Origin of the sequence: Gemmatimonas sp. UBA7669 (genome assembly GCF_002483225.1) — a bacterium.
Classification (GTDB): domain Bacteria; phylum Gemmatimonadota; class Gemmatimonadetes; order Gemmatimonadales; family Gemmatimonadaceae; genus Gemmatimonas.
In genome coordinates, this window is the sequence record NZ_DLHL01000002.1 from 1 (window position 1) to 40,779 (window position 40,779).

General features: G+C 65.9%; 33 protein-coding genes. 20 read left to right on the forward strand and 13 right to left on the reverse strand.

All coding sequences use genetic code 11. The annotated features are described in order from the left end of the window. Positions 1–129 precede the first annotated feature (129 nt). On the forward strand, positions 130–2,568 hold the full coding sequence (locus B2747_RS00595; RefSeq protein ID WP_291155381.1) for a WD40/YVTN/BNR-like repeat-containing protein: 2,439 nt from the start codon (positions 130–132) through the stop codon (positions 2,566–2,568). 137 nt (positions 2,569–2,705) lie between these two features. Here the strand turns inward: B2747_RS00595 and B2747_RS00600 are convergent, their stop codons facing one another. Then, positions 2,706–2,978: a hypothetical protein gene (locus B2747_RS00600; RefSeq protein ID WP_291155384.1), complete on the reverse strand. Its 273-nt coding sequence runs from the start codon at positions 2,976–2,978 to the stop codon at positions 2,706–2,708. Positions 2,979–3,085: 107 nt separating this feature from the next. Here B2747_RS00600 and B2747_RS00605 point away from each other — a divergent pair, with 107 nt between their 5' ends. Then, positions 3,086–3,769: a hypothetical protein gene (locus tag B2747_RS00605; RefSeq protein WP_291155387.1), complete on the forward strand. Its 684-nt coding sequence runs from the start codon at positions 3,086–3,088 to the stop codon at positions 3,767–3,769. Between the two features lie 26 nt (positions 3,770–3,795). Here B2747_RS00605 and B2747_RS00610 read toward each other — a convergent pair whose 3' ends face one another. The 3 genes from B2747_RS00610 to B2747_RS00620 are packed head-to-tail and all read right to left on the reverse strand — an operon-like array spanning position 3,796 to position 6,035. Then, positions 3,796–5,058 carry a M20/M25/M40 family metallo-hydrolase gene (locus B2747_RS00610; protein WP_291155390.1) on the reverse strand — a complete coding sequence of 421 codons (1,263 nt, stop codon included), beginning with the start codon at positions 5,056–5,058 and terminating at the stop codon, positions 3,796–3,798. Positions 5,059–5,104: 46 nt separating this feature from the next. After that, the gene (locus tag B2747_RS00615; RefSeq protein ID WP_291155393.1) at positions 5,105–5,596 is read right to left on the reverse strand and encodes a YdeI/OmpD-associated family protein; all 492 of its coding nucleotides are present in this window, start codon (positions 5,594–5,596) and stop codon (positions 5,105–5,107) included. A 52-nt stretch (positions 5,597–5,648) separates the two neighbouring features. Next, positions 5,649–6,035: a Rid family detoxifying hydrolase gene (locus tag B2747_RS00620; protein WP_291155396.1), complete on the reverse strand. Its 387-nt coding sequence runs from the start codon at positions 6,033–6,035 to the stop codon at positions 5,649–5,651. A 96-nt stretch (positions 6,036–6,131) separates the two neighbouring features. Here B2747_RS00620 and B2747_RS00625 point away from each other — a divergent pair, with 96 nt between their 5' ends. Next, positions 6,132–7,658, forward strand: a complete 1,527-nt coding sequence (locus tag B2747_RS00625; protein ID WP_291155399.1) for an HDOD domain-containing protein — start codon at positions 6,132–6,134, stop codon at positions 7,656–7,658. Positions 7,659–7,682: 24 nt separating this feature from the next. On the opposite strand, the gene B2747_RS00630 is transcribed toward B2747_RS00625, so the two are convergent. Beyond that, a complete protein-coding gene (locus B2747_RS00630) occupies positions 7,683–8,282 on the reverse strand; it encodes a rhomboid family intramembrane serine protease (RefSeq protein WP_291155402.1) in 600 nt (199 codons plus the stop codon). Between B2747_RS00630 and B2747_RS00635 the strand changes: the two genes are divergently transcribed. From B2747_RS00635 to B2747_RS00650, 4 genes are all read left to right on the forward strand, one after another. Then, on the forward strand, positions 8,281–9,639 hold the full coding sequence (locus tag B2747_RS00635) for an MFS transporter (RefSeq protein ID WP_291155404.1): 1,359 nt from the start codon (positions 8,281–8,283) through the stop codon (positions 9,637–9,639). The two genes, B2747_RS00630 and B2747_RS00635, sit on opposite strands and share 2 nt — an antisense overlap. Before the next feature lie 165 nt (positions 9,640–9,804). Beyond that, a complete protein-coding gene (locus tag B2747_RS00640; protein WP_291155407.1) occupies positions 9,805–10,233 on the forward strand; it encodes a YciI family protein in 429 nt (142 codons plus the stop codon). Between the two features lie 41 nt (positions 10,234–10,274). Then, entirely contained in the window at positions 10,275–11,591 is a 1,317-nt protein-coding gene (locus B2747_RS00645; protein ID WP_343125840.1) for an RNA polymerase sigma factor, read from the forward strand. Position 11,592: 1 nt separating this feature from the next. Then, positions 11,593–12,159 (forward strand): hypothetical protein, encoded by a 567-nt coding sequence (locus B2747_RS00650; protein ID WP_291155413.1) that lies wholly within the window; start codon positions 11,593–11,595, stop codon positions 12,157–12,159. 67 nt (positions 12,160–12,226) lie between these two features. Here B2747_RS00650 and B2747_RS00655 read toward each other — a convergent pair whose 3' ends face one another. Beyond that, positions 12,227–13,435, reverse strand: coding sequence for an NAD(P)/FAD-dependent oxidoreductase (locus tag B2747_RS00655; protein ID WP_291155415.1), 1,209 nt, complete (start codon positions 13,433–13,435; stop codon positions 12,227–12,229). Between the two features lie 141 nt (positions 13,436–13,576). On the opposite strand from B2747_RS00655, the gene B2747_RS00660 reads away from it, so the two are divergent. From B2747_RS00660 to B2747_RS00675, 4 genes are all read left to right on the forward strand, one after another. Beyond that, complete coding sequence (locus B2747_RS00660) at positions 13,577–14,548, forward strand: ornithine cyclodeaminase family protein (protein ID WP_291155417.1); 972 nt, start codon at positions 13,577–13,579, stop codon at positions 14,546–14,548. Positions 14,549–14,586: 38 nt separating this feature from the next. Further along, a complete protein-coding gene (locus B2747_RS00665) occupies positions 14,587–16,191 on the forward strand; it encodes an N-acyl-D-amino-acid deacylase family protein (protein WP_291155420.1) in 1,605 nt (534 codons plus the stop codon). A 229-nt stretch (positions 16,192–16,420) separates the two neighbouring features. Then, positions 16,421–19,555 (forward strand): SusC/RagA family TonB-linked outer membrane protein, encoded by a 3,135-nt coding sequence (locus B2747_RS00670; RefSeq protein WP_291155423.1) that lies wholly within the window; start codon positions 16,421–16,423, stop codon positions 19,553–19,555. Positions 19,556–19,571: 16 nt separating this feature from the next. Next, positions 19,572–21,170 (forward strand): SusD/RagB family nutrient-binding outer membrane lipoprotein, encoded by a 1,599-nt coding sequence (locus B2747_RS00675; RefSeq protein WP_291155426.1) that lies wholly within the window; start codon positions 19,572–19,574, stop codon positions 21,168–21,170. Between the two features lie 158 nt (positions 21,171–21,328). Here the strand turns inward: B2747_RS00675 and tkt are convergent, their stop codons facing one another. From tkt to B2747_RS00695, 4 genes are all read right to left on the reverse strand, one after another. After that, positions 21,329–23,374: a transketolase gene (tkt, locus tag B2747_RS00680; protein WP_291155429.1), complete on the reverse strand. Its 2,046-nt coding sequence runs from the start codon at positions 23,372–23,374 to the stop codon at positions 21,329–21,331. A gap of 84 nt (positions 23,375–23,458) precedes the next feature. Further along, complete coding sequence (locus B2747_RS00685; RefSeq protein WP_291155431.1) at positions 23,459–24,001, reverse strand: DinB family protein; 543 nt, start codon at positions 23,999–24,001, stop codon at positions 23,459–23,461. A gap of 38 nt (positions 24,002–24,039) precedes the next feature. Then, positions 24,040–24,789: a porin family protein gene (locus B2747_RS00690; protein WP_291155434.1), complete on the reverse strand. Its 750-nt coding sequence runs from the start codon at positions 24,787–24,789 to the stop codon at positions 24,040–24,042. Positions 24,790–24,843: 54 nt separating this feature from the next. After that, entirely contained in the window at positions 24,844–26,031 is a 1,188-nt protein-coding gene (locus B2747_RS00695) for an alanyl-tRNA editing protein (protein WP_291155437.1), read from the reverse strand. Between the two features lie 69 nt (positions 26,032–26,100). On the opposite strand from B2747_RS00695, the gene B2747_RS00700 reads away from it, so the two are divergent. Both B2747_RS00700 and hrpB read left to right on the forward strand, forming a co-directional pair. Further along, positions 26,101–28,566, forward strand: a complete 2,466-nt coding sequence (locus B2747_RS00700) for a S41 family peptidase (protein WP_291155440.1) — start codon at positions 26,101–26,103, stop codon at positions 28,564–28,566. A 5-nt stretch (positions 28,567–28,571) separates the two neighbouring features. Then, positions 28,572–31,100 carry an ATP-dependent helicase HrpB gene (gene hrpB / locus B2747_RS00705; protein ID WP_291155444.1) on the forward strand — a complete coding sequence of 843 codons (2,529 nt, stop codon included), beginning with the start codon at positions 28,572–28,574 and terminating at the stop codon, positions 31,098–31,100. 15 nt (positions 31,101–31,115) lie between these two features. Here the strand turns inward: hrpB and B2747_RS00710 are convergent, their stop codons facing one another. Continuing rightward, positions 31,116–32,285 carry a pyridoxal phosphate-dependent aminotransferase gene (locus tag B2747_RS00710; RefSeq protein ID WP_291155446.1) on the reverse strand — a complete coding sequence of 390 codons (1,170 nt, stop codon included), beginning with the start codon at positions 32,283–32,285 and terminating at the stop codon, positions 31,116–31,118. A 98-nt stretch (positions 32,286–32,383) separates the two neighbouring features. On the opposite strand from B2747_RS00710, the gene B2747_RS00715 reads away from it, so the two are divergent. The 7 genes from B2747_RS00715 (at position 32,384) to B2747_RS00745 (ending at position 39,801) form a co-directional block, all read left to right on the forward strand. Further along, on the forward strand, positions 32,384–33,394 hold the full coding sequence (locus B2747_RS00715; RefSeq protein ID WP_291155450.1) for a lysylphosphatidylglycerol synthase transmembrane domain-containing protein: 1,011 nt from the start codon (positions 32,384–32,386) through the stop codon (positions 33,392–33,394). A gap of 7 nt (positions 33,395–33,401) precedes the next feature. Then, a complete protein-coding gene (gene yedA, locus B2747_RS00720) occupies positions 33,402–34,346 on the forward strand; it encodes a drug/metabolite exporter YedA (RefSeq protein WP_291155453.1) in 945 nt (314 codons plus the stop codon). A gap of 94 nt (positions 34,347–34,440) precedes the next feature. Continuing rightward, positions 34,441–34,806, forward strand: a complete 366-nt coding sequence (locus B2747_RS00725) for a hypothetical protein (protein ID WP_291155456.1) — start codon at positions 34,441–34,443, stop codon at positions 34,804–34,806. Between the two features lie 203 nt (positions 34,807–35,009). Further along, positions 35,010–36,995, forward strand: coding sequence for a GMC family oxidoreductase (locus tag B2747_RS00730; RefSeq protein WP_291155459.1), 1,986 nt, complete (start codon positions 35,010–35,012; stop codon positions 36,993–36,995). A 25-nt stretch (positions 36,996–37,020) separates the two neighbouring features. Beyond that, the gene (locus B2747_RS00735; RefSeq protein WP_291155463.1) at positions 37,021–37,584 is read left to right on the forward strand and encodes a MarR family winged helix-turn-helix transcriptional regulator; all 564 of its coding nucleotides are present in this window, start codon (positions 37,021–37,023) and stop codon (positions 37,582–37,584) included. A 61-nt stretch (positions 37,585–37,645) separates the two neighbouring features. Then, positions 37,646–38,812: a pyridoxal-phosphate-dependent aminotransferase family protein gene (locus tag B2747_RS00740; RefSeq protein WP_291155466.1), complete on the forward strand. Its 1,167-nt coding sequence runs from the start codon at positions 37,646–37,648 to the stop codon at positions 38,810–38,812. Further along, positions 38,809–39,801, forward strand: a complete 993-nt coding sequence (locus tag B2747_RS00745; protein ID WP_291155469.1) for a 2-hydroxyacid dehydrogenase — start codon at positions 38,809–38,811, stop codon at positions 39,799–39,801. The genes B2747_RS00740 and B2747_RS00745 overlap by 4 nt, the downstream gene beginning before the upstream one ends. A gap of 96 nt (positions 39,802–39,897) precedes the next feature. On the opposite strand, the gene B2747_RS00750 is transcribed toward B2747_RS00745, so the two are convergent. Together B2747_RS00750 and B2747_RS00755 are read right to left on the reverse strand one after the other, a co-directional pair. Then, positions 39,898–40,176, reverse strand: a complete 279-nt coding sequence (locus B2747_RS00750; RefSeq protein WP_291155472.1) for a hypothetical protein — start codon at positions 40,174–40,176, stop codon at positions 39,898–39,900. Next, positions 40,169–40,492: a hypothetical protein gene (locus B2747_RS00755; RefSeq protein WP_291155475.1), complete on the reverse strand. Its 324-nt coding sequence runs from the start codon at positions 40,490–40,492 to the stop codon at positions 40,169–40,171. The genes B2747_RS00750 and B2747_RS00755 overlap by 8 nt, the downstream gene beginning before the upstream one ends. Between the last annotated feature and the right edge of the window lie 287 nt (positions 40,493–40,779).

Consider the following 40,779-nt stretch of genomic DNA (forward strand, 5'->3'; position numbering starts at 1 on the left):
CGCGATGATCTGGCTATCGGTAAACCGCGATGTCTTCATGGGAACCTCCTCGGATCAGTGTACGAGAAAAGTCCACTTTTGGCGACCGCTCTTTTCAGGGGGGATTACCCCAGCGCCTCGGCCACCGGCGTGTACCGCAGCCTGGACGGCGGTGCGACCTGGAGCAAGATGAGCAGCACCAATCCGCGCCCGATGTACTTCAGTCAGTTGCGCGTGGATCCGGTCAATCCCGACCGCGTGTATCTGGGCGGCGTGGGTCTGCATCTGTCCGTGGACGGTGGTCGCACGTTTGAGACGGACGCGGCGCTTGTCACGCACGACGACGTGCACGCCATCTGGATCAATCCGAAGAATCCGGACCATGTGCTCACCGGCAACGACGGGGGCTTGGCGGTGAGCTACGACCTGGCTCGCACCTGGCAGTTCATTCCCAACTTGCCGGTCGGGTTGTTCTATCATGTGAGCTACGACATGGAGCTGCCGTTCAACGTGTGCGGCGGCATGCAGGACAACTACGACTGGTGTGGACCCAGCGCGTCGCGCCACAGCCGCGGCATCTTCAACTACGACTGGTTCCAGATTCTTGGCGGTGACGGCTTCGTGGCCATTCCCGACCTCCGCGATTCGCGCATCATCTACACCGAATCGCAGGACGGCAACATGGTGCGCCGTAACAAGGTGACGGGTGAGTCGCGGCAGATTCGGCCCACGCCACTCAACGTGACCAACGCCACGCGGGGTGAGGCTTATCGCTTCCACTGGGATGCACCGCTCATGCTCTCGCCCAACGATCCGGGCGTGTTGCTTGCGGCGGCCAATCGGGTGTTCCGCTCGCGCGATCGTGGTGACAGTTGGGAAGCCATCAGCCCCGACCTCACGCAGAACGCGTCGCGTGACACCATCGAAACGATGGGACTCAAGGGCCGCGACATCCGCATTGCGCGCAACGATGGTATTTCGCAGTGGCCGGCCATTGTCACGCTGGCCGAGTCGCCGAAGCAGGCGGGCGTGTTCTACACGGGTACCGACGACGGCACGGTGAGTGTGTCGCGTGATGATGGCAAGACTTGGACCAACATCACGAAGAACCTGCCGGGCTTCCCGTCGGGCTTTGCCTATGTGAGCGAAGTGGTGCCGAGTCGCTTCGATGCGGGCACGGTGTATGTGACGGTGAACAACTACCGGCAGAACGACTACGCGCCGTACGTGTGGGTGAGCCGAGACTTCGGGGCCACGTTCACCAGTCTTGCCGGCGGATTGGGTGGGGAGACGGTGCGCACGCTGACCGAAGACACGCGCAACGCCGACGTGTTGTACGTGGGCACCGAGACGGGCATTTTCATCACGCTCGATCGTGGCAAGAGCTGGAAGCGCCTCAAGGCCAACTTCCCCACCGTGCGTGTGGACGAGCTCACCATTCATCCGCGCGACAACGCGCTGATTGTGGCCACGCATGGCCGCGCGCTGTGGATCCTCGATCATCTCGAGCCCATTCAGGAGTACGCGGCGGCGCAGAAGAAGTCGGCGAGCCTGTTCTCGCCGGGCATGACGCTGCAGTGGAAGGGCAAGGACGATCGCAACGACGAGTTCTGGGGCCATCAGTTCTTCACGGGCGAAAACCCGCCAACTGACGCCGTCATCCAGATGCACTTTGCCCAGGCCGTCAAGAATCCGATGTTGCGCATCAGTGATGCGTCGGGCGCGGTGGTACGTGAGCTGCGCATTCCCGATGCGAAGAATGCGGCAGGCATCCAGACCGTGTGCTGGGACCAGCGTGTGGAGCCGGTGCGTCCGGTTGCCGTTGCAGGACCGGGAGGTGGTGGTGGGTTCGGTGGTGGACCGGGCAATCAGGCGCGTCGCCCCATTCCCGGCTATCCGGTGCCGCTGCCGCCTGTGGGCTACGAAGCCGCCAATCCCTGCGCCGGCGCTGGCCCGGGCGGTGGTGGTGGATTCGGCGGCAACCAGAACAATGGGCCGCTGGTGCTGCCCGGCACGTACTCGGTGGCGCTCATGGTCGATGGCAAGGAAGTCGAACGCAAGGCACTCGAGATCGTGATGGATCCGCAGGTGCAGCTCACCGGTGCGGCGCGTGTGGCTTACAACACCGCGGCCATGACGTTGCACACGGCGCATGCCAACGGCGCGGCCGCGGCGGCCCCGCTGGCGGCGCTGCAGCAGCAGATGCGTACGGTCAGCGCGCAGGTGGACAGCAGCAGCCGACTCTCGGCCGAAGTGAAGGCGGAGTTCAAGGCGTTCCAGCGCGAGTTCGACGCGCTGCGGGCCAAGTTCGGTGTGGGCGCGCCGGCCGGCGGTCCTGGCGGTGGTGGTGGTTTTGCCGCCGCCGCGGCCGCGGCCAATCAGGCCAATGTGCTTGGCCGCGTTGCGCAGACCAAGAACAACCTGCTGGCGGTGTGGGAAGCGCCGAGCGACGCACTCACGCAGCAGGCCGCGGCCGCACAGCGTGATCTCGCTGCCGCGGTGGCAGAGGCGCAGGCCTTCATGCCGAAGGCGCGCGAGATGAGCGGCAAGCTCGCGGCGGGTGGCGTGACGATGACGGTGGGGAACTGACGCCGGTCGTCAGCCCACACTGATTTCGGCATGAAACATCAGGGCGGCATGCGCAGACTTGCGTGTGCCGCCCTGATGTCATACTTGGTCCATGGAAATGCCGCAGTCGGTGCCACGACATTCCCCGTACTGACGATTCAGCTCGGAAAGCGCCGCGCCAACTGCTCCAGTCGATCGTCCCCCGCCTGTTCAGTCTCCTTGAGCACCAGCTCGACGTGCGGACGCAGCGCGGGCTCGCCCCAGTAGTACCCGGTGGCACGCTCGGCGAGTTGTGTTTCGCCCACGCGGGCGGCTTCAAGCAGCGCACGCGCGGCCACGCGGTCGTAGTCGGGATCATCGCGTGGCGGGAGACCGTAGTTGCGACGCGGCATCTCGCCTTCGGCGTCGTCCCGCAGAAAGGCTCTCGACATGACAGTTCGTGGTGGGAGGGTGTCTGAAACAATCGAATGGACGTGACGTCCTGCCACAAGCGGAGGTACGGCAGATCGTCGTGCCACATCGCCCCTCCAGCCATGCCATGCGCATACACCGTTTGATTGTGCTCGCGCTACTCTGCGCGCCAGCCCTCGTCCATGCTCAGCCGACACGCCTGCCGCTGACCTCGCTCGATAAACTGCGGCCCGTGAATACGCAGCTCGACACGGTAGCCTTCAAGGGACAACGTGGCCTTCGTGCGACGCAGGCCGCGAATGGCCCGGATGGGCTGATTCACCTGGATGGCGTCACCTTCGCCAATGGCACGCTCGAGGTGGAGTTGGCCGGTGCGCCGGCAGCTGGGGCGGGAGAAGGCGCGCGTGGTTTTGTCGGTCTGGCGTTTCGCGTACAAGCGGCCTCAGGTGATGCGCCAGCGGTATACGACGCCTTCTACCTGCGACCAACGAATGGACGGGCACTGGACCAGGAGCGTCGCAATCACACGACGCAGTACATCTCCCATCCGGAGTGGACCTGGTCACGACTCCGCCGGGAGACGCCCTCGCGCTACGAGTCGTATGTCGACATGCTGCCCGATACCTGGACGCGAATCCGCATTGCGGTGCAGGGCGATACGGCGCGTCTTTTCGTGCACGGGCAGGAACAGCCGTCACTCATCGTCACCGACGTCAAGACCGGTGCCACCGGTCGCGGTGGCGTTGCCTTGTGGATCGGTCCCGGATCCGTGGCGCACTTTCGCAATCTGGTGGTGACGCCGCGGCCGTAAACCGGCGTTCTGCAACGGCACGTCGGTTAGCGTGAACCACCCATCACGAGCGCCAATAGCAGCACATGCTTGGCGGTGCGTACCATGGCCGGGATATCGGCGAACTCGCCTGGTTGACCACGAGCGCCTCCGCGTTCACCGCCAAGCCCGATGGCCAGCGTGCCGCCACCAATGGCCACATTGAGGTTGGCCGAACCCGCGTTGCCAAGCGTGGGCTGCAGACCAAGGTGACGTGCAATGGCCACCGAAGCCTGCACCAGTCGCGAGGTGTCGGCGCCGGCAATCTGGCCACCGGGTGTGCGGTTCACTGGCCGCATGGTGAGCGAGAGGCCGGTTTCTCTCGCGACATCATCCAGAATGCGTTGCACGGCGGACTCATTACGCGCGATGACGTCAGCGTCGAGGGACCGGATGTCCAGTGAGAACCATCCACTGTCCGGCTTGTGGTTGAACACCGCACCACTCTGCAGCATGGCAATGTTGAGGATGGTGCGCTGCGGATTGTTGCTGGCCGGAGGCTGCGGTAACGACAGAATGCGATCCACCGCGCGCCCGATGGCCTGATTCACATTGGGCACGCCCCCGTTGAGCGAGTGACCGGCCGGACCACGCGCCACCACCCGCCACCAGTGAATGCCCAGCGCACCGTAGGTGATGGATCGTCCATCGCCGAGAATGTCGACGAAGGCATCGGCGCGGTCGCGGTACTCGGCGTACAGCGCCTTCATGCCAAGGAGCCCGGTTTCTTCCTGCGCGACGGCGGCGAATACCAGATCGTGCGTGGGCTTCACACCACTTGCGATCAGTGCCTCGGCCGCCGCGAGCATGGCCTGCGTGGTGGCCGAGGTGTTGGTGCCCGGCCCGACCACACGCGTGCCCTCGACCCGTGGAGGTCGCCCCGCTGCACGCTGCAGCGCGGGAATGGACGCGAGGTCGTCGAGCGTGGACACAAATACGATGGCGCGTCCCGAGGTCCCGGGAATACGCCCGATGACGTTGGGTTGTGCATCGACGCGGACATCGGTGAGTCCGATGGCCCGCATACGCCGCGCGACCTCCGCAGCCCGCTGGTGCTCGGCGCCCGATGGGGACACGATGGCGCCGAGCGCCGCGAGTCCCTGTGCCATGGCGGGTGTCGAGGCGTCCAGCGCGGACAGCGCGCGCTGCACATCCGGTCGGGTCAGGATACCAGACAGGTCCACGGCGCCCGTTGATTTCTGCGCCGAGACATTCGCCGCGCTGAGCAGTTGCAGCGCTACGAACACATACCAGAGCGGGTGTCGAATCATCGGCCGGTTCCACACGTGGCGAGAGTGTTGCAGGCCGACGGGCGTTCTAGCGACTCCGCGTGCGGGCCCAAGGCATGGGGGCGGTCCCGAGCAGCGCCGCCTCCACCTGCTGCAATCGCGAAGCACGCGTTTCCGCGCGCTTCGCCGACTCAATGTAGTGTGAGAGACCGCGCTGCGTCCCGGGCGTCTGCTGTTCCCACGCCACGCGCAGTCGCTTCCCCCGCGCCAGACGGTCCGCCAACTCCACCGGCACATCCACGTCATCTTGTGCGATGACGCGGAACGCCACGTCGACGACATCACCCACCTGCAGGCCCGCCACCTTGAGCGGCGTTTTGGGCAACCAGCGCCCACGCGATGGTTGCCACGCGCCCTTGACGGGAACGCCGCCGACATCGGCCTCGATGCGCAGCCGCGGATGCTCCCGAAGTGGCAGCGTGTCGTGCAACGCTTCATCGAGCAGCACCACGGTGTAGCGCATGCTGCCCACGGCGTGTCGTGTGATGGCGGTCTCGAAACGATGGGTGAACCAGGACATGGCCAGAGTGGCTGGGGTGACGCGTGGGCACACCCCAGGCTAACGCCAAAGACTACGCCTGGCGTTTCGCAATCAGTTCGATCTCCACCCGCGCACCAAGCGGCAGGCCAGCCACCGCCACCGTGGTACGCGAGGGATACGGGGCCTCAAAGCGGGCCGCGTACGCGCGGTTCATGGCGGCAAAGTCGCCCATGTCCACGAGGTACACATTGCACTTGACCACGTCGTGCATGCTGAGTCCCGCCGACTCCACCACGGCCTGCAGGTTGTCGAAGCAGCGATGGGTCTGGGCCTCGACATCACCGTCGATCAGCGCACCGATGGCCGGATCGATGGGGGTCTGCCCCGAGCAATAGAGCAGGTCACCGGCCCAGTTGGCCTGCGCGTAGGGGCCGATGGCTTTGGGGGCAGCGTCGGAGTGTGTGGTCTGGCGGGGCATGACAGTGTGGGTGTGGGGTGACGGACGGCGCCAAAAGGCGCTAAGAATTGGGGACCAGGCGAAGATAGCGCCTCGCGCGACCGATATTCCCAGCCGATGGCCCAAGCCGACGCCCTACCTGCCAACTCCTCCACGCCGTCCACCACCCAGAATGGGGACGTGGATCCGCTGCGTACTCGACTGTCCCGGATTCTCGAGGGCAGTGACTTTCCGGCACTCTCCAGGCAGATCATCGATACGCTGGGCGCCATGGATGACGACGCGGCCTCGCTGCAGCGTCTGGCCAACGTGGTGCTTCGGGAATACAGCCTCACGCTCAGCGTGGTCCGCACCGCCAACAGTGTGCACTACCGGCGCGGCGCGCGGCCCATTCAGAGCGCGACGCATGCCATGATGATGCTGGGGGCCCGCACGGTGCGGCAGTTGGCCGGCAGTCTGCTGCTCTTCGAGAACTACGCGCGCAAGTCGCCCGAGCTCAAGGAGCTGATGCTGCTGTCGCTGCTTACGGCCAATCACGCGCGGGCGACGGCCCTGCGCATGCAGCTGCAGGACCCGGAAGAGGCGCATCTCTGCGGCATGTTTCGCAATCTGGGTGAGGTCATCATTGCGGCGCACTTTCCGGAGGACTACCGGCAGGTGAAGACGCTCATGACTGACGGGGGCCTGAACGAGGCGGCGGCCACCAAACGTGTGCTGGGCTTTCAGTTCAACGACATGGGTGTGGAGGTCTCACGCCACTGGGGCATGCCGGACTCGGTGGTGCAGGGCATTCGCGCGCGCGCCACGGCCTCGGCGTCCATGCAGGCGGCCATCACGGCGTTCAGTCACGATCTCACGCAGGCGCTCTACAAGACCGAGTTGTCGCCAACCGAACTGGCGCAGGCTGTGGAGAGTGTGGTGGAGCAGCATGGCGCGAAAGTGAAGATGTCGCGCGAGCAGATTGGTGGCGTGGTGACCGATGCGCTGGAGGAAACACGCGAATTGTTTGTCAACCCGGCCATTGCCACCGATCGTCTGCGCTTTCGGCAACTCGCCGGCGCCGCTCGCAGTGCGCTGGGCGACAGCATCACCGCGTCCACCGGTGAGCCCGGCGAGTCGGATGTGGCGGAGCGCGAAATTGCACTCAGGCCCACGCTGCGGCAGGAGCTGGAGGACCTGGTGAATCCGGCGTCAGGTGCGGCGATTGGCGCCGTCCTCCTGCAGGCGCTGGAGGTCATCATGCGCGGCGGGCCGTTTGCGCACGTGCTCGCGTGCTTCTACAGCACCGACCGGTTGCAGCTTGCGGCGCGCACCGGTCTCGGGGAAGGCGCCGATGCGCTCATTGACCAGTTCAACTTCCCCGTGTCGGTGCGAGGTGGCGCGGTGGTGACCCTCACGCAGCAGCGTCAGCCGGTTTATCTGCCGGCAGATCGCGCCATGACGACGGCCGAGCAGCGCTGGGCCCAGACGCACGGGCTCGCGCAGTTCGGCGTGTTTCCGCTGATCGTGCTGGGCAAGGTGGTGGGATGTCTGTATGTCGATCGAGCCAGCGATGCGCCGCTGCCTGATCGCGCCACGGTGCGCTTTGTGAAGTCGGTGGCGGACCTGGTGGTGGACGCCATCGGGCGGCGGCGGAACGGCTGACGCGCTGCCTGGCAACGCGCGCGCTCACCGCTTGCGGAAGAACCGCGCCGCCAGCACGCCACCCACGAAGCCGCCGAGGTGGGCCTGCCAACTGATGCCCACCTGGCCAGGCGCAATACCCAGCACGAGCCCGCCCCAGAGTGCGGCGGTGACGAGGCTGAGCAGAATGCTGCCCACACTGCGTGCGTACACACCGGCCAGCAGCAGAAAACCGAGATACCCGAACACCACACCACTGGCGCCGATGTGTACGGTGCCCGGTGCGCCGAGCAACCAGGCACAGAGGCCTGAGCCGAGCATGGCAAAGAGCGTGACGGGCAGGAAGTGCCGTGCATCGCGCCACATCACCATCCAGCCCAGTGCGAGGAATGGGAAGGTGTTGGCCACGAGATGCTGCAGATTGCCGTGCAGAAACGGCGCGAAGACGATGCCGCGCAGGCCCACGAGATTGCGTGGAATGATGCCGTATTGCAGCAACGCCCCGCCAAGCACGGTGTTGGCGGCAAAGGCCGTCCAGAACACCCCGAGTGTGGTGCCCAGCGTCGTGGCCTGACGCGCAATGCTGCGAGTGACGGTGCGTGTGCCCTGCGCAGCTTTCGTGCGCAGCGTGTAGTTTCGGCCCATGCCTGCCTCTGGAGTGTCTCCCGACGTCGTCTACGCCAAGATCGGACGGCGTCTGCTGCCGTTGCTGCTGCTCTGCTATATCGTGGCCTTCCTCGACCGCGTCAACGTCGGGTTTGCCAAGCTGCAGATGACCACCGAACTCGGCTGGTCCGATGCGGTGTACGGCTTCGGGGCCGGCATCTTCTTCGTCGGCTACTTCCTCTTTGAGGTGCCAAGCAACGTGCTGCTCGAGCGCGTTGGGGCCAGACGATGGATTGCACGCATCATGATCACCTGGGCGCTGGTGTCAGGCGCCTTTGCGTTCGTGGACGTCATTCCCTGGGGTCCACTGCCCGCGTGGTTCGGTCTCGAGTCCACGGTGTTCGGCTTTTATGCGCTGCGTCTGCTGCTGGGCATGGCCGAAGCAGGTTTCTTCCCGGGTATCGTGCTGTACCTCACGTACTGGTACCCCGTGCCGCGACGGGCGCGCAGCTACGCGCGCTTCATGACGGCCGTTGCCATTGCCAATGTGGTGGGTGCGCCGCTGTCGGGCTGGATCATGGAAGCCTTTGACGGTCAGGGTGGCTGGGCTGGCTGGCGCTGGCTGTTTGTGCTGGAGAGTGTGCCGTCACTGCTCATGGGTTTCGTGGTGTGGTTCCGTCTGCCGGATGGCCCGGCACACGCACGCTGGCTGACGGAAAGCGAAACGGCTGTCGTGCAGCATGATTTGGCCACCGATGCAGCGAAAGCGCCGCGTGAGCGCGCGGAGACCTCGCTGCGCGCGGCGCTGACCAGTTCGGTGGTGTGGCGATTGGCCTTCGTGTACTTCACGAGTGCCGTGGCGCTCTACGGTGTGAACTTCTGGATGCCGACCATCATCCAGGAGTTGGGCATCCCGAGCCGCGCATACCTCACGGTTGGCTTGTTGAGCATGGTGCCGTGGGGCGTAGCCGGCGTGGGCATGCTGTGGTGGGGTGCACACAGTGACCGACACGGTGAGCGGCGCTGGCATGTGGCCGGCGCGCTGCTGTGCACGGCGGCCGGTTTGCTGCTGCTCATGTTGGTGGAGGGGCAGATCGCCATGTCGCTGCTGGCACTGGCGGTGGTGGCCACCGGCGTGCTGAGCGCCATGAGCACGTTCTGGTCCGTGCCCACGGAGTTTCTGCGAGGCTCGGCCGCAGCCGCTGGCATTGCATGGATCAACAGCATCGGGAACCTCGGCGGGCACTTCGGCCCCGACCTCATTGGTCGCGTCCGCACCGCCACCGGCAGCGGGCAAAGCGCCTTGCTCATGCTGGCCGGTGTGGCGACTGCCGGGGCGTTGGTCACACTATTCACTGTCAAGTCGGTCGTTGTGACCGAGAAGGTGGCCGATTAACCCCACAGCAGGCGAGAATTTTGCGAATTTTCAGAGTTGGCCGACGCTGTGTCGAAAAGCGGGCGGCTCACTCGACGCCAACACGAAGGGAGTGGCTGACGTCGACATGGTGATCGCGTCCTCCCTTCGCTGTTCGCTCACCGCACACTCCCCAGGAGCTGTCCCATGCGCGTTATGGTCATCGTCAAGGCCACTGCAGAATCCGAAGCCAGCATCATGCCCAGCACCGAACTGCTGGAAGCCATGACGTCGTACAACGAAGAACTCGTGAAGGCCGGCATCATGCTGGCGGGTGAAGGGCTCACGCCGAGCGTGAAGGGCAAGCGGGTGCGGTTCTCCGGTACCTCACGCACGGTGATTGATGGTCCGTTTGCCGAGACCAAGGAGCTGATTGCCGGCTACTGGATGTGGCAGGTCAAGAACATGGATGAAGCGGTGGAGTGGGTGCGCCGCTGCCCCAATCCCATGCTCAGTGACAGCGAGATCGAGATTCGTCCCGTGTTTGAAGCGGAAGACTTTGGCGATGCCCTCACGCCGGAACTGCGCGAGCGTGAAGAGTGGATGCGACGGCAGACCGAGGCGGGTCAGCAGTAAGCGGGCCAGCAGCACATGCAGGTCGGCCACGCGTGACCGCGTTGTCATCCGACACCGAGGCGGTGCGTCGCACCATTGAAACGGTGTGGCGCATCGAGTCGGGTCGACTCATTGCGGGCCTTGCCCGTCTGACGGGTGACGTGGCCACGGCCGAAGATCTCGCGCAGGATGCGATGGTGGTGGCCCTGCGCGAGTGGCCGGCCAATGGTATTCCCGACAATCCCGGCGCGTGGCTCATGACGGCGGCGCGGCGTCGCGCCATTGACCAACGTCGGCGTCGTGCGGTGTTGGATCGCACGCATAGCCGACTGGGTGAGGAAGCCGATGAGCGCGCGGCTGATGTCGTCGACGCCATGGATCTGGCCGTCGACTCGGCGCTCGCGGCGGAGCGGAACGGGCCGAGCGTGCAGGATGAGCGGCTAGGTCTCATGCTCATGACCTGTCACCCGCTGCTGCCACGTGAGGCTCGCGTGGCGCTCACGCTCCGGCTGCTGGGCGGCTTGTCCACGGACGAAATCGCGCGCGCGTTTCTGGTGCCGGAGGCCACCGTAGCGCAGCGCATCGTGCGGGCCAAGCGCACGCTGCGCGCCGCGCAGGTGCCGTTCGAGTTGCCGCGTGGTGCGGCCATGGTGGAACGTCTCGACATGGTGCTCGAGGTGTTGTACCTCGTGTTCAACGAGGGCTACGCTGCGACCGCGGGTAGCGAGTGGATACGTGCCGAGCTGTGTCAGGAGGCCATGCGTCTGGCGCGCGTAGTCTGCGCGCTGGCGCCGCAATCGTCTGAAGCGCATGGGTTGTGCGCCCTGATGGAGCTGCAGGCGTCACGGCTGCGCGCACGCGTGGACAGAAAGGGTGACGTGGTGCTCTTGCTTGACCAGGATCGTGCCAAGTGGGATTGGTTGCTTATCGGCCGCGGGCAGGTGGCGTTGCAACAGGCGGAGCGCCTGGCGCGCGTGGCCGACCAACCACTGGGGCCCTATGCCCTGCAGGCCGCCATTGCGGCCTGTCATGCACGCGCGCGTGTGGCTTCGGATACCGACTGGGGCCGCATTGCCGCCTTGTACGACGCACTCTACGAAACCATGCCGTCACCGGTGGTGGGCCTCAATCGGGCCGTGGCGGCCAGCATGGCCTACGGCCCGGCGCTGGGGCTGGCCATGGTGGACGCGCTCTTGGCCGATGCGCAGGATGCCGCCATGTTGCAGCAGTATCACTTGCTGCCGAGCGTGCGTGGTGACCTGCTGCACAAGCTCGGACGGCTGGACGAGGCGCGCGCCGAGTTTGTGCGTGCGGCGTCGATGACCCGCAATACCCGTGAGCGTGACCTGCTGTTGCAGCGGGCGGCGCAAGGAACATGATATGCCATCATTTCGTGTCGCAGTCGTGGGCATCCTCGCTGGTGCCCTCTCCATCGCGTCGTCGCTGACGGCACAGTCCGCAGCCCGGACCACAGAGCCCGTGGCTCGACTTGACGTTACCGTGGGCTCCGCTGATGCCAGTGGCGCCTCGCTGCGCAACGAGTCGACGTGGACCATGCAGGCGGCACTCACACGCCGGGTGACGCGCGCGCTACGTATGGGCGGCGCGTGGACCTGGCGCCGCGGTGGTGGGCGCGGGGACATCTGCGCCTTGCCTTCCGATGGCTCGCAGGCCTGTCTGAGCCGTGTACCGCGGCAGTCGCAGGCCACGCTATTGCTGAGTACCGGCCGGCAATTCGATGGTGTCGATTTTGACGTCGTGGCGGGGCCTGCGCTGGCCTTTGGTGAGGGACGGCCGCTGCACGGGGCGATGCTGGGCGGTGATGTGGGCCTTGGCGGCGAGGTGTTCGGCTTTGTGGTTGGCTACCGATTCACGACGCTGCGCAACGGTGCCGGTGACCGTCAGCAATACAAGGGCCCGCAGCTGGGCATGCGGGTCGTGTTCTGAGTGGCGTTCCGTATCGCCGGCGTCGTGGCATCTGAGTGGCGTTACGACTGTGCCTGACCTGACAACGCTAGATCACATTGCGCTCGAGCAGTGGCTGGCCTGCAGCGATGCGCGTGAGCGCAAAGGGTGACAGATCAATGTGGCGATAGGCGCCGGTGGCCATGAGGTCCGCCAACCCGCAGCCAACAGCCGGCGCCTGCTGCAGTCCATGGCCCGAGAAGCCGCAGGCGGCGTACGCATTGCGCCACCCGGGCACGAGCCCCACGAGTCCGTTGTGGTCGAAGGTGTTCATCTCGTAGTAGCCCGCCCAGGTGCTGAGCACGCGCAGTGCGTCGAAAGACGGAATGCGTGATGCCAGCACCGGCCAGATGTGCTCCTCGAAGAGTGCATGGTCCACGGCATCGAGCGGGACATCGTCGGCATCGATGCGTGGTGGCGCGCCACAGAGAAATTGACCGGGCGCTCGCTCGGGACGACACCACACGCCTGAGGGATCGATGAGCAGTGGTGCGGCTGGCAAGGACTCCGCAGCCTGCACGGCAAACACATCGCGTTTACGCGCGCGCACCGGCAGATCAAACCCCAGCCAGGCCGCCACGGGTGCGGACCAGGCGCCTGCTGCAATCACCAACTGCGTGGCAGGCCATTGGCGTCCATCACGCGTGACGACCGCCTCAACCTGCGCACCCGAAGTCGTCACGCCCGACGTCGTCACGCCCAGCGTCACCACGCCCGTGGCCTCGGCCTCCACGAAGCGGACGCCCTCGGCGATGGCCGCACGCCGAAAGGCCTGCATGGCGGCATACCCGTCGAACCAGCCCTCGCCACTGGTGGCAGTGGACAGGCCAAGCGATCCCACCAGCACATCGTCCACCTGCATCCACGGATATCGCGCGCGCAGCTCGTGTGGGGAAAGCAGGGCCGTGGATACGCCGAGACTCGCCTGCAGCGCGTGCTGCGCGCGCAACTGCGCGGCGCCGTGTTCCGTGGCGGCAAGGTACAGATAGCCCGGCTCCACGAGGCCGATATCGGGCCGGTCGTCAGCAGTGGCAAGATGCACGGCAATGTCGCGATAGAAGGCGAGACTGGCCTGCGACACGCGAATGTTGATGGCCGTGGAGAACTGCTGGCGAATGGCACAGGCCGAGCGCGCGCTCGAGGCCAGGGCATAGGAGGCGTCACGCTCGAGCACCACCACCTCGCGCTGGTGGTGCTTCGCGAGGTGCCAGGCCACTGAGGCGCCCATGACACCGCCACCAATGACGACCACGGACATCACAATGCTCCTCTGCTGAGATATCGGATGAGATATCGGATGAGATATCAGATGAGATATCAGATGAGATATCAGATGAGATATCGGGTGGGCCGCGCGATTCGGCAAACGCTGTGGCGGGGTCGCGCGTAGCTTGGGAATATGTCCGGGAACATGCCCGCCGTGATCGGCGCCGAACAAGTGCATGCCGCGCTGCCATGGTCCACTTTGGCTCACGGTCTGCGCGCGGCGTTCGTGTCGCCCGATGCGCCCACCGCTCCGACGCGCCATGCGCATGCGCTGGACGGTGCAAACCACGAGCACCTGCTGCTCATGCCGGCGTGGAATGCGCGCTTTGTTGGCGTCAAACTGGTCACCGTGCTTCCCGATGCCCCCAGACACGGTGGACGCACGGTGGAGGCCAGCTACCTGCTGTGTGATCGACTGACCGGAGCGCCGAGGGCTTTGCTGGATGGCGAGGCCCTCACACTGCGTCGCACGGCGGCCGTGTCTGCGTTGGCCGCACGTGAGCTCGCGCGCACCGATAGCCGTACGTTGCTGGTGATTGGCACCGGCCGTCTGGCGCCGTGGCTGGTGCGCGCCCATGTGGCGCTGCGGCCCACCCTCGAGCGCGTGCTCGTATGGGGACGCTCACCGGCGCGTGTGGCGGAGACGCGGCGACAGTTGCAGGATCTGGGGGTTCCGGTGGTGGCGGCCGATGATCTGACCCGCGCGGTGCCATCAGCGGACATCATCAGCTGTGCCACCACCAGTCAGGTGGCCGTGCTTCACGGTGCCTGGCTCAGCCCCGGAACCCACGTGGACCTGGTGGGCGCGTATACGCCACTGATGCGCGAAACCGATGATGCGGTCATCGCGCGCAGTCGGGTGTTCGTGGACGATATGGCAAGCGCCATGACGGAAGCGGGTGATGTCCTGCAGGCCATCGCATCGGGCGCCGTGGCCGTCGATCATGTGCGAGGCGATCTGTACGCTCTGCTGAGTGGCCGTGTGGCCGGGCGCACAGGGGCCGACGACATTACCTGTTTCAAGTCGGTGGGGCTTGCCCTGGAAGATCTTGTGGCTGCATCGCTGGTGTATGACCATCTCTCCTCTTCACTGTCTCCGACGTGAGTAGAATGCAAAAGTCGACTGGCCGCTTTCACTGTGCCATGCGTGCGCTGGCTGTTGCGTGTCTCGCGCTCAGCGGGAGTGCGCTCAGCGCCTGTGCGCGGCGTCCGTCGCCATCACCCAATGCCTCCGGTCTGTCGGCGGGCGATACGCTGGACGTGCTGATTGCCGGTGGCACGGTGCATGACGGCCTGCGTCCCGAAGCGCGACGCGTCGACGTTGGGCTCCGCGGGGATCGGGTGGTGTCGCTTGGAGCGGTCCCACGTGGTGTGGTGGTGAAGCGGCGCATCGATGCCGAGGGCTTGATCGTGGCGCCGGGTTTCATTGATCCGCACACGCATGCCTACGAGGGATTGCCGCGGCTTGGGCTCGAGCGCCGGAAGAACATCGGCGCGCTCATGCAGGGCGTGACCACGGTCGTGCTGGGTGCGGATGGACGTGGTCCAATCGATGTACGTCGGGTATTGGACAGTGCCGCTGTGCTGGGACTTGGCACCAACACCTATGCCATGACGGGTTTCGGCACCGTGCGCAGTCGTGTGCTTGGTGCCTCGTCGGCTGCGGCGACGTCCGCACAGATCGACAGCATGCGGGCCCTGATTGCGCAGGCCATGGGCGAGGGCGCGTTTGGCGTGGGCTCCGGGTTGTTTTATGCGCCGCAGTCCTACGCGACGACTGACGAAGTCCTGGCCGTGGTATCGGCGGCTAAGCCATTTGGCGGGGTGTACGACACGCACCAGCGCGATGAGAGCTCGTACACCATCGGATTGTTTGCCTCAGTGCAGGAGGCCATCCGCATCGGCTGCGGGTCGGGACTCACCACCAACATCGGTCACATCAAGACGCTGGGTGTGGATGTGTGGGGCAAGGCTGACAGTGTGCTGGCCATCATGGCGGCCGCGCGCTCGCGCGGATGCCGCGTCACGGCTGATCAGTATCCCTGGACCGCGAGTGGTACGGGGCTCAGCGCGGCGTTGCTGCCCCGCTGGGCCCAGGCCGGGGGACGGGACTCCATGCTCGCCCGCATGGCGGATGACTCGCAGCGCGCGCGCATGCTGGAGGAAGTGCGCGAGAACCTGCGGCGTCGGGGTGGCGACAGCACGCTGCTCCTGACCGGGGGCGGGGTCAACGCCCGTCCCTATATCGGGAAAACGTTGCGCGACGTAGCCTTGGCACGAGGGCTCGCGCCGGATGTCGCTGCCGTGACTCTCATTCAGGAGGGTGCGGATATGAGCGTCGCTTCATTCAACATGATCGAAGACGACATCGTGCGCTTCATGCGCGATCCGTTCGTCATGACCAGTTCCGACGGTTCCGACGGACACCCGCGCCTCTATGGCACCTATCCGCGCAAGCTGCGGCACTATGTGCTCGAGCGCGGTGTGATCTCGATGGCGCGCATGGTGGAGGCGTCGAGCGCGCAGGTGGCCCGTGTGTATGGCCTCAGCGGTCGCGGCGAACTGCGGCCCGGTGCCTATGCAGACGTCATTGCTTTTGACCCCAGGGCCGTGCGGGACGAAGCCACCTATGTGGAGCCGACGCGTCTTGCCACAGGGATGCGTTGGGTATTCGTGAACGGCGTGTCCGCGGTAGAGAATGGACAGCCTACCGGCGCACTGGCCGGGCATACGTTGCGGCGGCGCTGACGAGACGCGCAGGAACTCGTACGCGTGCCATGCACTCACGTACAACCACAGATAACCACGCATGGGGGTCTGCACGTCACGGCTTACCGTCGTGTCCAGTGCATCCTAATGTTAGGCCGTGCACGCCCCGCTTACGCACGGGGTATGAGCGCGGCCTTGTCGTCAACGACTGTCTGCGCCCAAGCGTACGGGGGTGTGTAGCAGAACCACCCACCCGCCTGGAGGATCGATGGTCAAACGAATTGCCGCAGCTTTGGTGTGTGCGGCGTTGCTGGCGGGCGTGTCCCGTCCTGCGCCGGTGCTGGCGCAAGGGGGCACCCCCGGCCGCATGAGCGGTGTTGTCACCGACTCGAGCAGCGGACAGCCGCTGCAATCCGTACAGATCTTCCTCTCGCAGGGGACGACGCGCCTGGAGGCGCGCACGGCGGCCGATGGCCGCTACAGCTTTGTCAACGTACCGGCTGGCAACTACAGCCTCGAAGCCATTCGTCTGGGCTATCGCCGTGTCGTGCGCGCCAACATCGGCATCAGTGCCGGTGGCGCGCTCACGTACGACTTCCGCATGGACGTGGCCCCGCTCAACCTGCAGGCCATCGTCACTACCGGTGTCGTCGATCCGACCAGCGGCACGCGCGTGCCGTTCTCGGTGGGTCGTGTGTCCGCAGAAGACGCGCCGGTGCCCGCCACGAATGCGCTCGAGACCATTCAGGGCAAGATCGCCGGCGTGAGTGTGGTGCCGACGGGTCAGGCGGGCAGCGGCACCAACATCCAGCTGCGTACGCCGACGTCCATCAGCAAGGGCAACTCACCGCTCATCGTGGTGGACGGCGTCATTCAGACGGCCTCGTTCGACGCGGCCAGCGCTGACCTGCAGTCGATGGACATCGAGAGCGTGGAAGTGGTGAAGGGCGCCGCCGCCGCGTCGCTGTACGGCTCGCGCGCGTCGTCGGGTGTCATTCAGATCCGCACGCGCCGCGGTACCAATCTGGCCGAGGGCCAGACGCGCTTCACCGTGCGCTCGGAGTACGGGTCGAATTCGCTGGCCCGCAAGGTGGACTGGGCCAATCAGCACTACTTCCTGGCCGACCAGACGGGCGCCTACACGAACGCCAACGGGCAGGTCGTGCCGCGTGAGCAGCGTGTGCCGCGTCCCGCGTACGAGCGCTTCCAGGACCGTCCGTATGCGCCGGGCACCTACTACAACCAGGTCGACGAGTTCTTCGATCCGGGCAACTTCATGCGCAACTCGCTCAACATTGCGCAGAACGGCGGCAAGACCAACTGGTTCTTCTCGTACGTGAATCAGCGGGAAGATGGCGTGGTGCTCAACAGCGGGCGCTACGACCAGAACGACTTCCGCTTCAACCTCGATCACCGGCCCCGCAGCGACCTGCAGTTCGGTGTGAGCTCGTACTACAGCAAGTCGAAGCGCCAGAACCTGTACGGCGACGTGTTCTTCGATCTCATCAACCAGGCGCCGGACGTGAACCTCCGTCTGCCGGACCCGGATGGTACGCCGTACAACTTCCAGCCGGACTTCGAAGGCCGCGAAGAGAATCCGCTGTACGTGCTGTCCACGGAGCGCAACACGCGCAACCGCGCCCGTCTGCAGGGCAGCATCGAGGGTCGTTACACGCCGCGTTCCTGGCTCACGGTTGATGGCAATCTGAGCTTCGACCGCTCGGATCGCGACAACAACTTCTTCCTCGATCAGGGCGTGAAGACCGAAGGCTTTGCCAACGGCGGCCCCGGTGAGATTTCGCGCTTCAACGGCATCACGAACGCACTCAACGCCTCGCTCTCTGCCAACCTGCTCAAGCAGGTGGGCGACTTCACGCTGCGCAGCACCATTCGCGGCATGCTCGAGCGGGAAACCAACAATACCGTGAACGCCGACGGCGAGATCTTTGCCACGCCGGGCGTGGACGCGCTCAACAACGCCACGGTGCGCTTCATCTCGTCGAACAGCGAGACCATTCGCACCAACTCGTTCATCACCAGCTTCGCGGCCGACTATCGTGGCAAGGTCGTGCTCGACGCGCTCGCGCGTCTCGACGGCAGCTCGCTGTTCGGTCCCGAAGAGCAGGAGAACTGGTTCTACCGCGTCAGCGGTGCGTACCGCCTGTCCGAAGAGTCGTGGTTCCCGCTGCAGAACATCTTCAGCGAGTTCAAGATCCGTGCGTCGCAGGGTACGGCCGGCGGCCGTCCCGACTTCAACGATCAGTACGAGACGTACAACTTCGTGGAAGGCGGCGGTCTCGTGAAGGCAAATCTCGGCAATCGCTTCCTCAAGCCCGAGTTCTCCAAGGAAACCGAGATCGGCATCGACGCCATCATCAAGGAGCGCTACTCGCTGCAGATCTCGCGGGCCAAGCAGACCACCACGGATCAGCTCATCCTGATTCCGCTGGCCGGCTACTTCGGTTACGCCAATCAGTGGCAGAACGCGGGTACGGTGACGGGCAACTCGTGGGAAGGCACGTTCGAGGCCCAGCTCATCCGCAAGCCCAACTTCACCTGGCGCGCCGGTATCGTGGCGGATCGCAACCGCAATCAGATCACCGAATTCAATCGCTCCTGCTTCACCACCAACACCATCGCCTTCCGTTGTGCCGGCGAGACGCTGGGCAACATGTACGGCTTCTCGTTCATGCGGAATCCGGCACAGCTGCCGGCGTCGGTCGGTGCGCGCGCGAATGAGTTCCAGGTGAACGACGAGGGCTACCTGGTGTGGGTCGGTGCGGGCAACACCTTCACCGAAGGCGAGACCAAGCGTCTGTGGGGCACCAGCGCCACGATCGGCAACGGCGTGTATCGCTGGGGCCAGCCCATCACCGCGGTGGACTCCACCGGCAGTGCGGCGGTGGTCAAGATCGGCGACGGCAACCCGGACTTCCGCTTCGGCATCTCGAACACCATCGGCTGGCGCAGCCTGCAGGTATTCATGCTGTGGGACGCGCAGGTGGGTGGCGACGTGTACAACCAGACGCGTCAGCGCATGTACCAGTACGGCCGTCACACGGATGTGGACCAGGCGGGCAAGGCGCAGGAGCTCAAGAAGACCACGGACTACTATGTGGCGCTTTATGCCGCCAACAGCCCCACGAATCACTTCGTGGAGGACGCGAGCTTCGTGAAGCTGCGTGAGCTCTCGGTCAAGTATCGGTTGCCGAGCAGCTTCAACGCGGCGCTGGGCCGTTTGGGAGCGAGCCAGGCTTCGCTTTCGCTGATCGGCCGCAACATGCTCACGTTCACCAAGTACAAGGGCTACGATCCGGAAGTGGGAACGGTCCTCAACCGTCTCGACAGCTTCGATTATCCGCGCTATCGCACGGTGACGGGCAGTGTCGAGATCATCTTCTGACCGGCGAGCACACTCCATGACTGTACTCAAGAAACTCGCACTGCCGGTCGGTCTCGCCCTCGTCGCCGCGTCCTGTCAGGACCTCGACGTGGTGAATCCGAACCGGCCCGACGCAGAGCGCGCCACGGCACAGCCGCTCACGACGGAAACCTTCGTCGCTACGTCGTTCCGCACCTGGTGGCCGGTGGCGGGCCACGACGACTATCCGTCGTGGGCCTTCGCGACCATGGCGCGGGAGATCACGTCGGGCTTTGCCGACTTCGGCCAATTGGAGCTTTCGGCAGAGCCGCGATCGAGCTGGAACAACAGCCCGGTCAACGTTCGCCGCAACGTGAACGAACTGCCCTGGTATCAGTTGTATCGTACGATCTCGTCGGTCAACGACGTGGTGGGCGCAGTGAATCGTGGGCTGGTGATCGAGAACGCCACGCGCACCGCGCGCGCCAAGGCCATGGGCAAGCTGATGCAGGGCCTGTCCTACGGTCACGTGGCGTTCTACTTCGACAAGGGCCCGATCATCGACGAGTTCACGCAGCTCGACACGGTGCGGACGCCGCAGTTCGCGGACTACAAGGCCATTGGCGAGTACGCCATCAAGCAGCTTGACTCGGCCATCGCCATTGCCAACGCCAACCCCACCATGACCTTCCCGGTGGATGCGTGGCTGTTTCAGGCGATGAACCGCGACCAGTTTGTGCGCTTCGCCAACTCGTACGCAGCGCGCATTCTGGTATACAACGCGCGCTCACGCACCGAACGTGCGGCGGTGAACTGGGCCGAGGTCATTCGTCGTGTCGATGCGGGCATCACAGCCGATTACGCCCCCATCGCGCAGCCCGACATTCTGTTCGATGACTGGAAGCGTCTGGTGGCGCGTCTGCGCACGGCTGGCCGCCCGTCCGACTTCGGCCGTCCGAGCTACTGGCTCGTTGGTCCGGCCGATTCCAGCAATGGTTGGGTGAACTGGGTGGCAACGGCCAACGACAATCGTCAGCCGTTCCAGATGCGTACAAAGGACCGACGCATTCAGGGCGCTGGTGGGCCTGCCACGCCTGGCAAGTACATCGGGTACAACCTCAACAACATCTTTGCCGCCGACCGCGGTTCGTATCGCTGGTCGCACTACTACTATCTGCGTGCGGGCACGGACCTGACGTGGCAGACCGGTGCGCAGGTAGCGATGACGGTGGCCGAGATGGACCTGCTCAAGGCGGAAGCACTCATTCGTCTGGGCCGCGCAGCGGAAGCGGTGCCGCTCATCAACAAGACCCGAGTGGCTAACGGACAACTGCCGCCGGTTACGCTCGACGGTCCGCCCAACGAGCCAGGCTGCGTGCCGCGCAAGGAAAGCGGTGCCTGCGGCAGCTTGTGGGATGCGCTCCGCTACGAAAAGAGCATCGAGGGTGTTGGTGTGAACGGCGTCATTGCCTTCCTCGACGCTCGTGGTTGGCAGACGTTGCCCGAGAACACGCCAGTGCAGTTCCCCATCCCGGGTCGTGAGTTGGCCACGCTGCAGTTGCCGCTGTACACGTTCGGTGGGCCGGGCGGCCAGAGCTCGGCGCCGGCGCGGGATCCGGAGCGGTGCCCGGTGTCGGGGTTGGCGCGTTGCCCGTGATTCTCTCGAGGATCGTTGAACAGAAGGTGTGAGGATCTGAGGATCTGAGGAAAAGAGGGCGGGCCCGGTGGACACTTCAACATCGAGTGTCCGCCGGGCCCGCTCTCCTATCCTCGGATCCTCAGATCCTCACACCTTCTGTTCAACGGACCAGCGGATTAGCGGATCACAGCCCGAGCCGTCTCCACGACCTTGTCCGCCGTGATGCCGTACTTCTCGTAGAGCACCTGGTACGGCGCGCTGGCGCCAAAGGTCTCAATGCCCACCACCGCGCCGGTGTCGCCCACCCAGCGATACCAGCTCATGGGATGCGCGGCTTCCACCGCCACGCGCGGCACGCCGGCCGGCAACACATGGTTGCGGTACTCCACGGGCTGCTGCGCAAAGAGCTCGAGGCTCGCGCAGCTCACCACGCGGGCATGCACACCATGACCCGAGAGCTTCTCGCGCGCGGCCAGCGCGATTTCCACCTCGGAGCCGCTGGCCATCAGCACTACGTTGGGCACGTGACCCGCAGCATCGGCCACGATGTACGCGCCCTGCTTGACGCCGCTGCGCGCGCGCGCGGGCTCACCGAAGTACGAGAGCTTCTGACGCGTGAGCACGATGGCGCTGGGGCCCGAGCGATGATGCAGCGCCGTGCGCCAGGCTTCGCTGACTTCATCGGCGTCAGCCGGACGCAGTACGAGCAGATTGGGAATGCAGCGCAGGGCCGTGAGGTGCTCCACCGGCTGGTGCGTGGGGCCGTCTTCGCCGAGTCCGATGGAGTCGTGCGTGAACACGTAGATGGCCTGCACGCCCATGAGTCCCGCGAGACGAATGGCGGGGCGCATGTAGTCGCTGAACACGAGGAAGGTGCCGCCGTATGGCACCACGCCACCGTGCAGTCCCATGCCATTCATGATGGCGCCCATGGCGTGTTCGCGAATGCCGAAATGGAAGTTGCGGCCTTCGGGAGTGGCAGCACCGAACGCCGGCGCCCCCTTCACCATGGTGAGGTTGGAGCCCGTGAGATCGGCGCTGCCGCCGATGAGTTCGGGCACCACCGGCGCAATGGCGTTGAGCACCACGCCACTGGCCGCGCGACTGGCCACGTTGCCACTCTTGGCATCAAACGTGGGGAAGGACGCGTCGAGCGTCGCCGGCAGTTCACCGCGCATGCGGCGCTCGAACTCGGCGGCCAGCTCGGGATGCGCCGCGCGGTACGCCGCAAAGCGCGTCTGCCACTCCGTGTGTGAGGCGGCGCGCTCGGCGACTCGCTCGCGCCAGTGCGCGGCTGCCACCTCGGGCACGAAGAACGGCTCGCTGCTCGGCCAGCCGTAGGCCGCCTTGGTCAGCGCAATTTCGTCCTTGCCCAAGGGCTCACCGTGTGCCTTGGCTGTGTCCTGCCGGTTGGGCGAACCAAAGCCGATGTGCGTCTTGGTGATGATGAGCGTGGGGCGCTGCGTGTCGGCCTTGGCCTCGGCAATGGCGGCGTCGATGGCGGCCAAATCGTTGACGTCGGCCACATGCAGCACCTGCCAGCCGTAGGCCGCAAATCGCTGCGCGGCATCGTCGCTGCAGGTGAGGGCGGTGCTGCCGTCGATGGTGATGCCATTGTCGTCAAAGAAACCGATCAGCTTGCCGAGCTTGAGATGCCCGGCATAGCTGGCCGCTTCGTGCGAGATGCCTTCCATGAGGCAGCCGTCGCCCGCGACGAAATACGTGTAGTGATCGACGACGGTGTGCCCAGGCCGATTGAACGTGGCCGCGAGATGCGCCTCGGCCACCGCGAAGCCCACCGCATTGGCCACACCCTGACCCAGCGGACCGGTGGTGGTTTCCACGCCCTTGGTGTGGTGCACCTCGGGGTGTCCGGGCGTGAGACTCTCCCACTGGCGGAAGTTGCGCAGCTCATCGAGCGGCAGCGGGTAGCCGGACAGATGCAGCGTGCCATAGAGCAGCATGGACGCGTGGCCCACCGACAAAACGAAACGATCCCGATCGACCCAATCAGGGGCGGCGGGATCGTGTCGCAGGTGCGCGGCGTACAGGGCATAGGCCAGCGGCGCCAGCGCCATGGGGGTGCCAGGGTGGCCGGACTCGGCCGCCTGCACCGCATCCATGGCGAGGGTGCGTACGGTATCGATGGCGAGACGCACGGTCTCGGGAAGAGCAGCGGTCGAACCTGCGGTGGCAGCCGCAGAGGGTGACGCAGCGGACACGAAACACTCCGTTGGGGTCGGGCAGTGGGCGGGCGCGCCCGTCAACGGCGCGCCACAGCCCGTGAATCTAGCCGATCCCCGTCCTCAGCGCGCGAGATAGTGCGTACGCGTGAGCTCCAGGTGGTGCGCCTGATGTCCGGCGATCATCCACACGAGTGCGCGTGCGCTTACTTCACGTCCGCTGGCCGTGCCAACCTGCAGGGCGGCCGCCTCATCCAATGAGGCAACCAACGCCACGGTGGCCGCCCGCACGGCATCCAGTTCGGCCAGTACATCGGCGAGGCTGCGCCGATTTGCGCGACTCTCCGGCACCCACTCGTCCTGCTCGAAGCCTGGCAATGGCGTGCGATCGCCACGGGCAATGCGCATGAGCCGATAGGCGAACACACGTTCGGTGTCGCTCACGTGCACGATGGATTCGGCCAGCGTCCACTTGCCCGGCGCGTAGGCGTACTGGGCACGCGACGGTGGCGCCGCATCGAGCAGCGCATGCCATGCGGCGGGCTGCGCCTTCAGCAATGCGACGATGTCATGGTGACCACCCGCCTCGATGCTGGTGGCTGCAGCGGCGATGTACTTCTCGAAATACGGGGCACATTCCCCTTCGGCAGGACGATCGATGCGCATGGCAGTGGTGCTGAAAGCGGCGTGAGGGGGGCGAAGCCTCAGAACCCGAGACCGACGATCACCGAGAATCCGCGATTCTTCGGCGTCAGCGTCGATGGGGCATCCTTGGCGATGGTGGTGAGTCCCTGATTGTAGCGCAATTGCACGAACACCGAGCGGCCCATGAGCGAACCGGCCAGCCCGGCTCCGGCGCTTGCCCCGACGTCCGTCTTTGAAAACGGATCCTCTGTGCTGCCTTCGCCTTCTTCGTCGAGGTCGCCGCTGTCACAGTCGGTATTGAGATTGGTGCCCGACAACCCGATCGACACCTTGCAGCTCGTACGCAGCGCGACGGTCGGGCCGGCGGTCAGAAACGGACGCCAGTTACCTGAGCCCAGGTCGAGACGCAGCAGCACCGGCACTTCGAGGTAGCCGAACTTCACGCCCAGCTCGGCCGATTCATTCGCCAGCTCTGTCGAAGTGACTTCGAGCTTGCCGCCCTTCTGGATGTAGTGCAGCTCGGGCTGCAGCGAGAGCGCGCCCTTGAGCGGCAGTCGCGCAAAGAAGGCGGCCTGCGCGCCCACACGGTTCTTGTTCGACAACTGCGTGCCCAATTCGCCGGCAAAATCGCCATCGAGGTCGCTGATGGACGTGATGGACGCGCCGGCCAGCACGCCGTAGCGCGACTCGGCCCGCGGAAAGCCCTGGGCCGCCGCCGTCGACGACGGCATGGTGGCTGCAAGCAGCATGAGGGCGCTGGCAAGCGGCGTGAACGCCGCGCGCGTGGAACGCGAATTCGAAGTCAGCATCAGATCCTCCTGGGATCATGTCGGGAGTAACGCCCCCGGCAATCCCGATGAGAATCAGAAACCGAGGGCGGACAACAGCTCGGGCAGGCGTGCGATATCCGGTACGCTGCCCTGCGCAAGACGCGGCGATCCACCACCGCGACCACCAACTGCCTGCAGAGCGGCCTTGAGGCTCGCTCCCGCATCGACGGCACTGTCGGCGGCGGTGGCGAGGAGTACCCCACCGGTTGTGCGACTTGTCACCAGCATCACGCCGTGACCGAGCGCGACGCAGGCCTGTGCCAGCGCCTCAGCGTCCTTCACCGGACCATCGACCTCGTGACGCAGGCGACGAATGCCCGAGGCATCGGGCGCCGTCTGCTGCCAGAGCGCCTGGGCCTCGTATTGAGCAAGCGTCTTTCGGAGCCGGCGGATTTCAGCATCCTGTTCCGCGAGTCGCTCGAGTTGTCGCGGTACAAGCACGGGCAAGTCCTCCGGCGCCGCCGACAGCGGGCGGGCGGTGCGAGCCAGCAACTCGGCGTCGGCCCGCGCCCGGTTCACTGCTCGTTCACCACACACGTACTCGATGCGGGTGTGTCCGCGCGTCTTCTCCGCACCGCGCAGCAGCAGCATGCCCAGCTCGCCCGTGCGCGACACGTGCGTACCACCGCAGGCACTGCGATCAAGGCCTTCGATACTGACAATGCGCAGCACACCGTCGCGATCACTCGCCTTGCGCAGGCCGCTCACGGTGGCGGCGTCTTCATAGCTCACCGTCACCGGGTGGTTGGCGACGATGGCCTCATTGACCTCCCGTTCGATGCGTGTCAGTTGTGCCGACGACAGACCTTCGACGCCACTCACATCGACGGTGCTGGTGACATCACCGAAATGCACACTGACGGTGGGCCATCCGTAGCGGTCGCTGAGCAGGGCGGACAGGAGATGCTGGGCCGTGTGCTGCTGCATGAAGTCCTGACGTCTCGCGCTGTCCACCTGACCCACGACCATGGCGCCGACCGGCAGGCCGATGGGCTCGGCGAGACAGTGCGCCACCCGCTCGTCCTCATCCACCACGTCCACCACGGCGATGTCCGCCAGCAGCCCGGTGTCGTGCGGCTGTCCGCCCGAGGTGGGGTAGAAGGCGCTGCGATCGAGGTACACGCGGCGCCCGCTGTCACCAAGGGCGACAATGGTGGCGCTGAAGCGCCTGAGCGCTGCGTCGTCGTAATAGAGCCGTTGCGTGCCGGAAGCGTCGGACATGGGCGAGGTCACAAGGAAAGGTTAACCCGGACTGTCGGACGAATGCGTGGCCCGCGGTATCTTTGCAAGATGACGAGTCCTGCGCGATGGTCCACGGTCGGTGCTGACCGCAGCCGACGAACCCTCAGGTGGCTGCTGGTCAGCGCGCCGCTGCTCAGCGCGCCGCTGGTCGCGACGGCCTGCCTGCCGCCCGCGCGGTCGGCGGAGGTGGCCGCGCCCGGCCCGGTGGTGCGTGAAGTGCCGGCCATCAGGCCGGTTGTGGCACTGCCGCCGGCACCTGCTGATCCGGAGCCCGATGCCGCCGCGTCCGACTCCGCCGGTACGTCGCGGCTGATGCGTCTGGCCTGGGTGTGGCACCTGGCGTCGCTGCATCATCCGGCCGTGGCCGTGCGTGGTGCCCCGCTCGATTCCGCCTTCATTCGGGCGGTCACCCTGGTGCGTCGCGCCGATACGCCAGAGGCACTGGCGTTGGCGTATCAGCGCTTCGTGGGTGCGCTGCAGGATCCGCTCTCTCGCGTTGAAACGGCCGATGACGCAGAAGACCGCCGCCCGCTCACGCGCGTGGATGTTGTAAACGTCGAGCAAACCGCCGACAGCATTCTCGTGCTGCAGGTCCCGACGGCGTCGGTGTATGCCGAAGCCGCTGACGTAGGCTTGCGCACGGCGCTCCAGGCCGTGCCTTCGCGCGTCGTGCTCGACTTGCGCGCCGCGGCGGGCCGCACCCTGCTGGACAGCGTGGACGCGTTCTTTGCGCGCACCCAGTTGGTGGAGCGGCTGGCGTCGGTGCCCTTCACCGAAAGCAGTGTGCGTGTGCGGCGGGTCGGCGGCGCACGCGAGGTTGCCGGCGCCTGGCAGTTCGACGACGCCTGGGTGCTGCGCGACGGCCGACTCATTCTGCCGCAGGACACGAGCACGCGGCACGTGGTCGTGCTGGCCAATACACAGACCGTCCTGCCACGTGCCGTGCTGGGTCTGGTGGCCAGCGGACGCGCGACGCTCGTTGCGGAAGACGGGCTGCGTGACGACGCGCTCGTGCCCAGTGTGGTGATTCCACTCCGTGAGGGCCTGCAGCTCCGGCTGCGTACCGGTGAGTTGCTGCACGCGGACGGCAGCAGTGATCTGCGTGCCGACACCGTGGTGTCCGGGCCCACGCCAACCGACAGCAATCCGGCCCGTCGCGTTGCGCTCGAGATGCTGCGCACGCAGCGCTATGTCCGCGCGTCGCGTCTGCCGGTGGTGCGGGCGCCGGCGCAGCTGCCGGGCTACTACGACCGTGACCCGTATCCCTTCATGGGAGCGCGCGTCCTGGCCGGTGCGCGTCTCTGGAGCAGCATGCGGGCGCGTCACGCGCACCGTGACTTGTACGATGATGACGCGGACGCGGTGTTCGAGCGCGCGCTGCCGCGATTGGAATCGGCGCGGCATGCGGTGGAGTACGCGGCCACCGTGCGAGCCCTGGTGGGGTCGTTCGATGATGCGCAGGTGCGCGTGACCGGAGCGACCATGGACAGCACCCGCGGTGTGGCGGCGCTGCCGTTTCGCGTCCAGTGGGTGGAAGGGCGCGCGATCATTCGTGATCTGGTGCGCGATTCGGTGACACGCGCACTCGGGCTCGAGGTGGGGCAGGAACTCACGGCTGTGGACGGCTATCCGTTGCCGTCGTGGCTCATCGATCATCAGCGCGATGTGTCTGCACCCAACGAGTGGACACGTCAGCGTCTGCTGATGGCACAGCTGCCCTTCGGGCCTCCCGGCAACTCGCTGGTGCGCATTCGTGAGGCGACGGGAAGAGAACGGCAGCTGGCCGTACCGCGCACACTGGCCTATCCGGCGCTGCTCGCGCAGGTGGAGCGCCCGCAGCAGGCCGCCGCCATGGTGCTGCCAAACGGTGTGGCCTATCTCGACGTGAATCGCCTCACCGACCAGACGGTGGATGATGCCATTGCGCGGCATCGTGGCGCGCGCGCATGGATTGTGGATCTGCGTGGTGCACTGGCCGACAGCAGTGTGGTGGGTGCGCGCATGCTGGCGGCGCTGCGCACACGGCCGGTGGCAGTCACCGCGGTCGAACTGCATCGCTATCAGTCGTCGCCCTGTCTCGCTCTCACGCTACGTGAAGCCGCGGCGCAGTGTCCCGACGAGCGTGAAACGCGCGCTCGTGTGTCGCGCGGTGATACCAGTGGTCATTTTTCTGGACGCATCGTGGCACTCGTGGATGAGCGCACGAGCGGCGCGATGGAGCGGCTCGCGCTGGCGCTCGAAGGGGCGGCGGAGGTGACGTTCATGGGCAGCGCGAGCTCCGGTTCGCCGGCGGAGGCGGTGCAGGTGCCGCTGCCCGGCAACCTGGTGCTCGAAGTTCCGGCGCATGAACTGCGCCGCATTGACCAGTCCACGTGGCAGCGTGTGGGCATCACGCCGGTGGTGGACGCGCGGCTGACCGTGCGCGCAGTGCGCAGCGGCGTGGATGATGTGATCGAGCGGGCGCAGCAGTGGCTGGTGCAGCAGCTCGATGGCCCGACACGACGTCGCCGCTGAACCGCATGGCTGCTCAGCGTGGTGATGTGACGCTGCCGATTGACGAAGCGTTGCCGGCGCTGCACGCCGCGCTGACTGCGCGGGCGGCCGCAGTGCTCGAGGCGCCGCCAGGTGCGGGAAAAACCACGCGGGTTCCGCCGTCGCTGCTTGATGCGCCATGGCTTGGCACGCAGCGCGTACTCATGCTCGAGCCTCGGCGACTGGCGGCACGCAGCGCGGCGCATTTCATGGCGCGCGTGCGCGGTGAGTCAGTGGGTGAAACCGTTGGCTACCGCGTGCGCGGTGAGACGCGCGTGTCCGCGCGCACACGTATTGAGGTGGTGACGGAGGGCGTGCTGGCCCGGCTGTTGTCGGCTGATCCGACACTCGAAGGCTACGGGGCGGTGCTGTTCGACGAGTTTCACGAGCGCTCGCTGCAGGCCGACCTCGGACTCGCGCTGGTCTTGGAAACACAGCAGGTGCGCGAGGACCTGCGCCTCGTGGTCATGTCGGCCACGCTGGATGGCGACGCGGTGGCCGGATTGCTCGCCGATCACGCCGGCCCGGCCCCGGTTATTCGCAGTGCAGGCCGCGCGTATCCGGTGGAGACGCAGTACCGTCCGCCGCGTCGCGACGAATGGCTCGACGCGTCGGTGAGCCGTGTGCTGCGGGAGGCACTGGACGCACACGACGGTGACGTGCTGGTGTTTCTGCCCGGCATGAGCGAACAGCAGCGTGTGGCGTCGCGACTTGCGTCGTGGGTGCCGGACACCGTGCAGGTGCATGTGCTGCACGGCAGTTTGTCGCTGGCCGATCAGGATGCGGCGCTGGGCGCGTCGCCGCCCGGCACACGCAAGGTGGTGCTCAGCACCAGCGTGGCGGAAACCAGTCTGACCGTGGAAGGCGTGCGTGTGGTGGTGGATGCCGGCCTGTCGCGCGTGGCCCGTTATGACGCTGCCGCTGGTCTCACGCGCCTGGTCACCACGCGGGTGAGTCGGGCGTCGGCCGATCAGCGACGGGGGCGCGCGGGGCGTGTGGCACCTGGGGTGTGCTATCGCCTCTGGGATGCGCAGGAAGAGCATGGCATGGCGGCGGCCACGCGGCCGGAGATTCTCGATGCCGATCTGTCGTCGCTGGCGCTGGAGTTGGCCGATGCCGGCATTGCCGATCCGTCGCAATTGCGCTGGCTGGATGTGCCACGCGCGGGCGCGTTTGCGCAGGCGCGTGAGCTGCTCCGGGAGCTCGGTGCCCTCGACGTCGGCGGCCGCATCACGGCGCATGGCCGGCAGATGGCCGCGCTGCCGCTGCAGCCGCGTCTCGCGCATCTCGTACTGGTGGCGGCGTCGCGTGGCGCAGGTGAACTGGGGGCGCAGCTCGCGGCGCTGCTCGAGGAGCGCGATGTGCTTCGGGTCGAGGGTCCGGCGCGTGCACCGGCCGATCTCCGGCTCAGGCTCGAGGCGCTGCAGCACGATGAGCGTGAGGTGTCGTTGCATGGTGCGCGGGTGGACCGGGATGCGCTGCGGCGAGTGAGGCAGGCGGGCCGAGAGATTGCGAACAGAACGGCAAACAGCGGAAGCCAACACAACATCGACGTCGGCGTACTCGTCGCCCTCGCATTCCCCGATCGTGTGGCGCAGCGCCGCCCCGGAAGCGACGGCCGCTATCTGTTGCGCAACGGTAGCGGGGCGGTGGTCACGCGCGGTGACGCACTCTTCGACGAGCCGTGGCTGGTCATTGCCGAACTCGATGGGCAACCCCCCGAGTATCGCGTGGCGCGTGCGGTCCCGATTTCACTCGAGGATCTCCGGCTGGAGGTGCGGGATCAGCTGAGCACCGACCGTGGTGTGGACTGGGATGAGCGCACGCGCAGTGTGAAGGCCGTGCAGCGTGTGCGGCTTGGTGCGATCACCATCGAAGAGAAACCGCTGCGTGAGGTGGACGCCGAGCAGGTTCGTGCGCTCTGGATTTCACAGCTCACCAGGAGCGGTGCATCCGCCTGGCCATGGAGCGAGAGCGCCACACGTTTGCGGGAACGGCTCGCCTTTCTGCATCACTTCGACCGCACGTGGCCCGACGTCTCCGACGACGCGCTGGTGAACACGCTGGATGAGTGGCTCGGCCCGCATCTCGACCGACTGCGCAACTGGACGCAGCTCGAACAACTACCGTGGCACGACGCCCTCTCCACACTCATCTCCTGGGACCGGCGTGCGGCGCTCGATCGGCTGGCGCCCACCCATCTCGAGGTGCCAAGCGGGTCACGCATTGCTGTGAACTACAGTAGCCCCGACGCGCCGGTGCTGGCTGTGAAGCTGCAGGAAGTCTTTGGGTGGACGAGCACGCCCATGCTGCTCGACGGGCGCGTGCCGGTCACGCTGCACTTGCTTTCACCCGCGCAACGCCCGGTGCAGGTCACGCGCGACCTCGCCGGCTTCTGGCGCACGGGCTACTTCGAGGTGCGCAAGGATCTGCGTGGACGCTATCCGCGTCACCCCTGGCCGGATGATCCACTGACCGCAGAAGCCACGCGGCGCGCCAAGCCGCGTGGCACCTGAGACCGAACGAGCCGCTTACGCCAATGCCGCCGGCAACTCGGCCACGAACTGTCGCATCTCGTCTGGCGTCCCGATGGAAACACGGCACCAGTCCGTGTACGGCGGAAACGCGCGTCCAATGAGAAAGCCCTTGCCCTCGAAGTGACGCTGGAGTTGCTGCACCGGCTTGCCACTCTGGAAGAACACGAAGTTGGTTTGCGACGGCGCCGCCTTCTTGCCCAGTCGCGCCAGCGTGTCGAGCAGCAGCTTGCGTCCCTCGGCGTTCTTCTGCTTCACAAACGTCTGATACTCCACGTCGAGCAGGGACGCGTTGGCGGCGTGCAGGCCAAACACGTTCGCGTCGCCGGTGACGTACTGCTGCAGACGCGCAATGATGTCAGGACGCGCGACGGCAAACCCCACACGCAGTCCTGCCAGGCCGTGAATCTTGCTGGCGGTGCGCGACACGATCACCTGTTCGCCCTTGAGCACCAGATCCACCATGCTCTTGTATCCCGGCGCATCAACGAAGTCGAAGTAGGCTTCGTCCACGATGACCGGTGTGCGCCGCGCCACATTGGACACGAACTCACGCAAGGCCTTGTCGTCGGCAAGGTTTGACGTGGGGTTGTTGGGATTGCACACAAACACGAGTTTCGTGCCGCTGCCGATCTTCGCGTCCATCGTGTAGAGATCGTGATCGAGATGCTGATCGAGCGGTACCTTGTGCACGGTGGCGCGCAGTGTCTCGCCCCAGCGCGGCAGGTCTTCGAACGTGGGCCAGGGCGCCACGATCTCGCCGCCTTCGAGCGCATAGGCCATGGCCAGAATACCCAGCACCTCGCTCGAGCCCTGCGTGACCAGCACATGATCCTCGGGCACCCCCACATGCTGCGCGAACGTGCGGCGAATCTCCTGACGAATGGGTGGCATGTACCAGGTGTGCTGCGCCCAGGAGCCCATGAGCGCGTCCTTGGCCTTGGGTGACATGCCGAAGGGGTTCTCGTTGAACGAGAGGCGAATGGGGCCCGCGGCGCGACGCGCCGTGGTGGCATCGCGCTCGAGCTGCGCCAGCATGTCCGGGTAGGACACGTTCCCCAGCACCCGCGCCATGTCGGCGGCGGGCAGCAACCCGGGCAAAGCGGCGGTGGCGCCTAGACCGAGACCGGTGGTGCGCAGCCACGCGCGGCGGGAGAGTGCGGACATGTGAGCCTCGACGGGCGGTGGAAGGGAGGGGGCAGGCAAGGTCGCGCCGTAGCCTTGATTCTGCGTCGGCCCACACGAAATGGCGACTATCTTGCGCCATGACTTCTGGCCGCTGGCTGCTGACGCTGCTTTCGTTTGCCCTGATGCTGGGCGCGTCGGCCTGGGTGGTGTGGCCCCACTGGCCAGCGGACGGCATGCCGTGGCTGGCCTGGCCGGTGCACGCGGTGGCCTTGGCAACAGTCACCGCGGAACTGCTGACTCGCGCGTTCAAGATCCAGGCTTCGGCCCGCGCCTGCGGAATCGCGCTGCGTTTCATCACCGCGCTCCGGGTGTGTCTGGCGGGTGATTTTGCCGCCGCCATTACGCCAGCGCGATCGGGTGCGGAGCCGGCCCGCTATCTGGTGCTCGCGGAAAGCGGCACGGGTCCGGCCGAGCGGGTGCTGGTGCTCTTTCTCGAACTCTTTCTCGAGATGTGGAGTTTGCTGCTGGTATGCTCGGCGCTCGCGGTCGTGTTTCACGGCCGCGGGGCGTCGGCGGCTGGCCTGGCTGCGTTGGTGGGTGGCTACAGCTCGCTGGTATTGACGCTGGGCGCGGTGGGTTGGGTACTGTCACAACACCACGCGCGCGGACCGGTACCGGACTGGGCGGTGAGACTGCGGGTGTCGCCCGGCGGCTGGCGCGCGGTGCAGCGGCTGCTTCGTGGGCTGCGCCGTTCGGTGTTGGCCCTCCGGCACGCGCATCCTGGGCACATGGCGTTGGCCCTGGGTGGGTCGGTGCTGCACGTGCTGGGCAAGGTGGCCACGCTGCCGCTTCTGGTGTTCCTGTCGGCGCCGGACTTTCCGGTCACGCTCGAGAACCTGGCGCCGCTGGTGCTTTGGCCCTTGGCGCTGTTTTACGGCGGGGTGGTGGTACCGGCTCCGGGCGGTGGTGGATTCATCGAGGGGGCCTTTGCGACGGTTTTGCGGGACGCCATTCCATCGGCCGTGTTTGTGTCGTCGCTGCTCTGGTGGCGGTTCTACACGTTCTATCTGTACGTGCTGGTGGGCGGTCTCACAGCCGGCAGCGTCGTTGTGCGTTCGCTCAAATCAGGTCACAATCAGGACAGTTAAGGAACACGTGGGGAACACTCAGGGCACTTTGCACGATACGCCAGCTGCCACCCGTTTTCAGCTGATCGCCGGATTCCTCATCATTTACGTGGTGTGGGGTTCGACCTATCTGGCCATAAAGTGGGGGGTGGAAACAATTCCACCATTCTTTATGGGTGCCCTGCGCTTCCTGGTAGCTGGTGCGGCCCTGTATGGGTGGAACCGTTTGCGAGGGGCCGCAGCGCCCACGCGGGCGCAGTGGCGGGACGCCGCCATCGTGGGCGGCCTCCTGCTCTTTGTCGGCAACGGAGCCGTGTCCTGGGCCAGCCGGCGCGTCAGTTCGGGTCTGGCCTCAGTCCTGGTGGCCACGGTTCCGTTGTGGCTGGTGCTCTGCGAAGCCTGGCAGGGCAAGCGCCCGCGCGTCGCCCAACTGGCTGGTGTGGTGGTGGGCCTCGTGGGTGTGGGGCTGCTGGTCATGCCGACCGGCAGCGCGGGGCTCACGGCCGTCGATCCAATCGGCGCCGTGGCGCTCACCATGGGCTCGCTGTCCTGGACCATTGGTTCGCTCTATTCCCGCACGGCGCAGCAGGCCAAGCCGGCCTCCATGGCCATTGCCATGCAGATGCTCACCGGGGGCGCGCTGCTGATCGTGCTGTCGCTGGCGCTGGGTGACTGGCAGCGGGTCAGTTTCGATACGGTGTCGACTCGCTCCGCACTATCGCTCCTCTATCTCGTCATCTTCGGATCACTTGTAGGTTTCTCCACCTACATGTGGCTGCTCAAGGTAGCCAGCCCCACCGCCGTCGGGACCTATGCCTATGTCAATCCGGTGGTGGCCGTGCTGCTGGGCGTGGCGCTCGGCGGTGAACGCCTGCCCGCCTCGGCCTGGGTAGCCATGTCCGTCATTGTGGGGGGCGTGGCGCTGGTGAGCCTCGTGGATAGCCGCCGAAATGCCCGCAAGGTCACGGCCTGACCTGGTGATACAGACTGACACGCCGGCAGTGGTCTGAATCCCGCCGCTGCGCTCCGCGTACGGATCACTAACCCTCACGTATGGAGTCGGTTCGGTGCGCACCCACATCAAGGTCGTCGGCCTCGTCAATCTGCTCTACAGCGCCATTGGTCTCCTGATGGCGGCCGGTGCCCTGTTTGGCGGCCTCTTCAGCTCGCTCGCCACGCTCAACCCCGTGGTCATGGTGGTGGGCACGGTCACCAGCGCGGTCGTCGCGGTAATCATCGGAGTCATCAGTCTCTTCGGGCTGCTGGCTGGTCTGGCCCTGCTCAACCACCAGAATTGGGCGCGGTGGGTCATCCTGTTTGTTTCGGTGCTGCGCCTGTTCCGCTGGCCCTTCGGTACGCTGTTCGGCGGCTACAGCATCTGGGTGCTGACGCACCGGGAAACGCGGGACATCTTCGCGGCCAACAGTCGGTAACGGAATCCGCGGGTCCCCAGGCTCTGGCGGCCCTGCGTGGCGGACGGCAATGTCTCCACATGGCCACCCCGCCGCCTGATTCGCTGACCACCAGGTTGCCCCGAGTGGGCAATGCACCCGTCCCGCCTCCGACCACGTCGGATGGCGGGATTTGTGCTGCCGGGGGGCCATTCCTCTCCAATGCTGAGCGACAGGCGCTCGACGTGCTGGCAGGGGCCGTTCTGCGCGGCGCGCCCGCGGCTGGCACGGCGCTCCCAGGTGTTGCCGAGCGAGTAGACGCACGACTCCACACGCTGCCTGAGGACAAGCGTCGTCAGGTCGGACAGGCCATCCGTTTGCTGGCGTCTCCAATGGGCGGCCTGCTGGCCGGCCAGAGACCCGTGGCGTTCGCCGCGCTGGCCCCGGAGGCGCAGGCGGAGCGGCTGGGCCGCTGGGTCGAGTCGCCCATCGGTGTGGTGCGCTCGGCGGTGCAGACGCTGCGGCGCCTGGTGATGGCGGTGCACTACGCCGACCCGGTGGTGTCACGGGCCATCGGATATGCGGGGCCCGAAGCGTCGCCTCGGGTACTGGTTGACGTTGGCACGCCACGTGCCGGCGAGCGTGGCGCATGGAGTGCCATGCCGGAGCGCTTCGACGTGGACCCGTCCACGCCCACGGGCCGCGTCGCCGCTGATGTCGTGGTGATTGGCACCGGCGCGGGCGGCGCGGTGGCGGCGGCGCGGCTGGCCGAGGCGGGCTATCGGGTGGTCATGCTCGAGGCGGGGGCCTGGCACCGTCGCGAGGATTTTGACGACAACGAAGCGCGGCAGATCGAGCGGCTGTATGCAGACGGCGGCCTGCGCACGACGGACGATGCAGCCATTGCACTCGTGCAGGGCGAGGCAGTCGGCGGATCGACGCTGGTCAACTGGATGATCATGCTGCGCACGCCGGAATTCGTGCTGGCTGAGTGGGCGTCGCATCACGGTATCACCGGCATGAGTCCGTCGGACATGGCACCGGTTTTTGCACGCATCGAGCGTGAGGTGCATGCGAGTCTGGTGCCGGATGCCGCGCATTCGGTCAACAACGCAAAATTGCTGGCGGGCGCACAGGCGCTGGGCTGGCGGGCGCGCGCCGGACAACTGAATGTGGTTGGCTGCCAGCGCTGCGGCTGCTGTGGCATCGGGTGTCGCCATGGCGCCAAACAATCGGCAGACGTCACGTATGTCCCGCGCGCGCTCGCCGCCGGCGCCACTCTCTTCACGTCTTCGCGGGCACTGCGTATCGAAGTGCTCGAGCGCGATCCCGGCCTCAACCAGCAGGGCACGCCACCACTCAAGCGTGTGGTGGCCACACGCCGTCACGCCAATGGGCGGGTGAGCACGCTGCATGTGGAGGCGCCACTCGTGGTGTGCGCGGCCGGCGCCATCGAAACACCGGTGCTGTTGCAGCAGTCCGGCCTGGGCGGTGATGCCGTGGGGCAGTGGCTGCGTCTCCATCCCACCACGGCAGTCTACGCGCACTACGACGAGGAAGTCGTGGCCAGCGCGGGCATTCCCCTCAGCACCGTGTGCGACGAATTCCTGCAGTGGCAGCAGACGGACTACGGCTTCTGGATTGAGACGCCGCCCATGTTGCCCAGCTTCACGGCGGCGGCTCTGCCCGATTTCGGTGAAGCGCATGCCCGCTGCATGGCGCGCTACCGAAACCTTGGGGTAACCATCGGGCTCACCCGCGATGGTGCCGCCCGTGCGCAATCAAGCGGCCAGGTGTCGGTTACCAGACGCGGCACGCGGTCCATTCGGTATCGTCTGAGCCGCGAAGATGCCGCGCGCGTGTCGGCGTCCATCCAGGCCATGGCCCGATTGCATCTCGCGGCCGGCGCCCGGGAAGTGGGCAGCATGCACAGCGTGCCGCGCGTCGTGCGCCACGAGCGGGACCTTGGCGCACTTGCAGGGGGCATACACCCCAACGGGCTCGCCCTCTTTTCGGCGCATGTCAACGGAACCTGCCGCATGGGAACGGCGCGTCACACCTCGGCCACGACCCCGGATGGAGAGCGACATGGGGTGCGCGGTGTGTACATTACCGATGGTTCCGTGCTGCCAACGGCGCTCGGGGTCAATCCACAGGAAACGATCATGGCCGTGGCGTCGGTGCTGGCCGAACGTGTGGCCGCGCGCCACGCTGGCCTGTTGCGCGCCTGACTCCTCCACTCGCACTCCCGGGCCCATGAGCAAGGGTGACAAGAAACGCCGCCGAGCGCTGGACGCCTACGGGGCACTGCAACGTGTGGCGACCCTCTCGGCCTCGCATGTCGAGGTGGCGACCCACGCGTTTGGCCTCTCGGCTTCGCAATTCGGCGTGCTGGAGACGCTGCAACAGCGCGGGCCGGTGCACCAGCAGGAGCTGGCCGAGGCACTCGCGCGCAGCAAGGCACAAATGACGGCCATCATCGACGCGCTCGAAGGCCGTGGCCTCGTGCGTCGCGAACGTCATGCGGTCGATCGTCGTTTCATCACCGTGTATCTCACGGAGGCCGGCCACGTGCTGCTGGCTGACGTCGGCCCCGTGCGTACCGAGGCCATTGTGAGCCTCATGCGCGAGTTGAGCGGGGAGCAGAAAACCCGCCTCACGCGTCTGTGTCGTCGCCTCATCCGTGTGCTCGATCCCGGCAGTGATGATGCGGCCGATGCCGATCGGGACACGGAAGACGCCGAGTCGCACAGTGATGTCGACGCGCCGACCGCTCCGCACACGTCCGCCAGCACTGCCGAGGCCGAGCACGTAGCCTGAGCAGCGCCCTGGGCAGTATCCCCGCCTGATTCTTTCTTCGTTTCGACCTCTCCCACCTCGCATGGCCGGCCGCCACTTCCTGCAGATTCCCGGGCCAACGCCCGTCCCCGACCGTCTCCAGCGGGCGATGCATCGCCAGATGGAAGACCATCGGTCGTCGACCTTTCCGGCCTTCACGCGCTCCATTCTGTCACGACTGCCGCAGGTCGTGCATCAGACGCGAGGCGAGGCGTTCGTGTTTCCCGCCACCGGCTCGGCCATGTGGGAAGCGGCGCTGGTCAACACGATCAACCCGGGTGGACGTCTGCTGGCGCCGCGCTTCGGTCAGTTCTCGCACCTCTTCATTCAGACGGCCCGCAACCTGGGCTATCAGGTGGAAGTGCTCGAGGAGCCGTGGGGCGAGGCGGCTGATCCATCGCGCATTGAAGCGGCCCTGGTTGCCGACCGCGCCCACGAGATTCAGGCCGTGCTGCTGGTGCACAACGAAACGGCCACTGGCGTGACCTGTGATGTGGCGGCGGTGCGCGCCGCCATGGACCGCGCGGGACATCCGGCGTTGCTCATGGTGGACGGCGTGAGTTCCATTGCCAGTCTCGACTTCCAGTTCGATCGCTGGGGGGTGGACGCGGCCATCACCGGCTCGCAGAAGGGTTTCATGCTGCCGGCTGGCCTTGGCATTCTGTATCTGAGTGAGAAGGCGCTTGCGCGCGTGGACCAGTGCACCATGCCTCGCGCGTACTTCGACGTGCGCGCCATGCGCGCCAACAACGCGCAAGGATACTTCCCCAGCACGCCGGCGCTGTCGTTGCTGTACGGACTCGACGAGGCCCTCACCATGTTGCTGGACGAAGGCATGGCCAACGTGGCGGCGCGGCATGCGCGGCTCGCGTCGGGTGTGCGCGCGGCGGTGCACGCCTGGGGTCTTCGCAGTTGTGCCAGGCGTCCCGAGATTGCCAGCAATTCGCTCACGGCCGTGATGGTGCCCGAAGGATACGACGCGCGGCGCGTCATCGAAATTGCGTTCAGCCGCTATGACATCGCTCTGGGTTCAGGCCTCGCAGAGCTGGCGGGCAAGGTGTTTCGCATTGGTCACTTGGGCGACATGAACGTGCTCACGCTGGCCGGCGCGCTGGGCGGTGTAGAGATGGCGCTGTACGACGCGGGCATTGACGTGCCGCTGGGCAAGGGCGTTGGTGCGGCGTTGGCTGAGTGGCGGGTGACGGCATGAGCGCGGACAGTCGTTCGCTGCGTGTGGTGGTCACACGCAAGATGCCGGAGGCCGTGGAAGCGGCGGTGGCGGCGCGCTACGACGCGCTGTTCAATCGCACTGACATCGCGCTGACCGCGGAACAGATGGCGCAGGTGCTGCAGCAGGCTGACGTGGTCATCACCACCGTCACCGACAAGTGGCACCCAGGCATCTTCGACACCACCAGCATTCGCACGAAGCTGCTTGCGAATGTGGGTGTGGGCGTGAATCACATCGCGCTCGAGTCGGCACGGCGCGCAGGCATTACCGTTACCAATACGCCCGATGTGGTGACCGATGACACGGCGGATGTGGCCATTGCGCTCATCCTCATGACCATGCGCCGTCTGGGTGAAGGCGAGCGGCATTTGCGCAGTGGTGCGTGGAGCGGATTGCGGCCCACGTTCATGCTGGGTCGTACGCTGCGCGGCAAGACGCTGGGCATCGTGGGCTATGGACGTATCGGTCGTGCCGTGGCGCGCATCGCGCACGAGGCCTTCGGCATGCACATCCTGTGGCACGCGCCGCGTGATCCGCGCATTGACGATCCGGCCACGGCGGGACCTGCCAGCGCTGAACGTGCGGCGACGTTGGAGGAGCTGCTGCAGCGCAGTGATGTGGTATCGCTGCATTGTCCGGCCACACCGGAGACTCGGCATCTCATGAACGCCGAGACTCTGGCACTCATGCCGCCACACGCCTATCTGGTGAACACGGCGCGCGGCGATGTGGTGCACGAAGCGGCGCTGGTGACCGCGCTCAAGGAGCAGCGTATCGCCGGTGCCGGGCTTGACGTCTACGAATTCGAGCCCAGCGTAACGGCGGAGCTCAAGGACATGGAGCAGGTGGTATTGCTGCCCCACCTGGGCAGTGCCACCATCGAGACGCGCACGAACATGGGCATGCGCGCGCTGGCCAACGTGGATGCGTATGTGCGAGGCGAGCGGCCCGGCGATCTGGTGGGCTGATCGTTTCGTGACTTGAGGGGAATGGAATACTGCGAGAGGGAGCGAAGATGTTCATCCCTCTCGCAGAACCCACGCACGCTTGGCTGCTACGGAAGACTATTCCGACGCGATTGATTGGGTCGTTGGCCTGCCCTGCGCCACAAATCGTGATGCAATCCAGCAACCTGCCGCCAGCACGGCGCATGCCGCCGCCGCCCAGCGCTGCCACATGAGTGGCTGAGGTGCCGGGATGAAAGTCGCCAGAAGAACGGCGAAAAACCCGAACGCGTGAGCAAGGCGTTTGACACGCGAAGGCTGGTTCACCACGCCCCGTAGAACGGCATAAGCGAGAAAGAAACCGACAACCGTTACGACCAGCCGCGTGTGATCACTCATGATTCTGATCCCAGTCTCGACCCGCGTTATACTTGCACTCGTTGAGCATGGCACCAGCAACGTTTACGGCAGCAAGCAGCGCTGCGTTCCCAGCAGCGTATGCCTTGATACCAGCCCATCCTATAGGACCCCCTGCAGCAAGCGCAACGATGGACGCGGTTGCGCCCACTGCGAAAGCGCCAACCGACATATTGTAGGCAGTTTGGTGTCCTTGGCACGCTTGCTTGATGTGATTCGAGCGGCCATCCGTATTCGTCTCAAGCTGTTCCCAGTCGGCGTTAACCGCAGCGGCCATAATCTCGACTTCGGCCAGCATGTACTCTGCCTCCGACGCTACGGCGACCGGGTCCCATGTCACAGGCCCGTTCTCGGTGTACTCAACATTTGGATCGCAGTTATCTGCGCAGGGGAGCTCCGTTCGCCGGGGCTCGAGGTCGACCAATCCCGTCGGTCCATCAGCCTGACAGGCTGCCGAAAAGAGGATCAGCCCCCCCCCCAAGAATCATCCGGAACGCTCGCATGTACAACCTCCAAGAACGAATGGTTTCGATTGGCGTTCGACACTTTCGAACACCTATTTCTAACAGGGTGCTGAAAAAGTCG

Excerpts from the sequence above, each read along its gene's own strand:
- B2747_RS00600 (WP_291155384.1), bottom strand. The coding sequence starts at position 2,978 with ATGTCGAGAGCCTTTCTGCGGGACGACGCCGAAGGCGAGATGCCGCGT.
- B2747_RS00605 (WP_291155387.1), top strand. The coding sequence starts at position 3,086 with ATGCGCATACACCGTTTGATTGTGCTCGCGCTACTCTGCGCGCCAGCC.
- B2747_RS00610 (WP_291155390.1), bottom strand. The coding sequence starts at position 5,058 with ATGATTCGACACCCGCTCTGGTATGTGTTCGTAGCGCTGCAACTGCTC.
- B2747_RS00615 (WP_291155393.1), bottom strand. The coding sequence starts at position 5,596 with ATGTCCTGGTTCACCCATCGTTTCGAGACCGCCATCACACGACACGCC.
- B2747_RS00620 (WP_291155396.1), bottom strand. The coding sequence starts at position 6,035 with ATGCCCCGCCAGACCACACACTCCGACGCTGCCCCCAAAGCCATCGGC.
- B2747_RS00625 (WP_291155399.1), top strand. The coding sequence starts at position 6,132 with ATGGCCCAAGCCGACGCCCTACCTGCCAACTCCTCCACGCCGTCCACC.
- B2747_RS00635 (WP_291155404.1), top strand. The coding sequence starts at position 8,281 with ATGCCTGCCTCTGGAGTGTCTCCCGACGTCGTCTACGCCAAGATCGGA.
- B2747_RS00630 (WP_291155402.1), bottom strand. The coding sequence starts at position 8,282 with ATGGGCCGAAACTACACGCTGCGCACGAAAGCTGCGCAGGGCACACGC.
- B2747_RS00640 (WP_291155407.1), top strand. The coding sequence starts at position 9,805 with ATGCGCGTTATGGTCATCGTCAAGGCCACTGCAGAATCCGAAGCCAGC.
- B2747_RS00650 (WP_291155413.1), top strand. The coding sequence starts at position 11,593 with ATGCCATCATTTCGTGTCGCAGTCGTGGGCATCCTCGCTGGTGCCCTC.
- B2747_RS00655 (WP_291155415.1), bottom strand. The coding sequence starts at position 13,435 with ATGTCCGTGGTCGTCATTGGTGGCGGTGTCATGGGCGCCTCAGTGGCC.
- B2747_RS00660 (WP_291155417.1), top strand. The coding sequence starts at position 13,577 with ATGTCCGGGAACATGCCCGCCGTGATCGGCGCCGAACAAGTGCATGCC.
- B2747_RS00665 (WP_291155420.1), top strand. The coding sequence starts at position 14,587 with ATGCGTGCGCTGGCTGTTGCGTGTCTCGCGCTCAGCGGGAGTGCGCTC.
- B2747_RS00670 (WP_291155423.1), top strand. The coding sequence starts at position 16,421 with ATGGTCAAACGAATTGCCGCAGCTTTGGTGTGTGCGGCGTTGCTGGCG.
- B2747_RS00675 (WP_291155426.1), top strand. The coding sequence starts at position 19,572 with ATGACTGTACTCAAGAAACTCGCACTGCCGGTCGGTCTCGCCCTCGTC.
- B2747_RS00685 (WP_291155431.1), bottom strand. The coding sequence starts at position 24,001 with ATGCGCATCGATCGTCCTGCCGAAGGGGAATGTGCCCCGTATTTCGAG.
- B2747_RS00690 (WP_291155434.1), bottom strand. The coding sequence starts at position 24,789 with ATGCTGACTTCGAATTCGCGTTCCACGCGCGCGGCGTTCACGCCGCTT.
- B2747_RS00695 (WP_291155437.1), bottom strand. The coding sequence starts at position 26,031 with ATGTCCGACGCTTCCGGCACGCAACGGCTCTATTACGACGACGCAGCG.
- B2747_RS00700 (WP_291155440.1), top strand. The coding sequence starts at position 26,101 with ATGACGAGTCCTGCGCGATGGTCCACGGTCGGTGCTGACCGCAGCCGA.
- hrpB (WP_291155444.1), top strand. The coding sequence starts at position 28,572 with ATGGCTGCTCAGCGTGGTGATGTGACGCTGCCGATTGACGAAGCGTTG.
- B2747_RS00710 (WP_291155446.1), bottom strand. The coding sequence starts at position 32,285 with ATGTCCGCACTCTCCCGCCGCGCGTGGCTGCGCACCACCGGTCTCGGT.
- B2747_RS00715 (WP_291155450.1), top strand. The coding sequence starts at position 32,384 with ATGACTTCTGGCCGCTGGCTGCTGACGCTGCTTTCGTTTGCCCTGATG.
- B2747_RS00735 (WP_291155463.1), top strand. The coding sequence starts at position 37,021 with ATGAGCAAGGGTGACAAGAAACGCCGCCGAGCGCTGGACGCCTACGGG.
- B2747_RS00740 (WP_291155466.1), top strand. The coding sequence starts at position 37,646 with ATGGCCGGCCGCCACTTCCTGCAGATTCCCGGGCCAACGCCCGTCCCC.
- B2747_RS00745 (WP_291155469.1), top strand. The coding sequence starts at position 38,809 with ATGAGCGCGGACAGTCGTTCGCTGCGTGTGGTGGTCACACGCAAGATG.
- B2747_RS00750 (WP_291155472.1), bottom strand. The coding sequence starts at position 40,176 with ATGAGTGATCACACGCGGCTGGTCGTAACGGTTGTCGGTTTCTTTCTC.
- B2747_RS00755 (WP_291155475.1), bottom strand. The coding sequence starts at position 40,492 with ATGCTGGCCGAAGTCGAGATTATGGCCGCTGCGGTTAACGCCGACTGG.